Below are 57671 nucleotides of genomic sequence, written 5' to 3'. Positions count from 1 at the left end.
TTACCGAAACCAACCTGCCGCTGCTTGAAAACCTGTCCTATTTCGGCAATCAGGATGAGGCGCATCTGATTTACAATTTCTCGCTGCCGCCGGTGATCATTCATGCATTGCTCAGCGGCCGGTCTGACTATATCCGCAAATGCATCATGGCGATGCCGCCCGCCCCGGCAGGATGTACCTTCTTTAACTTTACGGCCAGCCACGACGGTATTGGTCTGCGTCCGGCCGAGAACCTTATTCCTGATGAAGATATCGACGGGCTTCGCGAACATGCCCTTAGGATGGGCGGGCAGGTAAGCTATCGTGCGCTTAAGGGCGGTGGGCAGAAGCCCTATGAGCTGAACGTCACGCTATATAGCATGCTGGCTGAAAACTTTGCCGGAGAAGCCACCATGGGGCTTGAGCGCTTTGTGATGAGTCAGGCGATTGCCATGTCTCTGGAAGGCATTCCGGCCATCTATGTCCAGACCATCCTTGCCACCGAAAATGATCAGAAGGCCTATGAAGAGACCGGCATTCCGCGCCGTCTGAACCGCAAGGTCTGGCAACTTGTGGATGCCGAACGGGTCTTGTCCGAAGAAGGTCCGGCTAAATCGGCGTTTGATCAGCTACGCGCCCTGATGTCGATCCGCATGGGGCAACCGGCATTCCATCCCAATGCGACGCAATATACCCTTAATCTTGGCCCTGATCTTTTGGGGATATGGCGGCAGTCGCATCTTAATGAACAAAGTATTTTCTGTGTCTTTAACCTGACCGAAGAACCGCAGGCGCTTGATCTTTCGAAGATCAACCTGATCATGACAGAAGGCTGGCAGGATCTGATCACCCAGCAGGTGATCGAGGATTATGACGGCATCATGAAGCTCGCCCCCTATCAGATCGTCTGGATTTCCAATCTTGATGGCCGGAATCGCACCGAAAGCCGGTTGCTGCAACGCTATCGCGACGCGATGCCGGTTTAGGAAGCTACGTGAAACTGCCGGGGGATTTTCAGGTTTCTGCACCGTTTCAGAAGTTTTTACACAAATTTGACAGTGCTTTCGAGTTTGTCATTGCGTCGTGATTTGTGCTTTGCAAAAATTATGAGACATAGAGAAGACCTAGAGGGCATTTTACGCAATGGCGTATGCGCAGGAAGTTCTTATTCCGCAATTGCCCGATGATACAGACAGCCATGTCCGGGCATATTATGAGACATGGCGCGAGGCGGCCAGGAATGGCAGCGTGCCGGATCGCAGAGTGCTGACCAGTGACGTTTTGTCACCGTGGCTTGATGATATCTGTATCTATGAATATCTTCCCCAAAAGCGTGATTTTGTGATCCGCATTGATGCGCCCAATATCATTGCCGCCAGTGGCGAGACATATCTTGGCTGTTCGCCGCGCCAGATTGATCTCGACTTCGGGACGACCCTGCATGCGGTGTTGCTTGAAGTGATCGACAATGGCGCACCTGCCATACACAGGATCGGGTATGAACGCAGAGTATGGGAAGAATGGTTGCGACTTTTGTTGCCTGTGACAACTTCTGACCGTCAGGGTGGAGTAATCCATCAGGTGTTTGTCACCCATTTCCTGTATCGTGGCCATTAGCGAATATTTATTAGCCGTTACTTGTTTTGAAGCAAGGCTTTCCCACGTGAATAGTTGGGGGATATGCCATGACATCATCACGCGTGCTTGAATCATCGGATACCGAGCTGGAAGGTTTGCCAGATCACACGGATGCCAGGGTCATTTCTTTGGTAGATACCTGGTATGATGCGGTGATGCATGCTGGCGGGGAAGGTATCCCGACGCGTTCGATTTTAAGTGCAGAACGCCTGAGCCGGTGGCGTGATGACATCAGTATTTACGAGTATCTGCCAATCAAGAATGATTTTCTGATCAGGATTGATGCGCCGTCTTTCGTAGCCGCAAGTGGCGAAAGTTTTCAGGGCACGACCCCGCGTGAGATCGATCTGAAATATGGAACCTGCCTGATGGCGGCATTGTTGAAAACCCTGAATGAAAAGCGCCCGACATTTCATTATATTCAATTGGTCGGGCAATATGGAAAATGTCGGCAATGGTTGCGGGTTTTGCTACCTGCACGGACAACCGATCAGTGCGGCGACCCGATCTTTCAGGTTCTTGGCGCGCGATTTCCATGCGAGCCCATCCACGATAATTGACGGGTTAAGGATGACGACGCTTTACAGCTCACAGGAAAAAGAAGTGCCGTTGCAAACGCTTGCAGCGGATGCGCCGCGTCAGGCCCATGATCTGTTGTCCTTTTGGCTGCGCTTTGCCAAAGCCGGAAATATTCCCACGCGGGATGACTTTACCCCCGAAAACCTCGCGCCATGGATCAATGATATCAGCATTTATGAATATCACGCAGGCAAGGATGATTTTCAGATATTGCTGGAGGGGGAGAATATTGTTGCCCTGACCGGCGAGGATTGGCGTGGTGCTTTTGCCCGCGAGGTCGATTGCCATTTCTCGACCGCGCTGCATGCGTCGCTATCTTTGGCGCGCCTCACCGGACAGCCGCAAATCCATCAGTTGCAGATTTTTCAGAAGGAATGGCGAAGCGGTATCCGTCTTCTGTTGCCGGTATTGCTCAAAAAGAAAGGCCAGAAAGACATTATGCAGGTCTTTCTGGCCATATTCCCGATGAGCGAAATGCAATCGTAATTCGCACGATCCGTTTGATCGGAGTGCCTATTCCTTGCCGATATCCATATCGTTCAGATCATCTTCCACAGCGCCGGACAGATGTTCGAAAATGTCACCCATCGCACTTTCAACACGCTGCCAGCTTGGAATAAACGGACTTTCAAGCGGGTTTTCAAGATAGTGCTGACCGGCGCTTATGATGACCTCTGACAATACCTCAACGCATTTTTCTTCTTCGTCGCGGTTGATCTTGAGGCCGTTAAACAATGCGTCCGCGCGATATTGTTCAATCAGATCAAGGGCGACGCGGTAATAGGTCGCCTTGATCGTGCGAAATGTCTCGTGCGAGAAAATCGTGCCCTGGGTTGCGAGTTTGCGAAACAGTGATTTGGCGATATCACCAGCCATCCTTGAAAGCCCGTCATCTTTTTGCGCCGGGTCAAATTCACGATGCTTGTGATCATAGATATCGGCAATATCGACCTGGGCGAGGCGATGGACCGTGTGGTTGCGATACATTTCCGAAAGCATCGAAATCTCAAGTCCCCAGTCCGATGCGACCCGCAAGCCATAGGCAACATCGGTACGGATTGCCATTTCCCCCGATAGGGAATAGCGGAAGCAGTCAAGGTAATTCAGGAAGTCGGTCTTGCCGATAACCTGCTTGAGCGCACGGATCAGCGGGGTGACAAACAGGCGACAGACCCGGCCCTTGAGCGTGCCATTGGCAACGCGTGCGTAATAGCCCTTGGCAAAGGCAAAGTTGAATGCCGGATTGGCAATCGGATACATGAGCTTGGCCGGAAGGTCGGGCGTGTAGGTAGCAATATCGCAATCATGAATGCCAATCACCGAGCTTCGCCCCGATGCCAGCGTATAGCCCATGCAATACCAGACATTGCGACCCTTGCCCGGTTCGTATCGGGCCAGCCCAAATTCATCAAGCCGGTCATGGACATTGCGCAAACGCGGACCATCATTCCACAGAATGCGCACATGTTGCGGCAGATCCTTGAAGAATTCACGGGCATGAAGGTATTGCTGAGCGTTGGCGCGGTCGAGACCCACGACGATCTGGTCAATATAGGTCGCCTGTTTAAGACCTTCGACGATGGTCGTCATGGCTGGCGTTTCAAGCTCGGAATACAGGCACGGCAAAATCAGGGTCTGTCGGCGTTGCCGCGCAAAGGCGGTCATTTCATAAGCGAGTTCTTCCGGATTACGGTCAAGAATGCGATGAAGGGTTGTGATCGGGCCACCCTGATGGAAATCAGCCATGAAGTACCTCGCTGTTTTTATTGGTATTTGTTATCTCGTCCAAGATTTCATTAAGTGCGACATTCCACCCAGCCGGTCCGGGGTACGGGGCAAGGCGCAAGTTCGAATGTTCAAGCAAAGGGGCCTTGCGACCGCGATTTTTTGTCGGGATCTGCACAGCAAAATCGGCCTCGGCCAGCATCGGGATATCGTTGGGGGAATCGCCAAGGGCGATGGTCGTGAAGCGTTTGACAGGTTTGCCTGACATGTCGCGATAAAATACGGCCAGCCGTTCGAGCATCCGCTTCATCGCATGCCCCTTGTTTGATGGGCCGCAGATCGTGTGAAAACGCCCCCCCTTGACCAGATTGAGCCCTTTTTGTTCCGCGATAGTGCGCGCGATCCTGACATCCTGTGCCGAGGGTTGCCAGATCAGCGGGTCGGAGCAATGGCGTTGTCCGGCGCGAATGGCATCGTCAAGTGACAGGCCTGTTTCCGCGGCAATGATTTCCGGTTCCACGGTTCTGAAACTGCGAAGCGGGACATGGATCGCCGATCTGATCTGTTCGCGGACCATATCGATTGTTTCGGAAGACGGGCCGTGCTGTTCCATCGCGCTTTTCAGCGACACAATCCCGCCATTCTCGGCGATCAGACCGTCAAACAGTTCCGCGTTCTGATTGATATGTTCAAGTTCGGTCAGCGTTTTGGAAGATACGGCAATCAGCGGGATGGACAGAAGATTCACGCGATCAAGTGCCGGGCGAGCATCCTCCCAGCTATAGGTGTCATGATCAAGCAATGTGCCGTCAAGGTCGGTGAAGATGACGATAGCGCGGCTTTCTGGCATTATCCCGTTCTGTCGCGGTTTTAAGATGGTTTGAGACCGTGAATTGATCTCTTGTGCAACAGTTTAACACAGCGATCCCGGCGGATCGACCTTTCGCAAGATTAATTTTTGCTCACAGGTTTGATCTGGTTAAAAAACGAGCGCCTTAAATACAGCTTTGTGAATAAATTCCGGCTGCAACCCATTTTCTGCATCAACCGTGTCAGCAGGTGATATTGTCTGTATGGTATTGATCCGTTAGTGGTTCTTGTCGTGGTTTTGGGGACGAATAACGGATTTCACATTTCCGGAGATGCCTATGAGGTTGCGTCGGAAAAGTCACGTTTGCCAAGTGCTGGCGGCATTGTGTTTGTTGATCACGCTGAGTAGTGCAAGTGCCGCGACACATGCTGCGACTGCCGCACAGTCGGCCGGTGACCGTGATGCCAAAGCGATAACCCCGCCAATCCGCGATGTCATTGGCGAGCAGGCTTCTGAGCGCGTTGATCTTAAGGAAGGATATGAGTTTCGGGTTGCGGTCGGTGAATGGCCGCCAATGATCAGTGAAACCCTTCCGGACTTTGGCAAGCACGCCAAAAGGTTCCAGACCATTTTCAGCGCCATGGGCTTCAAGGTGCAGTTCGTTTTTGTGCCCTGGCAGCGGGCTTATGAGCAAACCCGGCGGGGTGTCTATATCGCGACATTCCCATGGCTTAGAACCGATATACGTATCGATGAGTTTCACGTTCCGCACTATCCGATTGCCCATGCACACCAAAAAGGCTTCTACAAAACCACGCGCTTTCCCGATGGTATCAACTTGAACCGGCTGGCCGATGTTCCATTGCTTGGATTGCGGCCCGTCGGGATTGCAAGTTACTGGTATGAAGAGGAATTCAGGAGGCTTGGTATCGCGGCTGATATGGTAAGCAATCCTGAATCAGCCTGGCGGTTTCTTGATGCCGATCGCGCCGATATCCTGTTTGAGGAAGAGGAGGTCGGATGGTTTGATCTGACCAGATTACTGGGCGAAAAGGTGGCCGCGACCTATGCCACCACCGATCCGATAACGACAAACAATATGTTCATCCTGTTTTCGCGCAATCATCCGGATGGCGAAGCATTGATGAGGGCATATGAGCGTTATATTGCCTCTGATGAGGGGCAGGAAATCTGTAAGGAATGGTCCATCTGCAAGGAAGATCTTCCCGCAAGGTCCGGTCAGGATCGTGGCAGGAACAGCGAATAGTCGCCCGATCCAAGCAACCCTTGCGGGAATTCCCCGAGGATGGGAGTGATCCAGAACCATATCGGAATTGATCTATAACCAAATATGAATACGTGTTCGATTTGTCCAATCATTATCCCGGTTTGTCCATTCTGTCCAAGCGCCAACCAGCGTATTGTTTCCGCAATGGAATGGTTCTTGTTCCAATTAAAAAAGAACAATCAACAACCGTGATCTTGTGAGGAAATCGTCATGCATGTCCCTGTCGTCATTATCGGTTCCGGCCCGGCTGGCTTGCTTCTTTCCCACCTGTTGCATGTACAGGGAATTGAATCCGTCATTCTTGAACGCAAAAGCCGCGACTATGTCGAAGGCCGCATCCGCGCTGGCGTTCTTGAAATGGGGACAGTTGACCTGATGAAGCGGGTCGGTGTTGATGCGCGCATGAATAAGGAAGGCATCATTCATGGCGGCATCTATATCAGCGTGAATGGCAAACGTACGCACGTGAATATGGAAGAACTCACCGGTGGTTCGACGGTGATGATCTATGGTCAGACCGAAGTCACCAAAGACCTGATCTCAGCCCGTCTTGCCCATGGTGGCGAGATCGTGTTCGAAGCCGAGGATGTCAGTCTGCATGACATTGATGGCGACAAACCGCGTGTTCGATATGTCAAAGACGGCAATGAAACCGAATTGACCTGTGATTATATCGCTGCCTGCGACGGGTTCCATGGTGTCGGCCGCAAGACGCTTCCGGGTGTGCAGGAATTCGAAAAGGTCTATCCGTTTGGCTGGCTGGGTGTTCTGGCCCATGCAAAACCGGTTGCCGACGAACTGATCTATGCCAAGCATGATCGTGGTTTTGCGCTGTGCTCGATGCGCTCGGAAACCGTTGTGCGCCACTATGTTCAGGTGCCCAGCACCGACAAGATCGAAGACTGGTCTGATGACCGCTTCTGGGCCGAACTGCGCACCCGCCTTGGTGAAGAAGACGGTGAACTGGTCAATGAAGGCGAAGTGTTTGAAAAAAGCATCGCGCCGTTGCGCAGCTTTGTCGCCGAACCGATGCAGCATGGCCGTCTGTTCCTGGCAGGGGACGCCGCCCATATCGTGCCGCCGACCGGTGCCAAGGGCCTTAACCTTGCGGCAAGCGACGTTCACTACCTGTCCGAAGCCCTGATTGCGAAATACAAGAATAACCGTCAGGACCTGCTTGAAAGCTATTCGGAGACTGCGCTTGCACGCGTCTGGAAGGCAGAGCGGTTCTCATGGTGGATGACCTCGATGCTCCATACTTTCGGGGATCAGAAAGAATTTGACGGCCGCATCCGCGATGCCGAATTGCAGTATATCCTGTCGTCAAAGGCAGGATTGACCAACCTGTCGGAAAACTACGTCGGTTTGCCTTACTGATTGACGTAACGGGGATACCCACTCCCGTAAGAAGAGCTCCCACTCTTCATTTCCGCCCAGAAATTTCCGACAGGATCTTGGAACGGCCCGCAGCCCACGCGGGCCGTTCCTGTTTTCGCGGTTTAGCCAGGCTGCCCGAAAATGATCACAATTGAATTCGGAACCATTTCCACGACCGACCGTTTCCTGTGTGTTGGATTTCAATACAACAGGAGAAAATCATGGCGACCAAAACCGAGACGACGGCCGATACCGCAAAGCTGCAGGCCGATGTCGATGCACTTCGCAAGGATCTGGCAGAGGTCACCAAGACGCTCCGGACCATGGCGGGCGAGGGGGCGCAAACCCGTACACAGGCCGCAGCCGAACGTATCCGTGAAGTATCCGATCAGGCCCGCGACCAGTTTGATCATGCCCGCGAAGTCGCGGTGGAACGTGTGCGTGAACGCCCGCTATCCTCCGTCGCCGTGACATTCGGTGTTGGCCTTCTGATTGGCCGACTGCTTCAGAAATGATTGACCAGTTGACGCAAACGCTTTCGGGCGCGTTGACAGATCTGGCAAAGGCTGCTGTACGAAAGTGCGCGGTCTTTGCCGTGATCGGTCTTGTGCTTCTGACGGGTGCTGGATTTTTGCTAGCTGCCGTCTATATGGCGCTGGCTGCGAGTTTCGGGGCAATTGTTGCTGCTATAACGCTTGGCGGCACCTTGATCACGCTTGGTCTGATTGCGCTTGCGATCATCATGCAGCGTGATCCCGGCGACGCGATTGACAGGCCGGCGAAGGATGAAACATCGTCAGAACGTGATGCAAGGGAAGATGACGTTCTGTTTGATCTTCTGATCCATTCCGCCATGACCGGCTATGCGACCGGGCAGGGCAACCACCCCAAAATGAAAACGGGGTTTGACCAGATGGTGACGGACCTTGATGCCCTTGGCGTTTTTGGCCGAAAACCCGATGTCAGGGAACCTGATGCCCGTACCACAGACACAACAAAGGCGGGATAGCATTGCTTCCCGCCTTTTTGATTATCCGATGCATATCCGGCTTATTCGCCGTGGAAATGCACGGTGCCGATATAGGGCAGGTTGCGGTTGTTCTGGGCATAATCGATGCCATAGCCAACCACGAATTCGTCGGGAATATCAAAGCCACAGAAATCAATCGGGATTTCGACTTCGCGGCGCGACGGCTTGTTAAGAAGCGTGCAGATTTCCAGACGGTTCGGATCGCGGGTCTTGAGCAGGCGGACAACTTCCGAAAGCGTATAGCCGGTATCAATGATGTCTTCGACCAGAAGCACATCCTTGCCACGGATCTGACCATCAAGATCCTTTACGATACGCACATTGCGCGAGCTTTCAGTAGAGTCGCCGTAAGATGATGCGACCATGAAGTCGACTTCGACCGGAACGGTCAGCTTGCGGGCCAGATCGGCGATGAATACGAAAGAGCCGCGAAGCAGGCCGACAACTATCAGCTTTTGGGTGTCTTTGAAGCTCTCATTGATCTTGGCGGCAAGCGCGTCAATCTGGGTGGCAATTTCGTCCGCCGTGATCAGCGGCTTGACATCATAATCGGCCATAAATTCTGGTCCTGAAGCGTTGGGTTGTGATGTTTGGCTTGCTAGCACACGAAGGTCGTTCTGACCAGCCCGTGAATGGTAACAGAAGTATAATCCCTTAGATCACAAATACATTATCGCGCCATGGGTGAGGCAAGACATGCCTTTGCGCGGCAGAGATGCGAAGTCTTGCGCCTGAATGTCCCGGCGATCACTAGGATGTTGGCGAGCTGATTGTATTTTCAATGGTGGAATGGGGGATTAGTGATTTCAGGTTTCGATTTCTGACCAAGCTCAGAAAGGCCTGTGCCGCTGGGGATAACGTGCGGCCGGACCGCCAGACCAATCCGATTTGCCGTAACAAGACCGGACTTTCCAGCGGTCGGAATATAAGCGGCGAACGTCCAAGAACCGGCAATGTAAGTGATGGCAGCGCCGTGATGCAAAGCCCCTGGGATACGAGCGCGCCTGCCGTTGCAAGATGTGCGACTTCAAACCGGGGACGAAATAGAAAATTGTTTTGCGCGCAGGCGGCATCAATGACGGCCCGGACACTTGTTTCACGCGACATCGCCACCATCGGCTGTGACAGAATTTCTTCCCATTTATAGGTGCGTTCTTCCTGCAAGAAGCTGTTTGGTGCGCCGACTGCGATAAACCTGTCACTTAACAGGCGCTGAAATGAAAGATTGTCGCTATTTTCAACCACATCTGCCGTAAAGCCGATATCGGCACGGCCCATTTCAACTTCGCGAAGCACGCCATCAGATAGCATGTCATTGAGTTGAAGGTCGACATCGGGATGGGTGTCCATGAATTCGGCAATCAGCGGCGGCAACAGCCCGGCAGTGACAGAAGGCAGACCCGCAATCGTCAGCTTGCCGCGTCTGGTGTTCAGATATGTGTCAAATTCTGCCAGTGCAGAATCAGTGGTGTTCAGGATGCGTTCGGCGAGTCTCAGGAACATTTTGCCCTGATCGGTCAGCGCAACATTACGTGTGTCACGATCAAACAGTCGCGCCCCGGTGCGTTCCTCAATGCGGCTGATCTGGCGGCTCAATGTTGATCCGGAAATACCAAGCCGTTGAGCCGCCTTACGAAAACTGCCGCTTTCTGCCAGAAGACAGAAGGCACGTACTTCATCGGTATCAAGATTGATGCGTTTCATGCATCAATTATCTCACTATTTGATCTTCCTGCAATAAAAAATCTGAACCACACTTTCCGTCCGCCGAGAATAATCAAAGCCCAAGACTTGCCGGCGGAACATCAAACATGCCTGATAAGGCATAGGGAGGAAATATTATGAAAATCACGAAACTCGCCTTGGCGGGCGTGCTCGCCTTTGGTCTGTCTGTGCCTGCATTCGCACAGGACAAATTGCTGATTGGTTCTACTTCGGCTTCTTCGTCGCACTATGGCTATTTCGTTTCTGTCGCCAAGCTGATCAATGATGCGAAAAATGATATCGAAGCATCGGTTGTGGAAACCGGTGCCACGATGGACAACCTGCGTCGTATCGAACGCAACCAGATTGACCTTGGTCTGGTAACCACCAACGTTGCCCAGCACGCCCATTCCGGGACCAAGGCCTTTGACGGCAAGGCAATGGAAAATCTGGGGCTTCTCTGGGTGTATACCGGCGCGCCGCAGAATGTGATTGTGCGCGAAGATGCGGGAATCAGTAGTCTTGCGGAACTGGCCGGACAGCGTTTCAATCCCGGCATCAAAGGGTCTGCAACCGAAAGCACAACAGAGGCTGTTTTCCAGACACTTGGCCTGTCATCTGATTATGTCCGTGGTTCGACCACCGATGTCGTCGACATGATCAAGGATAACCGTGTGACTGGATATGTAAAATCCGGTGCGGGGCTTAAACTTGATAGCTCGACCCTTGATATCGCGACTTTTACACCGATCAAGGTTCTGAGCCTTACCGATGCGCAGAAACAGACCCTTCTTGAGAAAATGCCGGATGTGTCAGTGGTAGATATTCCTGAAGGTGCCGCTGATGGCGTTCCGACCTATTCGACCTGGAGCTTTGGCGTCGGTGTTGGTGCTTCTGCCAATCTGTCCGAAGATGCGGCCTACAAGATTGTTGATGCCATCATGACCGACAAGGAAGTCCAGGGGGCCGCAATGGCGAGCGTCAAGGGCGTTAATCTGGCAGAGCTGACGCTGCAATATGCGACCATTCCCCTGCATCCGGGGGCCGCGAAATGGTTCCGTGAAAACGGGTATGAAATCCCGGCGAACCTCGATCCCGCAAAATAAAAACAAGCCTTGATACAAAGGGAAAACCGCCATGTCTGGACGTCTTCGGGACGGGTTTGCGTTGCTCGTCGGCATCTTCGTATTCTACACGGCCGCAACAGGTCCGTTTGAAAGTCTGATCCAAAGGGCGGTTTTTCTTGCGCTGGTTACCTGTCTTGGTCTGAGCCTTTTTCCGCTGGGGCAGGGCACGCCCTGGCGGAAGGCAGGCTTGGTTATAGATCTGGTTTTGGCTGCGGTAACAGTTACAGCCTGTTCCTATATTGTTGTGAACTACGACGAGATCATGACGACCCTGCCATGGGCGACCCGGCTTGATATGGTGTTGACACTTGGCCTTGTCGTCACGGTTCTTGAAGTAGGGCGTCGTGCCGTCGGCCTGATCTTCCCGGTACTGGTGATTGCCGGATTGATGTATGCGCTGCTTGGAAAATACATTCCCGGCAGCATGGGGCATCGTGGCTTTGACCTTGAATTTGTCACAGAAACCATTTTCCTTGGCGATCTGGGGATATGGGGGATGCTGACCGGAGTTGCGGCAACCGTGATTGCTGCCTTTGTCCTGTTCGGTGCCTTGCTGCTCCATACCGGCGGGGGCCAGAGCTTTATGGATCTGGCCATGCGGCTGGGCGGACGGCAAAGAGGTGGTGCAGCAAAAATCGCCATCATTTCCAGTGGCCTGTTTGGCATGATTTCCGGCTCGGCCGTTGCCAATGTTGCAACCACGGGAAATTTCACCATTCCGATGATGCGTCGTCTTGGCTATCCGGCGCCACTTGCCGCCGCCGTTGAAGCCGTGGCTTCAACCGGTGGGCAGATCGCCCCGCCGATCATGGGGGCAGCCGCCTTTGTCATGGCCGAGATCCTTGGCATTGCCTATGTCGATGTCATGGTGGCTGCGATTATTCCGGCTGTCCTGTTTTACCTTTCGGTTTTTGTGACGGTCCATATCGTTGCGACCCGCCGTAATCTTAGCCTCGTACCAGAAGATGAACTTCCGGCATGGTCGGAAATTCTCGCACTGCGCAAGGTCTTGCCGATTGTGGCTGCCCTAGGCTGTCTTGCCATTGGCATTTTTATGGGGCGGTCGGTTGCAACTTCGGCCTTTTACGGCATGGCCGGTCTGCTGGTTGCGTTCATTGCGACCTCTGTCGGGCGGCTTTCCATGCGCGAAATGTGTGTGCGTGTTCTCGACGGGGTCACCGATGCCGGCAAGGGGATGGTGATTATTGGTGTCCTGCTTGCCGGGGCGCAAATCCTTGTTTCCATGATCAATATGACCGGCATTGGTGTAACGCTCAGTTCGATGATTGTCGCGATTGCCGGTGACTCAACCGTTCTGGTGGCGGTGATCGTTGGTCTGGTGTGCCTGATCATGGGGATGGGTTTGCCGACCACAGCGGCCTATGTGCTGGTTGCGGCTGTTCTGGCCCCGGCAATGACGGCGGTCGGAATTGACCCGCTGACCGCGCATCTGTTTGTTTTCTACTTCGCGACGATTTCGGTGATCACGCCACCGGTATGTGTGGCGGTATTTGTCGGCGCAGGTATCGCGCAGACCAACTGGCTGCCAGCCGCATTTGAAGCCGTGCGTCTCGGGGCGCTGACCTATGTCGTGCCGTTCATGTTGCTGCTTTATCCAGGCATGATTGGTAGTGGCGGAACACTGGCCGTCATCAATGCGGTTCTGTCGGGGCTTGTTCTGGTCGTTGCCATACCGGCATTGCTGGGCGGTCAGCCGCTTTGGGGGCGCCTGTGGGTGGATCGGGGCTTGTTGCTGATTGTGATTGCCATTGCGCTGTGGCCTGCAATGCTGACCCCGTTGATTGCTGCCGGATTGCTTGGGGCGTGCCTGTTCTTCGGGCGGAGCGCCCGCCGCGCCATGCAGGAGGTCGGGCAATGAAAACCATCCGCATTGGGACTGGTGCCGGGTTTTCTGGCGACCGGGTGGAACCGGCGGTCGATCTGGCCCAACACGGCGATATTGATTATCTGGTTTTTGAATGTCTGGCTGAACGCACCATCGCCCTTGCCCAGCAGGCAAAGATGCGTGATCCGGATGCCGGGTTTGATCCGTTGCTTGAACGGCGTATGCGTGCCGTGCTTCCTGTGTGCCATGAAAAATCCATTCGGGTCATCTCCAATATGGGGGCAGCCAACCCGGTTGCCGCTGCCAGACATACAGTGGCGATTGCCCGTGAGCTTGGTTTGACCGGGTTAAGGGTGGCGGCGGTTCTGGGTGATGACGTGCTTGATATCCTGTCGCCTGACGAGTTCCACATTACCGAAACAGCCGTTACGTTACGTGATTTCAAAAAGCAGGTTGTATCGGCGAATGCCTATCTTGGTGCAGGCGGGATTGTTGATGCACTTGCGGTGGGGGCGGATGTGATCCTGACCGGCCGGGCTGCCGATCCGGCAATGTTCCTGGCACCACAAATCTTTGAATTTGACTGGAAAATGGATGACTGGACCCTGCTTGGCCGGGGGACGCTGGTTGGTCATCTTCTCGAATGTGGGGGGCAGATCACGGGTGGGTATTTTGCTGATCCCGGTCTTAAGGATGTCCCCGATCTTGCCCGTCTGGGCTTTCCAATTGCCGAAGTCAGTGCCGATGGAAACGCGGTGATTACCAAGCTTGAAGGTTCGGGCGGCTGTGTGACGGCCGCGACCTGCAAGGAACAACTGCTTTACGAAGTGCATGATCCGAAAAAATACATTCAGCCTGACGTGGTTGCCGATTTCTCGGGGGTGCGTATCGAAGAAATCGGGCCGGATCGGGTCGCCATATCCGGTGGTGATGGTTCGCCCAGAACAAGAAGCCTGAAAGTCTCGATCGGTTATATCGATTCCTGCATTGGCGAAGGTCAGATTTCATATGCAGGTCCGGGTGCTGTGGCACGCGGGCAGCTTGCACTCGATATCCTGGATCAACGCCTGGCTTTGGCCGGAATTGACTATGACGAAAAGCGGGGCGAACTGATCGGGGTTAATTCGATTGTGACGAATGCCGACATGGCAGGGGTACCGCCAAACGAGGTTCGCCTGCGCTTTGTTGTGCGGACAGATGACCTTGCGAGTGCAGCCCGTATCGGCGAGGAAGTCGAAAGCCTGTATCTGAATGGTCCCGCTGGTGGTGGGGGGGTTACCAAAACCGCACGCGAAATCGTCGCAATCGTGTCGGGGCTGCTGCCCGAACATCATGTGCAGACACGTTTCGAAATGATGGAGGCCTGATGATGTTGTTACGTGACATTGCGCATTCCCGAACTGGCGACAAAGGCAATATTTCCAACGTGTCCATTATCGCCTTCGACCCAAAGGACTGGGATGTTCTGGTCCGGCAGGTAACGGCAGAACGGGTGCGTGCCCATTTTGGTGCCATGATCACCGGCCCGGTTGAACGTTATGAACTGCCGCAGATATCGGCCCTCAATTTCGTCATGCATGATGCGCTGGCCGGTGGTGTTACCCGTTCGCTGGCCCTTGATCCGCACGGAAAGTGCCTGAGTTCGCTGATCTTGACACTCGATATCGATATGTCAGCGGCCTAGGGCAGGTGGTAGGAAAACCGGAAAGTTATCCCGTCACGCCGCCTTGAAAATGATCGGGGTGTCGCCTTCGTGCCACTGGTCATACTTGATCATGGCGCGCTCAAAGAAAGATGATTTCAGGAAGTCATTCAGCCAGCGTTGCAGATGGACAAACGGCATGGCGTCAAATGCTTCAAGGTCGGTATTGGCAAACTGGCGGATAAAGGGTGCAATGGCAAAATCAGCCAGTGCCGGGCGCGACCCGAACAGGTATTTGCCAACCGCCAAACGGCCATCAAGCCGGTTAAGGATCTTTTCCGCATCCCGGCGATGTTCGGCCGGATCAGCATCCTCGTAGCGGTTGAAATATTTATAGCGATCAAGATGATATTTGAACGGGCCGTCATTTTGCGAAATCAGGGCCAGCATATCATCAAGTGTGCCGCTTTCGGGACTAAGCCAGTCATGCGGGTCATTCTCGGCCAGTGCCCAGACCATGATTTCAAGGCTTTCATCAATCACCGTGCCATCGGGCAGGATCAGGACCGGAACGGTGGCCTTTGGCGATGCATCAATCATGCTTTGCGGTTTGTCGCGCAAGACAACTTCGCGCAGTTCCACATCAATATCGGCTGCCAGAAGCGCAATACGTGCGCGCATGGCATAGGGACAGCGACGGAAGCTGTATAAAATCGGGCGAGCGGACCCGTCTGTTACACTGTCAGCAGAAGATTTGATTTCGGTGGTTTGGTCATGATTGGGCATATATCCGGATTAAACGGTGCATGCGGCGAATGCAACTGCTTATGCGTGCAAAGTCGGGCAGATGAATATGATCTGGTGAAAATTGATCAAAACGGCGTTTTTTGATCAATTTTGGTCGTTGCGGGCTTGATTTTCAGGGGCAGTTTGTGAAAGGACAGTGCACCAGTTTTACGTCCGGGCCGAGGAAAGAGGGCAGACGCCAAAGCGTCGATGCGATATCCTGTGGTCTGACAGTTAAAAGCCGATTGGAAAGAACAAGGGGCAAGTCCTATGACACCGACCGAAATCGCGCGCGTTACCGATTATCTGCGCCGTACCTTTGACAATAACCAGATCGCGATTGATGCACCGAAGAAAAAAGGTCATCCGATCGAGATGCGCGTTGGTGACGAGTTCGTTGGCGTTCTGCATCGTGACGAGGATGAAGGCGAAGTCAGCTATTCGCTGAATATTGTCATCCTTGAAGAAGACCTGCCGCCGGCACCGTGATCGGCAAAGCCGTTCAGACATGAAAACGCCCCGCGCCAGTTTGGTCGGGGCGTTTTTTTATATCACGACAGCATCTGGCGGATTTCATCTGGGGTCGGGACCTTGCCTTCGACCAGAATGTCATCATCAATCATCAGGGCCGGGGTGCGCATGATCCCGGCATCAATGATCCGGTTCACGTCGGTGACTTTTTCGATCTCGTATTCAAGTTCAAGGGCCTGTGCAGCGGCTTCGGCATTTTTGGCCAAGGCCTGACATTTTGCGCATCCGCTGCCGTAAATACTGATTTTCATCCGAGCACTCCTGTTGAGCGAGACTATTGGAAATTGCCATAAATAAAGCCTGAAACGGTGGCCATGACGACGACAAGCGCGCAGTAAACCAGTGTCTTCTGCGTGCCGATTACGGTTCTGATCACCAGCATATTGGGCAGGGACAGGGCAGGCCCCGCCAGCAAAAGCGCCAATGCCGGGCCTTTGCCCATGCCAGCCCCCATCAGGGCCTCGACAATCGGAACTTCCGTCAGGGTCGAGAAATACATGAAGGCCCCCAGAACCGATGCAAGTGCGGTCGAGGTCAGGGAATTATCCCCCACGGCGGCCTGCACCCATTGTTCGGGGACAAGTCCTTCGTGGCCCGGTCGGCCAAGCAGCAATCCTGCGATAAAGACACCGATCACCAGAAGCGGCAAAATCTGTTTGGTGAAATCCCAGCTTTGCGTCACCCATTCACGATCCTGATCACGCGAAAGCGCCACCATCATCAGGCCGATAATGCCGACGCCAAAGGTCAGTTGCGGATAGTGCGGAAACAAAAGCGCAATCGCGACAAGAAGGGCTGCAAGGACAAGAACCTGTTTGGGCGGCCAGTTCCATTGCCAGATCAAAAGCCCGGCAAAACCGGCCGCAAGCAAGGCCGTGATGACCCATTTAACCTGATAGATCGCCATCCAGCCCGGACTGTCAGGAACCGACGCCCAGTTGGCAAACACCAGAATACCTATCATCAGGCCGAAAAACGCGATGGTGATCGAAAGCGGCTTGCCCTCGTCATCTGCGCCAAAACCGCGTCTGGATTTCAGGGCGCGTTCGCCTTCCTCGCGGCGATAGATCAGGTGCATGATCAGGCCAATGACAATCGCAAAGGCGATGGCACCAATCCCGCGTGCAATGCCGATTTCTGCCCCCAGAACCTTGGATGTCACGACGATTGCAATCACATTGATCGCCGGACCGGAATATAAAAACGCGATGGCCGGGCCAAGTCCGGCACCACGTTTGTAAATCCCCCCGAAAAGCGGCAGGACCGTACAGGAACAAACCGCAAGCAGCGTTCCCGAAACGGACGCAACGCCAAGCGCGACCGGGCGTGATGCATCCGGCCCGAGATAGCGCATCACCGATCCCTGACTGATATAGATTGCCATGGCACCGGCAATGACAAAGGCCGGAAGCAGGCATAAAATGACATGCTCGCGTGCGTACCAGTTGGTCAGATAGACGGCCTCAAGCACGGCATTGTCAAACCGTCCTGTTCCTGCCGGAATGAAATAAATTGCCAGAAAGCCCAGTGCGATGACGGCAAACAGGCGGCCTTCACGGGGATTCTCGCGATAAAGCGTCATCAGGGTATTGAGCATTCACGGGCTCCCATTGGCGCCGTTCGGGCAGGTTGATCAATATCTGTTTTAAAATCTATCAAATGTCGGGGCATAAAACCTTGAGCTATCGCAACCTGTGATCACCGGACGGTTTTTAGATGTGCCAATAAAAAACGCCCCGAACCAATGCGGATCGGGGCGTTTTACGATTGATATCCAGGGTGTGTGATCGGGGGTTAAGCCGCGTTGCTGGCGTCTTCGGATTTGATGACCTTGTGGGTATCTTCATTCATGCCAAGCTTCCAATAGCTTGAAATATAAAGATCATCCTTGCCAAGTCCGCGTTCCTCGCGGAAATAGCGCCGCAATTCCTTCATCGCACTGAACTCGCACGCGGCCCAGACGGATGCCCGGCCTTCAAGCCAGCCAATCTTGCGTACCACATCAACAAGGGCGGTGGTGTTTTCACCCGGACGCGGATTGATCACCCATTCAATCGTCATATTGGCGGGCTTTCGGATCGACTGAATATCGGCCTCGGACCGGACCTCGATCACGGCATAGCCGCGTGCATCTGCATGCAGGGTTTCAAGATTGACCGAAACAGCGGGCAGGGCCGTCATATCGCCAACAATCAGGAACCAGTCAGCGGTCGGATCAACCAGCTTTTTCGGGCCGGGGCCACCGATTGTAATCACATCACCGGGCTTGCAATTAACCGCCCAGTTCGATGCCGGGCCGCCATGATCATGGTCGTCATCGGCATCGCCATGCATGACGAAATCAAGATCAATCTCGCGGCCCTGATCGGTCATGCGGTCGTGACGCACCGTATAGGTCCGGCGCAACACACGGTCCTTGTCATCGCCATCAATCGGGAAGATCAGTTTGACATAGGCACTTTCCTGATCCTCGGGAAAGCCTGCCATGCCCTCACCGCCAAGGGTGACGCGCAGCATATTGGGGGTGACTTGCGTTTTTGCGACCACGACAAGATCGCGCGGGGCAGGTCTGTTCATTGAAGTCTCCTAGGAACCACAGGGGTCGAGGTTATCAGCCATCAGGTTGGCGATTTCGACAAAATCCCTGATTTGTTGGGGCGTAAGGCCGCGTGTCATGCGGGATCTGACATCTTGCTCGACCGCACGGAAGGCTTCCATGCGGGTCTCGCCTGCGGTCGTCAAATGCAGCGTCTGACTGCGTCGATCAATGGGGTGCGGGCGGCGTTCAATCAGCCCGTCATTTACAAGTTCCTGCAAAAGCCGTGTGATGCGGCCTTTGTCCTGACCTGATTTTTCGGCCATCTGCTGGGCGGTGATGCCCGGGATGCGAACGATCCATTTCATTACGCGCTTGTGCGAAATCGGCATCGGCATATCGGCATCAACCATCGCATTCATCAGACTGCGTTTATAGGCATGGACAAGCCGATGCAGGGTTTCACCCGGGACGTGTGCCTGATCCTGTTCGATCATGATCTCTCTCGCTTTCTTGTATTCACAGGCCCGCCGGGCTTGTGATCCTGCCGGTGCGAAGGGCATGGCGACGACCTTCGCAAATAAGGGCCGATGTCAGGGCGGCACCACTTGCCACCATCATGATGGTATCAAAGTCAAACGAAGCACCCGTGCCGATCAGGATCGCGGCAAGGGCCGCACCGACCGACTGCCCGGTCAGACGTGCGGTTGACAGCATCCCGCTGGCTCCGCCTGCGCGTTCGCGCGGCGCACTGGTCAGCATCAGGCGGTTATTGGGGGCCTGAAACAGTCCGAACCCGATCCCGCAGATCGCAAGAGCGGCAATAATCCCGCCATAGCTTCCACCTGCCGGAACAAAGGTGACGGCAGAAAGCCCGACGGCAAAGACCATCATGCCAAGCCCGGTCAGACGGATCGGCGAATATTTATCGGCCAAGCGTCCGGCAACGGGGGCGGCAACTGCGGTGGCAAGCGGCCAGGGCGTCATCAAAAGTCCGGTCATGGTCGGGCTATAACCCAGCACGTCATGGAAATAGAAAGGCAGGGTGACAAACGCAATCATCTGGGCACAAAAGCCAAAGATCGATGACCCGATGGAACAGGCAAAAATCGGCAGCTTCAAAAGATCAAGCGGCAACATCGGCCGATCCTTGGACAACTGGCGACGCACCAGAAACGCACCGGCAATGATCGCAATGGCAAATTGCGCAGTAATCAAAGCCGGGCTGCTTTCCGTGCCGACATTACCAAGGGCCGAAATCAATCCGCCAAAGGTCAGCACATTCAAAAACGCACTGATGAAATCAAACCGGGTGCGGCTTGGCGGGTTAAAGGGCAGGGTGAAATAGCCGACTATGATCGCCAGAACCGAAATCGGCACATTGATCAAAAACAGCCAGTGCCAGCTTGCGACCGCCAGAATGGCCGAGGCAATGGTCGGGCCACCCGCCGCCGACACCGAAACCGTCATGGCGATCCAGCCAATCGCACGGCCAAGCTTGGCCTGCGGGAAGATATGGCGCATGACCGCACCATTGATGCTCATCAGTGCGGCGGCACCAAGGCCCTGCAACACGCGGGCTGCGGTCAGAATTTCGATATTCGGGGCCATGGCGCACAGGAATGATGCGATCCCGAAGATCGCAATGCCGCTCAGATATACCTTGCGAAACCCGATGGCCTCGCCAAGGGCGGCAAGCGGTAACAGGGCGACGACGATGGCCAGCTGATAGGCGGTGACGACCCAGATGGCGTGGGCTGGCGAAACGCCCTGATCCTGTGCAATGATCGGAAGGGCAACATTCATGATCGTGCCATCCAGCACAGCCATCATGATGGTCAGCAACACCGCAATGGCGGCAAATCCGGCCCGCGGGCTTGGCAATCCGTCCGGGTAAATGGTGGTCGAAATCTTCATGGGGCGATTTCACTTTCAGACTAACAATGGCGCAAAGCGGCACATTCCAGCGGACGGCAAAGCATTGCGCAATTCGGTGACGAGCGAGGGGTACGGGGCGGATACAGAAGCCGGGGAATGGGGGCGAAAGGCTTCTGCATCCGCAACCTTAATTGGTTGACTATATCAACTATATGAAAATGGTTGATTGTGTCAACTATATTTTCAAGCCTGCTCTTGCGGGTAGTATCAAGCTGCGCTTTCGGGGCGTAACATCAAGGAAAGGAACAGGGAGGACAGAATATGAAAACCGCAATGATGCTTGCCATCACAGCACTGATTGCGCTCGGTGCACAACCCGCACCAGTACAAGCCGGGTCAGAAACGGCAATCGTCGATCAACAGATCGAACATGGCGGCGGCTGCCGCAAAAGCTCACCACCCGGTCAGTGCTGTCATATGGATCGCAAAGCTGGGACGGTGCATTGTCATTAGGAATAGGTACTCTCCTAAACTTCAACTGCATGATGGAGGTCGCTTTGGACGATAAGGAACTTCGCCATGATCGAAAATATGTGTGGTACGGAGCGTTTGGGTTTGCTGGCGCAGAAGATGACTTGCCGTTTTCAGGGCTGGTGAGTTACTCCCCAGCCGAAGGTATTCACGTCAAAATATTGACTGAAGATACAAGCCTGCTGGACGAGGGCGGGACATTAGTTAGAGGGAAGATGCATGCTCTGGTGAGTGATGAGCATGGGTTTCGGCACCTAACTTTGCTGAATGTTTTTCTTGGGTCATCTAGGACGAATTTTCGAGCTACTGAGGTTGAAGGTACAGCTGAGCTATTGCTTGATACCTGGATTTATAAATCTACTTCCGTCCGCAAGATACAAGCTGAGTATTGTAGGGCCTTTGAAGATTTCATGTTTTGGCGCTCATCACGGGATAGTTGTATTTTGGCTTTTTCCGGAAGAGAAGGTTTCTCAACTCAGAACGGGTGGAGGGTGTCCTTTTCTGACAATTCGATAGCAACTGTAGTTAGCAAGGCAAATGATCTAGGCACTGTATTCTGGACGCGAACGCCGGAAGCTTTAACTGAGCTAAAAAAAGCTACTGTTAAAGTTTTTGAGGAATACTCCGGTCAAATTCTTCGGCGCAAGAATCTGCGATTTTACATTTCTTTCGAACATGACGATAAGAGCTTTGCAAAATATTTGTCAAAACTGGGGCAGTGGGAGAGCTTTGTTGGTTTCTTGATCGATGACATTTTGAACCCTCAATCAATTTATATTCTGGTTGAAGATGAGAAAAACTTCGGAGAACGTTCGCAAAAAAAAGCAAATGTTATTCTGGGTTATCGAAAAAATGAGAAGCGAAAGAGAGTAGAACCATATCATCATCATCGATTGCCAATAAATTTCACTGTTTTCGATGAGGGAGAAAAAGACGGTCTGTTGGAGTTGTATAAAGCTTTTGAAAGGTGGATTAGTATCTGCGAGCTCTCAGACTGGAAGCCAATTTACCGATCCGTAAAGCGTTCGTTCCAATTTGCAGAGTATTTTGGAGACACTCCACAGTTCGCCTCTAATTTCTCAGATATTAGTGCCTTCTTGAGCTTGACCGACGGAAGTGGCAAAGGACTTCCAGAGGAAATGATCGCAAAGTATGCTCCAGAGGATTGGAAGAAATCAGTTCGCAAGTTATTTCCGTACGCCAAAAACGACAAAGATATAGATAAATTTCTGGGCGAAGAGCTGAAGTCAATTCGTAACTCGATCGAGCACCCTGCGGACGATGAAAGAAGAGGTCGATCATTTCACAGAGCATTAAGAGATGATGAGTTTAAACTTCATCTTCTCAACGCGTACGTAACCGGACTTTTGATGTATGGTGTCCTTTCTTATCTGGGAATTGATAGCGACATAGCGAAAAAGAAATTCGTCAACAATTTCATTGAAGCTCATGGTGATTTTAGGCCGATAGAATTTGACGAATAATCAGTAGCGTCAACAAAGACACCCACTCAACAAGTACCCACCTGTAGGCGCCTCCCAATCGACCATTTCGCCGAGGCAATAGGTGCCCGGGCGTTTGATGAGTTGGAAATGCTCGTCTAGCTCTTCCCATGCTACGCCGCCTGCGGTGCTGATGGCCTCGTCGATTGGGCGGGGCTTTTTGATTTTGAGGGTGAGGTTTTTGATCGCAGTTGCCAGTTTGGTCGGATCGTTCTGGATGTCGCGCGGGGTGACTTCGAAAATCAGTGCGGTTTTGGTGGCATCAAGGCCAAGTGTCTTGCGCAGGTGATTGCCCAGCGAGTTCTTGCCGCGTGGTTTGGCAAGGCGGTTTGTGACGTCATCAAGCGTGCGGTCGGGGCAGAGGTCGAGCGTCAGGGTTCCGACCCCGGTTTCAAGCCATTGATCGCGGAGTGTTGCCGAGATCGCGTAAACCCCACTGCCTTCGATCCCGGTTTTGGAAATCACGAACTCGCCACGCACGGTCTGGTCGCCACAGGTCAGGGTGACGGCCTTGACCGGTGATCCCGCGCATTTGTCGATCAGATGACCCGTCCAGTCGATGTCAAAGCCGCAATTGGCCGGTTTGAACGGATTGCATTTGATACCCGCCCTGGTCAGGATTTCCATCCATTTGCCGTCCGAACCCAATCGTTTCCAGCTTCCGCCGCCAAGGGCAAGGATGGTGATATCGGCCTGTGCCGTCACGTCGCCATCAGTTGTTTTGAAAACCGCCTGACCGGCATCGTTCCAGCCGGTCCAGTAATGGCGGTAATGGATCACGCAGCCAAGACCATCAAGGCGTCGCAACCAGGCACGCAAAAGCGGGCTTGCCTTCATCACGGTCGGAAATACCCGGCCCGATGACCCGACAAAGGTTTCAACGCCAAGCCCCGCACACCATTGCCGGATTTGATCGGGACCGAATTTGCGCAGATGCGGTTCAAGACGGGCCTGCGAGGTGCCATAGCGGGTCAGGAAAGTTTCCAGATCCTCGCCATGGGTGATGTTAAGCCCCGATTTCCCCGCCATCAGGAATTTGCGCCCGGCACTAGGCATGCCTTCATAGATCGTCACGCCGTAGCCATCACCCGCCAGCCGTTCGGCCGCCATCAGGCCAGCCGGACCCGCGCCAATCACCATGGCGGTTTTGCCATTGGGGGCCGGTCTTGCGGAGGGCGTGGAAGATGCGGACATGATCTGCCTTGTGATGTGGTGAGGGTTGGTCTGGCAGTTGTAGTGGCTTTGGCGCGGATTGGCAATTTCGGGCTGATCATCGGGCGGGTGCCGGTGGCGCGAGACCCCCGCCTTTGCGGGGGTGACGAAGGGGGCGGAAGTGATGAAGGGGATTTGGAATAATGAAGATGTGCAGTAGTGACAAAGAGGCGCGGGGTAATGGCGAGAGGCATAACCCAACCCGTCGTGCCCGCATAGGCGGGCACCCATAGGGGCGGACGCAATGCGGGACGATGCGCGGTAATTGGCACTTTACCAGCATTCTCAACCATATATGGAATGTGGTGCCGGGGATTTGCCGCGTGATTTAGTTTATTGTGAAATATCATTTCACGAACGGGTTGATATGGGGTGAATTCAACCCTTTTTGTCACTGTTTGCGCCAAACATTGGCAATTTATCGGTAATTCGGCTAACAAAAAATCAGAAGAGGCAAACAAACCAAAAGACGACCAACAGGAGGAAACATGCGTTCTTACGATCTGGTGAAGGGGATCGGTATGATCACCCGTCGTTCCATGCTGGCAACCGCCCTTGGCGCGATTGCATTTGGCGCGGTGTCATTCGGACAGGGGGCCGCACAGGCCGCTGAAAAAATCAACATCGCTGCCCTGACTTTCGTTTCAAGCTCGCCGCTGTTTATTGCCAAGGAAAAGGGCTATTTCGCGGACGAAGGTCTTGATGCAGAAATTACGTTCTTCCGCGCGGCCCAGCCGGTTGCGGTGGCGATTGCTTCGGGGGATGCGGATTTTGGTGTGACGGCCTTCACCGGCGGGTTCTTTAACCTTGCGGGCAAGGGTGCGCTTAAGGTTATCGGCGCACAGCTTCATGAAGATCCGGGCTATGACGGTTCGGCCATTCTGGCCTCGAACGCCGCATATGAAGCGGGGCTGACCTCGGTCGACAAGCTTGGCGGGCACAGCTTTGCCCTGTCGCAGGTGGGATCATCCTTCCATTACATGATCGGCAATGTGGCGGAAAAGGCCGGTGTCGACATCGAAAGCATGGAGCTTAAGCCGCTTCAGTCCGTACCGAACATGATCGGCGCGCTTAAAAGCGGTCAGGTCGACAGCATGATCATCGTCCCGCACATCGCCAAGCCGCTGGCCAATGCCGGTGCTGCGCATATCATCGGCTGGGTAAAGGATTACGTTCCCTATCAGGTAGGTGGTCTTTTCACGTCGTCGAAAAACGTTGAAGAACGTCGTGACGTGGTCGAGAAATTCGTGCGCGCCTATCAGAAAGGTGTGGCCGATTACCGTGCGGGCCTTTTGGCGACTGATGCGGATGGCAAGCTGATTGAAAGCGATACAACCAACGAAATCCTCGAGATCGTGCACAAATATGTCTATGCCGAAGACTCGGCAGAGAAGGCCTATCCGAAAATCCGTAATGGCGCGATGTTCATTACCGAGGAAGGCAAACTCAATGTCGAGGACGTCAAGGCACAGGTCAAATGGTATCAGGATCGCGGCTTTGTGTCGGATGCTGCCAATCCCGATACCTTCATCGATACCAGCTTCATTGCCCCGCTTGGCCAGTAAGCTGATGTGATTTCAAACCGGGCCGAAACAGATGCGTTCGGCCCGGTTATCTTTTGGAAAAGCTGTTTTCCGAAATTGCCACCATCCCTGTTTCATTACCCAAAGAGTTGGCCATGCGGCTTACCATCAAAAATGTCAGCCATCGTTACGATCAGGTCGAAGCATTGCGCGACATCAACCTTGCGATTGAACCGGGCGAGGTCGTTGCCCTGATCGGACCTTCGGGCTGTGGCAAATCAACGCTTTTATCGATCATTGGCGGGATGCTTGCGCCCAGTTCCGGCGACGTCCTGATTGATGATCAGGCCAAACCCGAAGGGTGTCTTAACCCGCTGACCTATGTCTTTCAGGATTTTGCATTGCTGCCCTGGCGAACGGTCGCAGGCAATATCAGCCTTGTGCTTGAAGACCATCCGCTGTCCAAATCCGAACGCGATGCACGGATCGAGGAGGTTCTGGCGCAAACCAATTTGTCTGATTTCAGGGATGCCTATCCAAAGCAGCTTTCAGGCGGCATGAAACAGCGTGTCGGCATTGCGCGCGCCCTTGCGGTGCGTCCGGCGGTGTTGCTGATGGACGAACCCCTTTCGGCCCTTGATGCCCAGACCCGTATTTTGTTGCTTGATGAATTTTCCGATCTGTTTGCACGCACCGGCATGACGGCGGTTTATGTCACCCATAACCTGAACGAGGCGGTGCGTCTGGCCCATCGGGTGGTGGCCTTGCGTCGTCGTCCGGGCACGATCAAGGAAATCCATAGCATCGATATTCCGATCCAGGATCGCCGCGAAGGCATGCCCGAACTGGTTTCCCATGAACAGGCCCTTTGGAACCTGATCCGCGACGAAGCGATTGCGGCGGACAAGGAGCTTGAAAATGTCGCGTGATATCGAAATGCAAACCGCTGAAAATACCGACAACAAGGTCCGTTTCCGTGCCACGGGCTTTAACCCCAAGGCCAACCCGGTTGCCGCATGGGCAAGCTTTTTTGTGGTGATTGCCCTTTGGCAGTTGGGATCAAGCACCGGATTTATCTCCGAACTTGCAATGCCAAGCCCGGTGGCGGTGGCCCAGGCGCTTTGGCAACTGATTGTTTCAGGTGATTTGTGGCGTCATTTGGCGGCGTCGTTGCAGCGCCTTGTTGGCGGCTGGATCATGGGGACCGTGGCGGGTTTGATCGTCGGATTTATGGTTGGCATGTTTACATGGGCACGCTCGCCCGGTGTGGCACTTGTCTCGGCCCTGTTTCCGATCCCGAAAATCGCGCTTTTGCCGCTGTTTATCATCTGGTTTGGCATTGGCGAGCCGTCCAAATTCGCCACCATTGCCTTTGGTGTGTTTTTCCCGACCGTGATCAATACATTTGGCGGGGTTGATAACGTTCAACGTAATCTTATCCGCATGGGGCAAAGCTTTGACATGCCGATGTGGTCGGTGATCCGCAAGATCATCCTGCCCGGTGCATTGCCGACCATCCTGTCGGGCTTTCGCATTTCATCCTCGATCGCGATTATCCTTCTGATCGCAGCCGAGATGATTGGCGCGCAATACGGGATCGGGGCGCTGGTTCTTTCAGCCGGGCAACTTTACCAGACCGATCAGCTGATTGCCGGTGTATTGGTGCTTTCTGTTCTTGGATTGTGCGTATCGTGGTTGCTTGGCCGACTGGATCGCTGGTTACTGGCATGGCGATAGGGGAGTTGAAAATGACGGGAAGCTGGGAAGTCCCCACCAGGGATGAATTTCCACGCATCGTTGAGATGATGGAAGACGAAGCCTTCTATGATCAAATCGCGCGCGTCCCGGATGCGGATTTGAAAGCCGCATTAAACGGATCAAAGGAGGCCGCCCTTTGGGTTTATCGGGTCGACGGGCGGGCTGTGGCCTATGCCTATTTGTTGGACCTGGCGACAGCATTGCCGAAACTCGACGAGTTTGGGGTGTTTGAACGCGGGCGCGGCTTTGGCAAGGCAGCGCTTGCCGCACTTGCAGAAAAATGTGCGCAAACGCCAAGCTATGAGAAGCTTTGGCTAAATGTCGTGGATGGCAATGAAACGGCAATGGGGCTTTATCGCAGCCTTGGTTTTGGCGAGGAACTGTTTATCGCCAAGGGCTGGAAAACCCGATCTGGAAAGGTGGTTGATCAGGTCCGTATGTGGCTGACGCTTGATCGCTTGCGCGGGCAATCAGCATAAGGTTCGTCTATCGGTGATCTGATCGGAATTGGGCGGGCGGAATGCCCGCCTTTTTTGCAAAAAAACGCGAAAAATACCCTGCATCGCGAAAGCCAAGTTCATCGGCGATCTGTTGAACGGCGATGTCGGTATAGATCAGGGTGCGTTTGGCCTCCAGCATCAGGCGGTTTTGCAGAACCTCGCTTGCGGTCATGCCGTAGATATCCTTGGCGATCCGGTTCAGCTGGGTGGTGGTGATACCGATCTCGCGGGCATAGAATTCAAGCGATTTGTGATGCTTGTAAAACCGTTCGACCAGCATCTGGAATTTGCGGAATTTGGCGGTTTTCTGTTCCTGCCGGGACAGATGGGCGGGGTCGCCTTGCGGGGCAGAGCGCCCGACGTCAAGCAACAGCAATCCAAGAAGATGACGAAGCGCAAAAAGCCGCCCGGTATTGTGGCTGTAATATTCCCGCACCAGCTGGGATATCAGGAAATCCACCGGTCCCGATGGCCGGGGCTGATCGGGGGACAAATTGCTGTCCACACAGATCGTCTGATCAAGCCGGGCAAGCAGTTTCGGGGCCGGGGCCAGAATTTCCTGAAGATGATGATCGGTCAGTGAAATCACCCAGCCATCAATATCATCGCTGAACTTAAAGCCATGCACCGTGCCAGGTGGAACCGTGATCAGCTGACCGGCCTGCATTGTCAGGTTCTGGTCGTCAAAGCTGATTTTTGCCGTGCCGTTGGTGATGTAAAGCAACTGGAAAAGGTTGGTATGGCGGTGCGGTTTGATATGAAGATCATGCAGGCGGGATCGTTCGGGGATGCTTTCAAGATGAAAGAATTCCGGTTCGGTGATCGGTTGCTGTTCGCTGACTTCCGGCCCATCAGGCCCGTCGGACAGATCCCGGTCAAACCCGTCCAGTTCCGTTTGCGGACGGTTGGCATCGCGTTCGCCATACAGTTTGTAAATCGGAATGCTGTTGCGCATGGGGTTCCTGAAGCAGCTCAATCGGAATGTCCTGAAGTCTAGCCGGTTTTATGCGCGATCAAAAGCAGGCAAAAGAAAAGCCCGCCACAGTTCAATGGCGGGCTTTGATGATCTGTTATCCGGTGTTTAACCGCCAAGTATCGACGGTACAAACAGTGTCAGGATCGGCACAAAGATCAGAAGCAGAATACGAATGATCTCGGCACCAAAGAACGGCATCACACCGCGGAAGGTCTGGCTCATCGGGACACCCTTGGCGAGTGCATTGATGATGAACACGTTCAGTCCGACCGGCGGGGTTATCAGCCCCAGCTCCACGACAATCAGTGCGAGAATACCGAACCAGATTTTAAGGTCCTCGGTCCCCATGCCATAGGCTGCGGTAGCTGCGGTTGCCCAGTCGCCACCATTGATATCAACAAGGGCAGGCCAGAAGAACGGGATCACAACCACGATCATGGAAAGACTTTCCATGAAGCAGCCCAGCAGAATCAGCGCCATCAGCATCAGAACCATGATCAGCCATGGATCAAGGCCACTGGTCGCAGCAGCTTCTGCCATATAGGCCGGAAGGTTTGCACGGCTGAAAAAGCCCTTGAGGACTTCTGCACCCAGCAGGATGAAGAAGATCATCGAAGACGTAATCGCCGTATCCTTAAGCGACTGGCGCAGACCGGCCCATGACAGACCGCCTCTGCCGCGAAACCGCATATAGGCACCGTATACCAGGATCGCGAACACACCCACACCGGCCGCCGGGGTCGGGGTGAACAGGCCAGCCCCAAGGCCCAGAATGATTGATCCGAAAATCACCATGACCGGGATCAGACGCAGAAGGGCTTCCTTGCGTTCTGCGGCGGGCATCGGTTCGGGTTTCGGGGCCAGTGACGGATTGATGCGCACCTGAATGGCAATAACAGCCATAAAGAATACAACGGCAATCAGACCCGGAATGATCGCAGCCTGGAACATCTGAATGATCGATGCTTCCACCGTGACGGCGTAAATCACAAGTGCGACCGATGGCGGGATCAGAATGCCAAGCGTACCGCCTGCGGCCAGTGTGCCAGTTGCCAGACGCGGCGAATATTTCAACCGGTCCAGTTCAGGCAGAGCAACCTTGCCCATGGTCGAAGCTGTTGCCAGCGACGATCCGCAGACCGCACCAAAACCGGCACAGGCACCGATTGCGGCCATGGCAACACCACCCCGGAAACGACCGAGAATGGCGTTCACACCCTGGAACAGATCGCGTGACAGGTTGGCCTGACTTGCCAGATACCCCATCAGGACGAACAGCGGTACCACAGACAGTTCATAGTTCGACACAATCCCGTAGAGCAGGGATTTGAACTGCTGCAGGTAGGGATCAAACCGCAGGAACGGGAAAAACAGGCTCAGCACATAGTTGCCGCCGATACCAACACCAACCATGGCGAGGCCGACCGGAACACGCAAAGCCAGAACGAAAAAGAGAACAGCAAGGCCACCAAGGCCAATCAATTCGCGCTCAGACATCGGCCTCTCTTTCGAAAATCTGACTTCCGGCAATCGCGGCCCACAGGAACATCGAGATGATGCCTGGCACATAGAACGGCCAGATCGGCCAGCCCAGAATTGCGGAAAGGGTGTTGTCGCCACGAACCTCGATCAGGCCATTGACCATCATATAGCCAAGGAACAGCGCCAAGCCGGTCATGAGGATGCCCGAAAGCACGCTAACTGCGCGGGCAAACCAGTCCGGGAACATTTTGATGAACACGTCGACGGCAACGTGACCGTGATGTGCCTGGCAGTAGGGGAAGAACATCAGGGCAGCCGAGCTGACAATCATGCTGACGAAATCTTCATAGCCGATAATGGCGGGGAAGTTTGCGTCAAACAGCCGGGCGATCTTGTCCAGACCAAAGGCGGTAACGTTGACAATCGTTACAACGGCAATCAGCAGGGCAAGCAGGCCACCGGCAACGGCAAACCATGATGCAGCCTTGTAGAGCACGTTTTTCATATGTCTAACTTTTAGCGGGAAAAAGAGGGTCACGCGTCAATATGATACGTGACCCCACAAGATTTTCCAGTAACTTGGAGAAGTTACTTGGTATGGGTCAGAACAGCTGCTTTGGCGTCTTCGACGAGTTTTGCGCCATCAATGCCGTTGGACTTGGATTCTTCGATCCAGCGATCAACAACAGATGCAGCCGCATCATCGAAGGTTGCTTTCTCGGCAGCGGTCAGCTGAACAACCTGGCCTTTGCCCTCGTTGATCATCTTCTTGCCGACTTCCTCAACATTGTTGAAGACATCGCCAATCTCGGCTGCAAAATCACGGCCAGAGTTACGGTCGATGATTTCCTTGAGATCGTCCGGAAGGCTTTCGTAACGATCCTTGTTCATAGCAAACAGGAAGGTCGAGGTGCCGAAGCGCGAATTTGCGCCTTCGCCTTCAACAGAGAAGGAAATCAGTTCAGCCAGTTTCAGCGGCGGCACAACTTCGAACGGAACCAGACCACCGTCAACAACGCCAAGCGACAATGCCTGCGGCAGGGCCGGGACCGGCATGCCGACCGGCTCTGCGCCCCAGGATTCAATTACCCAGGAACCGGTGCGGGTCGGAGTACGCAGTTTCAGACCTTTGACATCGTCAACGGTGCGGACTTCTTTTTCCGTCAGGTGGATAGCCTGACCAGCATGGACGTGAACGGCCAGCGGGTGGATATCTTTAAGGTCTTCGGCAAATTGGTCCTTCAGGTCCCACATCGCAAGGTTGGTTGCGCGTGCGTCACCAAGGTGAACACCCGGAAGTTCAAAAACTTCGATGCGCGGGAAAACGCCCGGGGTATAACCTGGAAGCGTCCAGACGATGTCAGCAACGCCGTCACGGACCTGGCGATACAGTTCCGGCGGGTTGCCGCCAAGCGACATGGACGGGAAGATTTCAAACTTGATACGGCCGTTTGACTCTTCTTCGATTTTCTTTGCCCAGGGTTCGATCATCTTCGACTGAGCCGGTGCTTTCGGACCCAGGAAATGGTGAACGGTCAGGGTGACTTCCTGCGCGTGAGCGCCGAACGACACCATGGTCGCAACAGCTGCACCCGCCAGCAATTTGGTGATGTGTTTCATTCTTCCTCCTTTGAACGTCTTGTCGTGGTAATGATACCGACAAGCGTCTCAGCCACGATGCGCATCTAGCGTGCGAAGTTTTCCAAGAAACTTAATTATTGTTTTTATTGTTATTTTTTGAGGATGGCCTGCGTTTGACGCATTCCTGCCATACCGGATTGGAACCAATCTAATAGGCAGCAGCTGGTTATGTATAATGATATGTCCGCAAATTTACATAACCAAACGATTATGTTTCAGAGCTCGAATGGGTTGTGTGATGTTGTGTCGCTTCTTCGCGGACAGCGTTGATCAGCATCTCGACCGGCGGCGAAATCGGCGAGTCAATCCGGGTCGTCAGTCCGACCGGCCCGAAGGTGTCACTTGTATCAATCGGTAATTCAACAAGGTGGCCCTCGGCGATGTCTGATGCAACGGCCCCGTTTGAAATGATCCAGATGGCATCGGTTTCACGCGTGAAGGCGCGCCCGAACGAAGTTGAAACTGTTTCAATCCGGTCGGGAAGGGCACCAATCCCGTGTGCAATCAGCATCTTGTCAACGGTCGGGTGAATGATCGCCTGTTTTGGCGGTACCAGAACCGTAAATTCGCGGATGCGTGTGATGTCGGGATTTTCATCGGTTAGCAGCGGGTGGCCGGGTCGCGCCACCAGCGAAATATGTTCCGAATATAAATGTATGAATGAAAGACCCGACATTTGATCGGGTTCGGCCAGACGTCCGACCACAAGGTCAAGCTCTCCAACACGCAACTGCCCCATCAGCATCATGTTCGGACCGGTAACCACCTTGACCGTGGTGTCGGGGCTCAGTGACTTGAACCGTCGGATGGCATTGGGCATAACGCTTGCTGCAACTGTTGGCAGGACACCAAGGTTGATTGAAAGTCCGCCTTGCATGCGGACCTGGCTGATACTGTCGACACCCTGACGAAGGGCGGTGACACTGGCCCCGGCATAGCGCAGGAACACCTTGCCAAAATCGGTCAGGGTTACGCCGCGCTTTGAGCGGTCAAACAAACGGGCATCAAGATGTTCCTCGAGCTCGCGGATGGTCTTGGAAACAGCAGGCTGGGTAATGGCCAGCGTATCGGCAGCCTTGACGACGCTTCGCTGACGGGCCACTTCGAGAAAACAGGTCAAATGTCTGAATTTGATGCGTTGGTCGAGCATATGTGCCTACGTCACGTCATTGTAGAATAATGTTATCCGATGCCTATGCATAATTATATAGTTATGCAAAATACGCAATTCCTCATTTTACATAACCAAATCCGTCTGCGAAATTGTGCGCAAATAAGCAGGGTGGAAATGACATGAGTCTTCAAGTTGCCCCGATCAACGGGACACATATCCATTACAGTCAGTCAGGGCCGAAAAACGCACCTGTACTGGTGTTTTCGAACTCGCTTGGAACCGATTTGCGCATCTGGGATGACGTGGTCAGTGTTCTTTCGGAACGGTTCAACATCGTTACCTATGACAAACGCGGTCACGGTCTTTCGGGCATTGGTGACGCGGAATATGATATTTCGCTGCATGCCAATGACCTGATCGGATTGCTTGATTACCTTGGTCTGGGTGAAGTGATCATTTGTGGTCTGTCTGTTGGCGGTCTGATCGCCCAGAAAGTGACCCAATTGCAGCCTGAACGTATTCGCGGCCTGATCCTGTGTGATACAGCCCCCAAACTTGGCGATTATAATGGCTGGAACACCCGGATCGAAGCCATCAAGGCCGACGGGATCGAAGTTCTGGGCGATGCAATCATCGAACGCTGGCTGTCGCCGACCTTCCGCAAGGAACGCCCGCTGGAAACCGCGATGTATCGCGACATGCTGGTGCGCACAACCGAGGCTGGCTACATCGGTACCTGTGTCGCATTGCGCGACGGGGACCTGCGCGAGGCCGCAGGCAAAATTGCCGTTCCGACATTATGTATTTGTGGATCGGCCGATCTCGCGACGCCGCCCGATGTGGTGCGCGAAATGGCAACCATGATCCCCGATGCCGAATTTGAACTGATAGACGGGGTCGGGCATTTGCCATGCATTGAAACCCCGGAATTGCTGACCCGGTTGATCGACCGATTTACCAAGGAGAAGAACCTTGTCTGAGAGCCGGTATGACATTGGCATGAAAACCCGCCGATCCGTTTTGGGCGATGCACACGTGGATCGTGCATCGAAAAACATCACCGAAATCGACGAGGGCTTTCAGCGCTACATCACCGAGAATGTCTGGAACGGTGTCTGGACAAGTGACCAATTCACCAAGCGCGAACGTTCGATTGTAACCATTGCCCTGCTTGCAGGTCTTGGTCATGAGGAAGAACTCGCCATGCATATCCGTGCGACCCTCAATACCGGGGCGACGCGCGAAGACATCCGTGAAGTACTGATGCATGTTGCGGTTTATGCCGGCGTTCCCGCCGCCAATACGGCATTCCGCATTGCCAAACAAACCTATGCCGAGATCGACGCGGCATCCAAGGGAGAGTAAGCCACATGTCCACCTTTAAACCGCGTGATTGGGGATCCCACGCCCCGTTAATCGCACCGGAATATAAATCGACCATCCTGCGTGGTCCGTCCCGTTCTCCGCTCGCCATCAAGTCGGGCCTGACCGAAGGCACCGGTCCGCGCTTCGCCCCGGCGGCCGTGCGCGAGCTTGACTTCGATCTGACCAGAAATGGCGTCGTCAATGGCGAACCGCAGGGCGAACGCATTGTTGTGCATGGTCGTGTCATGGACACCGATGGCCGTCCTCAATCCAACATTCTTGTCGAAATCTGGCAGGCCAATGCTGCTGGTCGTTATGTCCACAAGGTTGACCAGCACGACGCGCCGCTTGATCCGAACTTCCGTGGTTCGGGCCGCTGCTTTACCGATGAAGACGGTAACTACAAATTCTATACCATCAAGCCGGGTGCCTATCCGTGGGGGAACCATTTCAACGCATGGCGCCCGAACCATATTCACCTGTCGCTGTTCGGGCCGGGCTTTGCCACGCGTCTTGTCACCCAGATGTATTTCCCGGGTGACCCGTTGCTTGAACTCGATCCGATCTTCCTTGGCACCGAAGATGCGCGCGCCCGCGAACGCCTGATTGCCAAATTCTCGATCGACAGGACCGAGGAGGGCTTTGCCCTTGGTTATCAGTTCGACATTGTCCTGCGTGGACGCAACGGCACCCCGATGGAGAATTAAGTCATGTCATATGGTGAAACCCCCTCACAGACGGTTGGTCCGTATTTCGCCTATGGTCTGACAGCAGGCCAGTATGGTTACGACTTTACCGATATTGCCGATCCGGTTGTTGCCGGCCAGGACGCCAAGGGCGAGCATATCCGCATCACCGGCACGGTGTTTGATGCCAATGGCGCACCGGTCAATGACGCGATGATCGAAATCTGGCAGGCCGATGCCGATGGCAATTACAGTGAAAAGCCGATTGATGTTGCGGATACAGGTTTCCGTGGTCTTGGCCGTTGCGGCACGGGAACGGATGCCAAAAACCGTTTCTGGTTTGACACGGTAAAGCCCGGTGTCGTTGCCGATGCCGAAGCACCGTTCGTCAATGTGATCGTTTTCATGCGTGGCATGCTGGTTCATGCCTTTACCCGGTTCTATTTCGACGATGAAGCTGAGCTGAATGCAAAAGACCCTGTCTTGCAGTCGGTTCCCGCAGATCGTCGCGACACCCTGATTGCCAAGCGTGTCGAAACCTCGACCGGGATTGAATACCAGATCGATATCCACATGCAGGGGGACGCGGAAACCGTGTTCTTCGACGTGTAAGTCGATCTGGCGCGATGGCTGCGTCCGCTGCTTTGGGGAAAGCCGGCGGTCGCAGCCATCGACCCAATTTTCCAACGCAAAGGGGCAATGCCCTGCGTTTGTTCTGTTTTGGTTAGATACCACAGGAGTTAGCCGTGGTTGCACGTTTCATGTCGCTTAAAGAGGCAGTCGCGTCCTGCGTTAAGGATGGCGATACCATCTCGATGGAAGGCTTCACCCATCTTATTCCGCACGCTGCCGGACACGAGATCATCCGTCAGGGCATCAAGGACCTGACCCTGATCCGTATGACGCCCGATATGATCTATGATCAGCTGATTGGTGCGGGCTGTGCCAAGAAGCTTGTCTTCTCCTGGGGGGGGAACCCCGGTGTCGGTTCGCTGCATCGTCTGCGCGAAGCCGTTCAGGAACACTGGCCGCACAAGCTTGAGATCGAAGAACACTCCCACGCGGCCATGGCCAATGCCTATGACGCCGGTGCGGCTGGTCTGCCCTGTGCAGTGTTCAAGGGCTATCGCGGGGCAGAACTGCCGCGCGTCAACCCGAATATCAAATTCATCAAATGCCCGTTCACCGGCGAAAGCCTTGCTGCGGTGCCGTCGATCCGTCCGGATGTGACTGTGGTCCACGCCCAGAAAGCCAACAAAAAGGGCGATGTCCTGTTTGAAGGTATTGTCGGTGTTCAGAAAGAAGCCGTTCTGGCAGCCAAGAAATCCATCGTGACGGTCGAAGAGATCGTTGATGATTTCGGTGATATTTCGTCGAATGCTGTGATGCTGCCGAACTGGGCGGTGACCGCAATTGTTGAAATCCCGGGTGGGGCGCATCCGTCCTACGCCCAAGGCTACTACAAGCGCGACAATGCGTTTTACAAGGCATGGGATCCGATTGCGCGTGATCGCGAAGCGTTCCTCGCATGGATCGAAGAACATGTCATGAATGGCGGTCCCGAAGATTTCGCGGCCAAGCGTGAAGCAAACAAAGGCTAAGCGGAGAAAAGATCATGGTTGAATATACCCCGACTGAAATGATGACGGTATCCGCTGCACGCGCGCTGAAAAACGACGATGTGTGCTTTGTTGGTATCGGAATGCCGTCTGCGGCCTGCAATCTGGCCCGTCTGACCCACGCGCCTGACATCACCCTGATTTATGAAAGTGGCACGATTGGCACCAAGCCCGATGTCCTGCCGCTGTCGATTGGTGATGGCGAACTTTGCGAAACGGCTTTGAACACGGTTCCGGTGCCCGAAATGTTCCGTTACTGGCTGCAGGGCGGCAAGATTTCGGTTGGTTTCCTTGGTGCCGCCCAGCTTGACAAGTTTGGTAACATCAACACCACCGTGATTGGTGATTACGACAACCCCAAAGTCCGTCTTCCGGGCGGTGGCGGTGCGCCGGAAATCGCAACCAGCTGTGGCGAAGTCTTCCTTGTGATGAAACAAAGCAAGCGTGGTTTTGTTGAAAAGATCGATTTCGTGACCTCGCTTGGTCATGGCAAGGGTGGCGATGACCGCGCATCCTATGGCGTGGATACCAAGGGTCCGTCGCGTTTGATCACGGATCTTTGCATCATGGAACCGCACCCGGTTGGTAAGCAGTTCGTTGTGACCTCGATCCATCCGGGCGTAACCCGCGAAGAAATCATCGAAAATACCGGCTGGACAGTTGAGTTTGCCGACGAAGTCGCGGAAACTGCGATCCCGACCGAAAAAGAATTGCAGGTTCTGCGTGAACTGCATGCTCGTACCGCCAAGGCCCATGCGGGTCAGCAGTAAGAGCATTAACAAGGATCTTAGAAATGGCTGACGCATATATTTGCGATTACATCCGTACCCCGATTGGCCGCTTTGGTGGCAGCCTGTCACAGGTACGTGCCGACGATCTTGGTGCCGTGCCGCTCAAGGCGCTGGTTGACCGTAATCCGGGGCTGGATTTTGCCGCTGTTGACGATGTCATTTTTGGCTGTGCCAACCAGGCCGGTGAGGACAACCGTAACGTTGCGCGTATGTCTTCGCTTCTGGCAGGTCTTCCGGAAACCGTGACCGGCACCACGGTCAACCGTCTGTGCGGTTCGGGCATGGATGCAATCATCATTGCCGCACGCGCGATCAAGGCAGGTGAAGCAGATCTGATGATTGCCGGTGGTGTTGAAAGCATGTCACGTGCGCCGTTCGTGATGCCCAAGGCAACCTCGGCATTCTCGCGCAATGCGGAAATCTATGACACCACCATTGGCTGGCGCTTCGTTAACCCGGTGATGAAGAAACAGTATGGCGTGGATTCCATGCCTGAAACCGGCGAAAACGTTGCCGAGGATTTCAGCGTTTCGCGTGCTGATCAGGATGCGTTTGCTGTGCGTTCGCAGGAAAAAGCCGTTGCTGCCCAGCAGAACGGAACCCTGGCACAGGAAATCACCCCGGTCACCATTCCCCAGCGCAAAGGCGATCCGGTTGTCGTTGATAAAGACGAACATCCGCGCGCAGGCACCACGATTGAAACCCTTGCCAAACTGCCGACCCCGTTCCGCGAAGGCGGTTCGGTCACGGCCGGTAACGCATCGGGTGTCAATGACGGGGCGGCTGCTCTGATCATCGCGTCTGAAGCAGCAGTCAAAAAATATGGTCTGAAACCGATTGCCAAGGTTGTTGGCGGTGCGACCGCAGGCGTTGCCCCGCGTATCATGGGCTTTGGCCCGGCACCGGCTTCGAAAAAGCTTCTGGCACGTCTGGGCTGGACCACTGAACAGCTTGATGTGATCGAACTGAACGAAGCATTTGCATCGCAGGGTCTTGCTACCCTTCGCGATCTTGGCATTGCCGATGATGATGCACGCGTGAACCCGAATGGTGGTGCGATTGCCCTTGGTCATCCGCTGGGTATGTCGGGTGCACGTATTGCCGGTACCGCAGCCCTTCAGCTGAAGCGTACCGGTGGCAAATACGCACTGGCAACCATGTGCATCGGTGTCGGTCAGGGTATTGCGATCGCACTTGAAGCTGTCTGAGGCTGCGGGCGTTTTGCCGATCTTTTGAAAGATGCCCCTGTGCCGCTTGTCGGGCAGGGGCTTCTTTTTTGCGTTATTGACCAAACAGGTTGGCAGCGCGACACTATCGATCTGATTTTACACCTGTTTAACCCGGTGGATTACCCCTGATGACCATTTCGCCTTTTGATTCCGCCCTGCTTGGGGATCTGTTTTCCGACCCGGAAATTGCGGCCCTGTTTGATGACAAGGCACAGATTGCCTCGATGCTTCTGGTTGAATCTGCGCTTGCCGCCGCCGAGGCGCGCGCAGGCGTCATTCCCGAACAAAGTGCGGTCCGCATTGCCGAAGTGTGTCGGGACTTCAATCCCGATCCGGCATCGCTTGCGGCAGGGACAGCAAGTGCAGGTGTGCCGGTGCCGGCATTGGTCAAGGCATTGAAAGCCGAAATTGGTGGCGAAGATGCGCGGTTCGCACATTTCGGGGCAACCAGTCAGGATGTGGTGGATACCGCCCTTGTTTTGCGTCTGCGCGAGGCCATTGGCATCATTCGTCGGCGTATCCGCAAACTGGCAAAGTCCCTTGGCGCACATGCGGATGCGCATCGGGCAACAGTGATGATCGGGCGTACCCGATCCCAGCAGGCGGTACCAACGACCTTTGGCCTTAAGGCCGCAGGGTGGCTTGCGCCCCTGGCGCGTATTGATCGCCGGATCGAAAGCCTGTCTTCGGATTTGCTGCGCCTGTCCTTTGGCGGGGCGGCGGGGACGCTTGCCTCTATCGGGGCAAAGGCCATCGATGTTGAAAGCAACCTTGCCGAGGAACTTGATCTTCCGGTTGCCGATATGCCCTGGCATGCGCAGCGAGATGTGCTGGTTGATTTTGCCAGTCAGTTAACAGCGTTAACCGGTGCGCTTGGCAAGATGGGGCAGGACCTTGTTTTGCTGGCTCAGTCGGAAATTGCCGAAGTGCAGCCGGGCAAGGGCGGCGGGTCGTCAACCATGCCCCATAAATCCAACCCGGTACAGGCCGAAATGCTGGTGACTCTGGCACGTTTTAACGCCGGGCAGCTTGGCGTTTTCAGCCAGTCGCAATTGCATGACCATGAACGGTGCGGGTCAAGCTGGCTTCTGGAATGGCTGACCTTGCCGCAGATCATTATTGCGGCGGGGACGGCACTGGCGCAGGCGGTTGATATGGTGCCGGACCTTAAAATCAACACCAACCGCATGACTGAAAACCTTGAACTGTCGCGTGGTGCGATGCTGGCCGAGGCCGCGACATTTGCCCTTGCCGACCATCTTGGTCGGGATGCCGCAGACAAGCTGGTCAAGGAAGCGATTGCCAGATCGGCAACCAACAATTCCAATCTGTTTGATGAATTGCAGCATCTGACCGACGCACCGGTCGATTGGGCGCATGTGCGTAATCCGGCCAATTATGTCGGGCAGTCCGACCTGTTTATTGACCGGGTTCTGGGGGCGGCAAAGCGCGGATTTCGGGAATAAACAGACATGAAAAAGGCTGCCCCGGGGCAGCCTTTTTGATTTTGCGGCTATGTCTAGCGCGGCGCGCGCAGTCGCTTTTCAACGGCATAGTTGTGGATGGGGACGCCATTGACTTCAAAGTCGCGGCGTTCCACCACCGAAAATCCCTGTTTGAGCAGGAAGGATTTGGCAAGCTCGCTGGCTTCTGAATAAAGCTTACCGATATCCTGTTTTCTGGCCTCGGCCTCAAGGGCGGCATACAGCTGTGCCACGACACCGGTTCCGGCAACATCGGGTGCAGCATACAAAAAACCGATATGCCCGTCGCGTTCGATATCGCCAAATGCGACGACCTGATCGCTGTCATTGACCGCAACAAGGCAATAACGCCCGTCATTCATCACTTCGGCAAACCGCGCCGGGGCGGGTTGCAAACTGGCCCAGACGGCGACCTGTTCTGGGCCATATCCTTTGGGGCCAAGCTTTTTGACAGCGCGACGATAAATCTCGGACATCATCGCGGCATCTTCATCGCGAAAAGGACGTATCGTGATCATGCATCTTGATCCCATGCAGCATCAAAGAACTGAACTTCAAGTTCCGTGGCACGTTTGAAACAGGACAGGCAGCTCTGGCGTTCATCATTTGAAAGTGTGGGGCCAACCTGATCAAGCTGATCATTGAGATAGGCAACAACACTTTCGAAATACGCACCGACATGCAGATCAAGCCATTCGGAATACCAGAAATCCGTGGGGCGCGTTTCAAGCCCGCGATTGACCCGGTCCGCCCAGCCCAGATAGGTGCCCTCGGCAACGGCAAGAACCGCAAGCATATCGGCATATCGGTTGCTGTTGGTGGCATCGGCCATCAATTTCTTGAAATCTGCCGTAACAGGCCAGTCCGGCTGGTCTTCACGTGCCGTCTCGCTGACGCCAAGTGCCACAAAGGATCGTTCGAAATAGGTATTTTCCGCCCCGGTCACAAGGGCAAGAAACTGACAGCCCGGAATGCGATCCTTTAATGTCGGGGCTCGCGAAACGGCGGCGGCCAAAAGTGCGACAAACCGGTCGATAAAACGATGGTCCTGAATAAGGTAGTTTTCAAGATTGCGTTTTGGAACTGCCGCCTTTCCCCACGCATCGGTAAAGGGATGATGGGTCACACGGTGCCAGTCTTTGGCAACGGATGCCTTCAGCCAGTCGGAAAAGACCCCATCGGGATGTGACTGTTTCCAGACCGGGAAATCGGGAACTGGTTGGGTGTTGTTCATGGTCACGGCGCGTTTCCTGATATCTTTGATTTTTCTTCTTTTTACACGCGATTGTGGCAAGGGCAAGAACCCAATAATTTGCCCGGACATCTGTGACGTGATTGATGCTTGTCAATGTAAAACAACAAATAAGAATGTAATGGTATAGGCAGTTCTTCTCAATCATCCTTGGAGGATGTCATGGCAAATGTCGGAACCGTCGATCGCCTGTTGCGTGCCTGTGCTGGTGTCATTTTGCTTGCTTTGCCGTTCCTGATGGCCAATCCCGCAGAAGGTGCAATTGCATTTGGTGTTTATGGCTGGGTCATGATCGCGGCTGGTGTCGTCTTGCTGGTGACGGCCGCATTCCGTTTCTGCCCGCTTTATATGATTTTCGGTTTGCGGACCTGCCCGCTTTCGAAATAGGAGCCGTTCAGTAATCCCGCGCAGCAATTTCTGTTCGAGCTGTTGGCAACAGCGCGTTATAGTGACATCCGTAACAGTTACGGTGTGTGACGTTTACCCTGTTTGACAGGGCATAATGTGATAACGCCACCGGCAATGAATAACGGAACAGAAAAATGAAACGCCTGAGCGACGATCTGACGGTATCCCCGCAATTGCCCCTTGAAGCAATCGACGAGATTGCCAAGGCCGGATACAAAACCATTATCTGTAACCGCCCGGATGATGAAGATCCGGGGCAGCCATCCTTTGCCGAAATTTCTGCCAAGGCCGAAGCCGCAGGTATAAAGGCGATTTTCCAGCCAGTCGTGAGCGGCAATGTCACGGATGCCGATGCCGATGCCTTTGCTGCCAATCTTGCCGATGCGGCCAAGCCGATCTTTGCCTATTGCCGTACGGGGACACGTTGCACGATCCTGTGGTCGCTGGCCAAAGCAGGGGCACTTCCGGTTCAGGACATTATCAAGTCGGCGTCTGATGCCGGTTATGACATGTCGCCGCTTTTGCCGCGTATTGCTGCGCGCGCCTAGAATTTGTGATGAATTGATGCGGTGGGGTTGATCATGCCCCATCGCATAATCGCGCGGCACGCCTGCCAAAATTGCACTATCGATTTTTTGCAAATCGTGGCGATATGACATGACGGTATGTAATCCGTATGTCTGATTTTCAGGTGTGGATGTGAATTTGAAGACGCGCGAAGACGCCACGATAGAGTTTCGGTTGGCGGTGCCCGGCGATATTGATGCGCTGTGCGATATTGAAAACCAGTCCTTTGATATAGACCTCCTGAACCGTCGTGCGTTCAAACGCTTTGTCGGAAGCGAAACCGCGCGCCTGATGGTTGCCTGCAAGAACGGCGGTGTTGTCGGATATGTACTGGTTATTTTCCGGCGCAATGTGGCTTTGGCGCGTCTTTATTCAATGGCGGTCTTGCCCGATATGCGAGGGCAGGGTATCGGCAGGCAACTTGTCACCCGGGCCGAAGACCTCAGTCTTGATTTCGGTGCGCCAATCCTGCGCCTTGAAGTCAGTCAGAAAAATGCGAGGGCGATTTCGCTGTTCCGGGCCGCCGGATATCGCGAATTTGCCCTTTATCCGGATTATTACCCGGACCATAGCGATGCTTTGCGTATGGAAAAGGTCCTTGTGCCCAATGCGCTTTCCCTGCCATCGCCCATTCATTTCTATCACCAGACCCTGCCATTTACCTGTGGTCCGGCGGCTTTGATGATGGCGATGAATGCGCTTGATCCGTCGCTTGAACTTGATCGCAATCTTGAAATTGCCCTGTGGCGCGAAGCCACCACTATTTTCATGACCTCGGGCCATGGTGGATGCGGACCGCTTGGTCTTGCTCTTGCGGCCAACCGGCGCGGCTTTGATGTCGAGGTTCTAAGCAGCCGCGATGGTCCGCTTTTTGTCGACACCGTACGCAAACCCAAGAACCGCGAAGTGGTCGAACTGGTGCATTATGATTTTGCCCGTCAGGCCCAGGATATGGGGATCCCCGTGACGACAGGACCCTTTGGTGTTGCCGAGATCGAGGAACGTGCCAAAAAAGGAAAAATGGCACTGGTCCTGATCAGTCAGTACCGGATTTACGGCGACAAGATACCGCATTGGGTGGTGGTGTCGGGTTTTGATGACCGCTTTGTCTATGTCAGCGATCCGGATATCGGCGAAGATCACGAACCGTTCACGGGCAGTGACTGCCTGTCTGTCCCGATCCTGCGTCACGAGTTTGACCTGATGGCGCGATATGGGCGCGACAAGCTGCAGGCCGCAGTGTTCATTGACAAAAAGGCCGGGTAAAACCCGGCCTTTCTCGTTGGTGTGTTGACCGGATTACGGTCGTGCGATCTTGCCCAGAAGATGGGCGATGATGCGGCGGTAAAGGTCCATGCCCAGCACCACATCCTCGACCCCGGCATCGATATTGGGGTTGTCATTGACCTCGATGACCATCGGACCATGCGGGGTTTCCTTGACATCGACACCATAAAGCCCGTCACCCATCAGGCGCGCTGCGGCAAGGGCGGTTGAAACGATATCTGCTGGCGCGTCTTCAACAGCGACTGTTTCAAATCCGCCTTCCTCAAAGCTTTTGCCATCGTCTTCATGCTTGACGATCTGCCAGTGGCCCGGTGCCATGAAATAGCGGCTGGCAAAGATCGGCTCGCCGCCCAGAACACCAATGCGCCAGTCAAAGGTCGTTTCGACATATTCCTGAATGACCAGAAGTTCCGAATTCTTGAACATCTCGGTCGCAACTTCATTCAGGTGCTCGGGTGATTTTACCTTGCGCACCCCGCGCGAGAAGCATCCGTCCGGCACCTTAAGAACCGACGGGAAGCTGAATTGCTGAGCGATTTCGGTAATACGGCGTTTGTCAAAGATCGCACTTTTCGGGGCCGGAATACGGTGTGTGCGCAGCAATTCGGCCAGATAGACCTTGTTGGTACAGCGCAGCATCGAGTCCGGATCGTCGATCACCGGAATGCCTTCCTTTACCGCACGTTTGGCAAAGCGATAGGTATGGTGATCAAGGGCGGTGGTTTCACGGATCAGAAGGGCATCAAATTCCGACAAATGATGGAAATCCTTGGCCGTGATCAGTTCGGCCTTGGCACCAAGATCAGATGCAGCCTGAACAAAGTTTGCCAAGGCTTCCTTGTCAGACGGCGGCAAAACCTCGTCCGGGTCATGCAGGATCGCAACCAGTGCTGTTGGCGGGGTGACGTTGCCCTGTTTGCGCACGCGCCCGCGCAGATAGGCCCGAAGCGCTGCTTCAAACTCGGCAAGGTTGCTGTCATCAAGTTGGCCAAGTGACGGGGCTTCGATTTCGCGCAAAATCTTGCGATCCTGCCGGTTCAGATGCAGGCGCAGGATCGGGCAACGGAACTGATCAAAGGCCCGTTCGGCGATCTGGCGGAACCGTTTGTCGGCGGTGCGTCCGAAATAGACATCAATATGGTCCGGGGCTTGCTCCGGGCCGTGCCCCGATTTGGCAAGGGCGTCAATGATCTGCGGGCTCAGTTCGGAACGGGCGGTTTTCTGAAGACGTTTCCAGTTAAGGTCAAGAAGAACATCTGCCTCGGGGATCACGCGTTCGGCGCGGGCCGCGGCCAGAAGGCTGCAATAATAGCCGCGCGACAGATATTCATAAGACTGGCACAGGTTGATCACACGGCGGTTACGCACCCCGTGATCAAGGGCCAGATAATCACGCACCCGCATCACACGTGCACCCGAAACAGCAAAACGCTGATCGGACAGTCGATCTACCAGAATCAGCGGTGCACCGGTGGCAACCGCCGGGGTGACATCGGTCTGCCCGTTATAAAGTGCATGTTCAAGGCGAATGCCATCGCCGCCATCTTCGTAATAGCCCGGAAGATCTGCAATTTTCTGATAGCCGTGCCGTTCATAAAGATTGCGTGCTGTATCGTTCTTTACGCGGACTTCCAGTCGCATGCGCAGGCAACCGGCATCCATCGCCAGATTCTCAAGACCGGCCAGAAGTTGCGTGCCCAGACCCTTGCCGCGCCATTGCTGTGCAATTGCCAATGAATAGATACGTGCCGTGACCGTGTTGGCGCGCAACAGCAACATTCCGTAACCGACGATGGCCGGTTTGTCGGCATCCCCGGCATCCGCGACCAAAAGGCGTGCGGTTGCCTGACGCAGGAAACGGGAAAAGGACGGGCGCGAAATCAGGTCAGTTTTAAAATTTGCCTGCTCAAGGGCGCAAAGCCCGTCAAGGTCGGCGCGTACAGCATTGCGAATAATGACGGTATTGGTCTGGGTTGAAGCCACGAGATGGACCTCCTGCAATGTGGGGTGTGACGCATATGGTGCGCTCAACTCCCGGTACGCTCAAACCAAAAAGCTCACAAGTGCGTTTATTGTTCACAGCCATGCCATTTTTTCATGGGAATTGGCATAGGTGACACTCGACCTGTAAGATGAATAAAAATATGGTATTTCGTGATAGCAGTTTTGAAAATAACAATAATTCCGCTTGCACGAAGCCCCGCCATGAGCGTCGGATATAAAATGGATCGGGCTGGTGGAACCTGCATCAGTCGACCGGGCATGAAGCACAAAGGACAAGATATTCTTGAACAGGCACAATCCCCGCAATCTGGCATCACTTGGACGGTATCGGGCAATTGTTCCGCTTTTGCTGGCGGGAACGATTTTGGGTGCATGTTCATCTGATGAAGGATCAGGGGGGCTGGGGTTCGGTTTTGGAAATGAGGATGCGGTGGAGCAGGGCGATCTGCGATCAACCATCCCCTATGAGGTCGAACTGGTCGGGATTGACGCGCAGGAAAGCGACCTGCTTTCCGCCCTTGAAGCCGTAAGCACGGCACGTCGCCTGCAATCGCGCCCGACAGCGTCACGGGCAGGTCTGCAACGCCGGGCCGAGGACGATATTGAACGTTTTCAGGCGGTTCTGCGCTCAAACGGTTTTTATGACGGCCAGATCACCTTCGATATTCAGGAAAAGCCCGTTGTCCCGCAATCTGGCAACGAAAACACCGAGCTATCGGAAAATGCAGCTGCGGGAGATGCAACAAGTGATACCGCGAACGGTGCCGCATCCGAAGATGCCGTTTCACCGGCAGACACGCCGACGCCGCTTGTTCTGACCTATAATATCGATACAGGTGCGCCATATCTGATTTCATCGGTTGATCTGGTGATTGTGCGTCCCGATGAAACCATCGAACGTCCGGCCACCGACGAGGAACTGGTCAGAACCCGCCTGCAGATCGGACAACGTGCAACGGCACAGCCGATTATCCTTGCCGAGCAATATGGTGTCGATGTTCTGAAGGATCAGGGATATCCGCTGGTGAAATCGACCAAGCGGACCGTGATGGCCGATACCGCCCGGAAAACCATTTCGATCAAATATGCCTTTGAAACCGGTCCCGCGGCCAATTTCGGTGCGGTCACGGTCAATGGTGCCGAACAGGTTGATCAGGACTTTATCGCCGGATATCGCAGTTGGGATCCGGGCGAGCAATACAGCCCCGAGGAGGTCAGAACCACACGACGCGATCTGGCGCAGACCAACCTGTTTGACAGTGTGATTGTAAAGGTTGCCGGTCCGGTTGGTGAAAATGGTGAAATCCCTGTCGAGATCAATGTGGTTGAACGCAAAATGCGCTCGATCGGTGGCGGGCTTGATTTCTCGACTGCCGAAGGTCCCGGTGGCAATGCTTTCTGGGAACATCGCAACCTGTTTGGTGCGGGTGAAAGGTTGCGGTTGGGGATGGATGTCTCAAGTCTTGAGCAGGGTGTCAGTGCGGAATTCAAAAAGCCGCAATTCCTGGAACGGAAGCAATCCTTTGTTGCAGATGCCCATGCCAAGAACAACGACACGGATGCCTATAAGGGCTCAACGATTGACAGTTTTGTCGGTATCGAACGGCCACTTGGCGAAAACTGGTCAGCGAGCCTTGGTGTGACAGCGGAATATTCCGATTTGACCGGATCTGACTCCCCGAATGAGGAATTCTATCTGGCGGGTCTGCGAGGTATTTTGCGTCACGACAACACCGATAATCCGCTTGATCCGACCAAAGGCACGCGCTTTGAAATCAACGTGTCGCCTTATATGGGACTGACGGATCAGGATACGGGATTTACCTCGGTCTCGCTTGCCGGTTCGCAATATCTGTCAGTTGATAAAGACGGCGATTATGTGTTTGCCGCACGCGCGCGCACCGGGACGATCATTGGTGAAGAACGCGGCAGCCTGCCGTCCAACAAACGCTATTATTCTGGTGGTGGGGGATCGATCCGTGGCTATGAATATCAAAAGGTCGGACCGCTTGATGATGATCACGATCCGCTTGGCGGGCGGTCTGTTCTGGAAGTCGGATTTGAATTTCGTGCACGGGTAACGGAATCATTTGGCATCGTCCCGTTTGTTGAAGGCGGCAATGTCTATGCCCGGAGCGAACCCGAAGACATCTCGTTACTGTGGGCGGCAGGGCTTGGTTTCCGCTATTACACGGCGGTCGGGCCGCTGCGTTTTGATGTAGCCGTGCCGCTTGATAAACGTGACAATGTCGATGACGATTTCCAGCTTTATATCAGTTTGGGGCAGGCATTTTGACCGGGGCTGAACAACCGTCCAGCAAGGCATCAAAGAAAACAAGACGTTCCCGTTCTGCATCACGATGGGGGCGTTATGCTGCCTATGGTCTGGGCGGTGCCGTGCTTGGCGTTACCGGTATTGTGGCGATTGCCGGAACCGGCCCGGTTCTGCGTGCGCTTACCCCGATGATCAATGAAACGGTATCGACCGCAACGGACAGCACCTTTGAGATTGGCCGCATAGAAGGAAGTCTTTGGACTGGTTTGACGCTGGATCGTCTTTTGATGGACCGGGCGGGCGATGGTTTTCATCTTGAACTGGGATCGGCTGATTTTGACTGGTCGCCATTGGCCTTGTTGGGCGGGACATTAAAGGTCAATCATCTTGGACTTCAAAGTGCAAAGGTTGTTCTGCCAAATACGACAGGCCCGGAAGAGATCGAGGAAGAGACATCTGATTCAGAAAGCGGTCTTTCTCTTCCGCTTGCCGTTGCAATCGACGCCGTCGCGCTTCGCGAGATAGCGTTGATTGATCCGCTGTCAGGCAAAGAGTTTCTGTATGGGCTTAATGCCAAGGCAGCGGTTGGAACCAATCTTTCGGCAACGGCGAAGATTGATTTGCACCCGCTGGATGACGGGTCTGACCGGTTCGATGTTGATCTGGATTTCGATGGACCGGATCAGCGACTGGCTGCGAAAATTGATGGTGCGCTTGGGCGTGAAGGTCTTGTCATGACCCTTGCCGGGGTGGCACCCGATGTGGCCACCGACATCGATATCAAACTTGCCGGGAATGGTCCGGCGAATGACTGGCGGGGCACACTTGATGTCGGGGCAGATGGCTATGGCGCACTGTCCGCTGACATCGGTGTTCAGCTTTCATCTGATATTCTGGCTTTCGCACTTGATGGTGGTCTTCAGACATTTGATCGTATCTCTGATCAGTTGCCAGAGCAGTTGCGCAAGAAAATCGATCTTGGCATTGGCGGGGCGTTTGATGCTGATCATCAGCGCCTGTCATTTGATCGTGTTTCGGTTGCGATGGCGGATGCGGTGGCGATTTCGGCCACGGCTGATCTTGATCTGGCAGAAAGCACTGTGGCGGCAAAGCTTGATGGCAAGATCGATCCGGCATTGTCCGCACTTGTTGATGACGCGGTGACATGGGAGCAGCTTGATCTTGGTGTTTCTGCCAAGGGTGATCTTGCCATGCCTGGGGTTGAGGTCACGATTGACGGGCGCGATGTCACAACACCGGTCTCGACCATTGCGAATGTGACAGTGCGCGCCGATATGCCCGAACCCGAAAATGATGATGCGATTACGGCAAGTCTTATGGCATCGACATCGGGAAGTGACTGGCAGGATACGGGGCTTGCGGCGTTTCTTGGCGCGGGTCAGGAGTTGTCCCTTAATGCTTTGATATCGCCAGATTTTTCCAGTGTGGCACTGCGGGATGTGCTGATTTCAGCACCCCAAATGAAGCTGCATGGTGATGCCGAACTTGATGGTGCCTTTGCCATCACGACGGCCAAGCTGACCGGTGATGTTGCCGATCTTTCGATCTTTGCCCCGATTTCCGGACTTGATCTGAGCGGGCAGGGGCAGGTCATGCTTGGCAACATGTCGTGGTCGACGGAAGCCGGATTAAAAAGCGATCTGGCAATATCAACAACCGAAACCGGATTTGGCATTGCCGATCTTGACCGGATTGTCGGACCATCCCCAACGATCACCGGTCAGGTCGCGCTGATGCCCAATCTTGATCTTACAGTTGATCTGGCATCGGTCGAGACCGCGATGATCAAGGGACCGGTCAAGGTCGAGATCACCGAAGAATTCGCGCAACTTGCCGTCACCAGTGATCTTGATGTTGCCCCCGGAACTGTCCCGCCAGAAATAGGTGTTTCAATCGCACCGGCAAAGCTTTCCGTACGGCTGGATGGGAATATTTCAGCACCACCGGGGCAGATTGATCTTACGGTGCCAAGTGTCGAGGCCGGTGGGCAACGCTTTGACAAGGTTGCACTCTCAACCCGGATGGAATGGTCGGATCAGGCGGTATTGTCGCTGCTTAATCGCGGTGCGTTTACTCTTGGCAAACATGGTTATGAACTTGCGGCAAATGTGCGACTGCCTGACGACGGTCTGAGGGTTGAAGGGATTTCATTGCGTGGCGATTATCTGGTGCTGCGCGGTGATCTGGTGCTGCCCGATTATGCCACGCCGATCCAGGGCAACATTGCGCTTGAAAGTCTTGATGCCGAATTGCTTGGTGATTTCGGTGTGCCCTTTGCCAATGGCACTGTGACAGCCGATCTTGGATTTACCCCCGATGGCGAACGTCAGACAGTCACAGTTTCCGCACTTGCCATGGGGCTTCGCGTGATTGTGGAAAGTGATGGCAACCCGTCGATGATCGAGGATGTCGAACTTGATGTCACGGTTCGCGATGCCTTCGCCGCCCCGGATATCACAGCCAAGCTTGAAGGACGCGATATCGTCTTTTCGCCAGTCGCAATTGATGACATATCGCTGGACGTAAAAGGCGGGCTGGAAGCGCTTGATATCGTTTTAAATACCAGCGGTCTTTATCAGGGAAATGTCCCGATATCAGCCGACCTTGTAGCAGATATCGCTCTTGGCCCGGACATCAGTGTGACAGCACGGAAATTTGATTTCGATGTCAGTGATCAGGCAGTCACCCTGCGTCGTCCGTTGCAATTCGTTATGGCCGCAAACGGGCAACAGAAACTTGACGTCGATCTTGCGGTCGGGTCCGGGCAGCTTGTCGCACGCATGACACAGGAAGCCGGTCAGAAATCGATCAAGGGTGATGTGTCTCTTGACGGTGTCGATCTTGCCCCATGGGGGCGCATTGCCGGGTATGACGGACTAAGTGGGACAGCCAACCTGTCGGCAAACTTGCGTGAAAGCAGGGGAACCTTGCCAGCCGCACAGGTCAAAGGGCGGATCACAGGTATTACTGCCAAGGCGGTCAAGGATCTCGAACCGTTTGAGATGGCACTCGATATTGATCTGGCCAAGGGCATTCTGAACGGTACGGCAAATCTTGCCAATTCCGATATCGAGGCGCTGTCAGCAAAGGGTACGGTGCCGCTTGCGATTTCGGTCCTGGAACAGAATTTCAGTCCCGATCTTTCGGCACCTGTATCGGCCAGCGTTCGCATGAATGGCCAGATCGCCGAATTCTGGCCCTATGTCCCGGCACCGGACCATCAGGTTTCGGGCAAAATCAGGCTTGAGCTTGATGTTGCCGGAACGCTTGATGATATCGGCTGGAATGGCAATCTGGATCTTTCGGATGGCCATTATGAAAATCTGGTCTATGGCACGATCCTTGATCAACTGGCCCTTAAGGGGGAATTTGATCAGAACGGGCTTTCGATCCCGTCGATCACGGCAACGGATGGCGGGAATGGCAGTCTTGATGCGTCGGTTGATCTGAAAATGAAGGATGGCGGTGAGGCCGCCTATGAGGTGACCACCAAACTGCGTAATTTTGCCTTGTCGCGGGTCGATGAATTGCGGTTCTGGGCGGATGTCGATACCAAGGTCAATGGCAATCAGAACGGTGCCGATATCAAAAGTACCGTTGCCGTTCAGCGTGGCGAGGTTGATCTGTCACTGGCATTGCCAGAATCCGTTCCGACGATCGAGATTTCGAACCTTCCTGACGAAGCGGAAAAGGAAAAAGCCCGCAAGGCCGCCGACAAGGATACCGGTTTTGTCGGTAATCTGGATGTTACGGTCGATATCCCCGGACGATTGTTTGTACGCGGCAAGGGGCTTGATTCCGAGTGGGGCGGGTCACTTGAAATTTCAGGGACGACCGACGATCCCCGGATTGTCGGGCAGTTGTCTGCGCTTCGCGGGCAGCTTGATATCATTGGCAAAACCTTTGTGATCAAGGATTCCAAAATCACCTTTGCCGGGGGCTCGCCGCCTGATCCGATGCTTGATATCAAGGGTATCTACACGACAACCGATCTTGAAGTTTCCGCGGGCTTCCAGGGACCGGCAAGCGATCCTGAACTGGTCCTGTCATCCAATCCGTCCTTGCCCGAGGATGAAATTCTGTCGCAGGTCCTGTTTGGCAAATCACAAGGTAGTCTGAGTGCTGTCGAAGCCGTGCAGCTGGCAAGTGCGCTTAATGAATTGTCCGGCGGCGGCAGTGGTCTTGATGTGGTTGGCAGTGTGCGCCGTTTTATCGGGGCTGACGTGCTTCAGGTTGGTGGTGGCGAAGACGGGCCCGAGGTCAAGGTTGGCAAATATCTGAGCGAGGGCGTCTATGTCGGCACCAAGGCCGGGGCAACACCGGGATCAAGCGGCGTCGAAGTCGAAATCGAGGTCACGCCGAATATCAGCGTGACCAGTGAAAGCACCGAGATCGACAGCAAGGCCGGTGTGCAGTATCGGCTGGATTACTAACCGAGTTCCAGATCACTGATATCAACCAGTGCTCCGTGACGGCAAATCACCCGGCCGGCTACTTTCTGGGCAATGCCGATGGCCCCTTCGACACTTTGGCCATGCGAACGTGCGGCCAGAAACGACCCGTTAAAGGAATCACCGGCCGATGTTGTATCGACGATTTCGGTGATGACGGGCGGGGTAACGAAACTGGACTGGCCGTCCTTGTTGCACCAATAGGTCGGATCGCCCCCCGATTTGACGATGACTTCGCGCACCCCGGCTTCAAGCCAGCGCTGCCCGGTTTCCTGCGCGGATTTGTCGCCAAACAGGGCCGCATCATCATCAAAGGTCGGAAGAACCGTGTCACAGAACGGGGCAATGGCGCGATAAATGTCCATCGCGGTCTGATCGCCGGACCAAAGACGCGGACGATGATTGGTGTCGAAATAGACCTTGCCACCCTTGTTGGCGTAATCGGCGACAAGGGTGATCATTTTCTGGCGATCATCGGGCGACAGGATCGCAAGACTGATCCCCGAAAGGTAAAAGCCGTCAAAACGCCCGAAAGAATCCCTGATTTGTGCGTCATGACCGCCACCAAGAACCTGCTTTGCTGCGGCCTGATCACGCCAGTAGGAAAAACTGCGCTCGCCGTCTGCGTCGGTCTGGATGGTATAAAGGCCGGGAAGAGCGCAATCGATCCGGCGAACAAGATCTGTGGCAATGCCGTCGGACTGCCAGGCTTCGATCATCGCGTTGCTATAGGCGTCGGTGCCAAGTGCGGTGATATAGGAAGCGCATTTAATGCTGGCCGGGTCAAGAAGACGGCTGGTACGTGCCATATAGGTTGCGGCATTCAGGGTATCCCCGGCAAAGCCAAGCTTTGCTGCACCAAAAACCGTGCCGGGCTGCGCACCGGAAAGCTCAAGCATACATTCACCGATAAACGCGATGTGGGGCATTGGGTAACCTTTGAACTTGGGTAAGATAATTCCGTGACAATGCGCCTAGTCGCCGATCGGCTGACGCCCGGTAGGCGGGTTGAGTGTCAAAAGCGACGACCGGATGCGACGCAGCTTCTCTTTTGCCTGATCAGGCATGCGTCGCGCAACTGCTGTTGCAATCACGTCAATGGTTGCCAGAAAAGCATGGCGCGTTGCGGTCGGTTTGTAGATGTCCGGGTTTTCGGGCATTTCGATCCCGATCACCAGATCGCTCTCAGCCGCAAGGGGGCTGTCAGGGTGGGTCAGGGAAATGACCTTGGCGCCATATTGCCGGGCAATGGCCGCAGAATGGATAAGCTCGGTCGGGCGACCGCTGGTTGAGATGGCAAACACCACATCTTCCGGGCCAAGGGTCGAAGACAGCATGCGCTGCAAATAGCCGTCACTTTGTGACTGTGCGGGAATGCCAAGCCTGAAAAAGCGGTTGGCCGCATCGAAGGCCACCATGGTCGACCCGCCCCCGACACCAAAAAAGGCAATCTGGCGTGCCTTGACCAGAATGTCGGCGGCCTTGTCGATCTGTTCGGATGAAATCTGATCGCGGAGCAGGCGCAGGTTATCAATGATCACACCCAGAACGTGACTTGAAAGTACGTCTGCGGCAGTTGTGTCATCCGAAATATCCTCGGATGTCAGATACTGCATGCTGACCGCAAGATTTTGCGCCAGACGCATTTTGAAATCACGAAAACCGTCACAGCCCAGTGTCCGGCAAAAACGGATAACCGTTGGCTCGCTGACCCCGACATTACTGGCAAGATCGGAAAGGGCAATCGTGGTGACAGCTTCCAGATTTTCACTGACATAATCGGCGACCAGCTGTTCCCGGTTGGGAAAGCTTCCCGACTGGCTGCGCAGCAGGCTGATGATGTCGGCGGTCGGTTGCATCACACTGGTCCGGTTCTGTTTTCAGGGACGGGTAGGGGCGCCACAGACAATTGCCGTTCATGGCACCCCTTTGGCAAGTATCACTTTTCCGGCTTGTAAGCGATAGCTTCAATTTCAATTTTGGCGTCAACCATCATCTGGGACTGTACCGTAGAACGTGCAGGACGCTCATTGGGGAAGAATTCCGCATAGACGCGGTTAAAGGTCCAGAAATCGCGGGTATCAGCCAGCCAGACATTGATCTTGAAAACATCGTCAAGGGTGCAATCGGCAAGTGCGAGGGCGGCTTTGACATTTTCCATGGTCAGGCGTGTCTGGTCCTCGATACCGCCATAGGCGATTTCACCATTTTCCTTCATGGCAACCTGACCGGAAATATAAACGTAGTCCCCCGCACGAACGGCCGGAGAAAAAGGTAGTTTCTGTCCGCCGGCACCGCTGCGCTCATTGCCATAATGTTTGATCGCCATGGAAATCTCCCTGCTTTGGCTTGCGGGTGCAGATCAGAACGCACCCTGTTTAAAATGTAGTTTAACTACCTAAAACAGTTTCAATATTCGGTCAATAGCGGAAAAATTGCGCCGATGACGTTAAAAATGTGTAGACAAGCTACAAAAATGATCTCAGGATGTAGAAAAATTACACAAAAGATTCATCAGCGGAGAGATTGGCGAAGATGGCATTACGCCGTGTTGAAACCATTGCAGCGACCCTAAGCCGTTCCCTGAACTGGGTTGTCGAACGCGTTATTGCGCTTTTGATGCTTGTTCTGGTTCTGGATGTCTGGCTTGGCGTTATTGATCGATACATTTTCCATTGGCAACTACCCTGGCCCGAGGAACTCGCCCGTTATCTGATGATCTGGGCGGCACTTCTGGCGATTTCGGCCGGGATTGCGCGCCGCGAGCATATCGGGATCGGGATGTTTGTTCTGAGCCTGCCAATGCCGATCCAGCGCAGCATCCTGTTTCTGGTCGATCTGATTGCACTCGCCGCATTCCTCTATCTTGCGATCTATGGATTGGGCTTTGCCGAAGGCGGCATGCGCCGTCAGGCCATGATTTTCGGGATGTCGCTCGCACTTCCCTATGCCGCAGTACCGGTCTCAAGCCTGTTGGCGGCAATCCAGCTTCTTCTTGTAGCCTTGCGTGATCAGGGCCGCTTCATCCCGGTTGATCTTGCGGAGGGCGCGGAATGATCGTCGCCATTATCTTTGTCGTTCTGATGGTTTTGGGCATGCCGATCGGTTTTGCCCTGGGTGTGGCAGGTGTCGTTGGCCTGTTTGACATGGGCGGGGGGATGTTTCTGTCCCAGGGCCCAAGCAAGGTATTTAACGGACTGAACGTTTTTCCGTTCCTTGCCATGCCTTTCTTTATTCTTGCTGGCGAAATCATGAACCATATCGGCATCACAAGCCGTCTGGTGAAATTTGCCCAGGCCCTTGTCGGGCATATGCGTGGTGGTCTGGCCCATACCAATATGCTGGCATCCGTTTTCTTTGCTGGGCTTACGGGTGCCGCAACGGCGGATGCGGCGGCCTTTGGCAAGACGCTTGTTCCTGCCATGGTCGAACGCGGATATCGCCGTGACTATGCCTGTGCGGTGACTGCCGCCGGGTCGATCATCGGCCCGACCATTCCCCCATCGGGACTGATGGTGGTATATGGCTCACTGATGGGGGTTTCGATTGGTGGTCTGTTTGCCGCAGGTATTTTGCCGGGTCTTATGATCTGTCTGATCTGCATGACCGTGATTGCGGTGACGGCACGCGCCAAGAACCTGCCGAAAAATGAACGTCGGGCCACGCTTCTTGAAATCTGGCAGATTTTCAAATCATCGATTACCGCACTGATCATGCCTCTGATCATTCTGGGCGGCATTCTTGGCGGGATTGTCACGCCGACCGAGGCTGCATCGGTTGCGGTTGCCTATGCTCTGTTTATCGGTGTGTTCATCTATCGTGCGCTGAGCTTTGCCGATTTCTTCGGGATGCTGGTGCGCACAGCCCGCGTCACGGGCGTGATTTTCGTGATCATTGCCTTTGCGTCGATCCTCGGCTGGTGGCTGAGCTTCAATCGCATTCCGCAAGAAGTCGCAAGCCTTGTTCTGGGCGTGTCCGGGAACCCCTATATCGTGATCTTCATGATTGTCGGTCTGCTTCTTCTGATCGGTATGGTGATGGATATCAACGCCATCCTGATCATTCTGGCACCGGTTCTGGTTCCGCTGACAGTCCAGATCGGAATGGACCCGATCCATGCCGGGATCATCTTTATCCTTGCGCTCAATATCTCGCTGATGACGCCGCCTGTCGGGGCATGTCTGTTCGTGTTGTCATCGGTGACGGGTGAAAAGCTTGAAAAAATTGCAGCACAGCTTTGGCCATTCCTTTTGGCTGAACTGGGTGTGCTGTTCCTGTTTGCCTTCTGGTCGGATCTGGCGCTCGCGATACCGCGACTGCTGGGCTTCCGCTAGGCCTGCGGGGTGAAGACAGCCCCGGTCAGTCCGGGCCGGGGCACGCACCAAAACAAAATGCCGGACACCATAAAGTCGTTACATCAAGGAGAGGTAAGAATGAAAACCGTAAAGCGTTTGGGCGCAGCCGCCCTGGCAACTGCGATGCTGATGGGCAGCACCTCGATGGCGTTTGCCGAGGCCAAAGTCCTGAAATTCGCCCACGACAATAAAACCGACCCGTTCGAAAACCCGGCACATGCCTGTACTGCTGTTTTTGCCAATATTGTCGAAGCTGACACCAATGGCGAAATCAAGGTCGAAGTCTATCCGTCCAACCAGCTTGGTTCGGCTGCCGAACATGTTCAGATGGTTCGTGATGGTCTGATTCAGGGTACCCTGACCTCGACCGGGGCGCTGGCATCCTATTATCCGCGCATTGATGTTCTGAACCTTGCATTCGCATTTGACAGCAACGCGTCCACCTATGACGTATTTGATGGTCCTTTCGGCTCGGCGCTTGCGTCTGACATCGAAGGTACCCTTGGTGATGTCAAGGTTCTGGGATTCCCTGATACCGGCGGGTTCTTTGCTGTGACCAACTCCCAGCATGCGATTGCCACCCTCGAGGATTTCAAGGGCATTCGTATCCGCACCATGTCACTGCCGTCGCACCAGAAAATCATGCAGGCACTGGGTGCAGAAGCATATCCGATGGCCTGGGGCGAAGTTTATGCCGGCCTTCAGACCGGTGTGATCGACGGTCAGATGAACCCGGTTCCGACCGTGACCTTTGCCAAGTTCAACGAAGTTCAGGGATACCTGACCCTGACCAATCATCTGTTCTCGCCTTATACCATGATGCTGTCCAAAGCATTCTGGGATGACCTGACCGCTGATCAGCAGAAAATCATCCGCTACGCTGCCCAGTCTTGCGTTGTTGCAAGCCGCGGTGTGTCACGCGTGATCGAGGCGTCTGATCGTGGTCTTGCCGGTCTTAAGGACAAAATGGAAATCACCGCTCTGTCGGCTGAAGACCGTGAAAAGTTCAAAGAGGCAACCCAGCCGGTCGTGATCCAGCACGTACAGGAAAGCCTTGGCGATGAAGGTGTGAAACTTCTGAACCTGTTCAAGGAAGAAGTCGAGAAAGCCAACGCCAGCCGCTACATGGAATAAGCCATTCCACTTGCCGAAGGGGCGGCT

Annotated in this window: 57 protein-coding genes (1 of these 57 running past the window's edge); 35 read left to right on the top strand and 22 right to left on the bottom strand. The window is 54.3% G+C overall.

Going from position 1 to position 57671, the window contains the following annotated elements:
- The 4 genes from WA318_RS12375 to WA318_RS12360 form a co-directional block, all read left to right on the top strand.
- Positions 1-965, top strand: the 3' portion of a protein-coding gene (locus tag WA318_RS12375; RefSeq protein ID WP_336081426.1) for an alpha-amylase family glycosyl hydrolase. Its footprint begins 850 nt before the window's first position; 965 of the gene's 1815 nt are visible here — the last part of the coding sequence; its start codon lies off the left edge, out of view; its stop codon occupies positions 963-965.
- Positions 966-1122: 157 nt separating this feature from the next.
- Complete coding sequence (locus WA318_RS12370; RefSeq protein WP_336081423.1) at positions 1123-1596, top strand: hypothetical protein; 474 nt, start codon at positions 1123-1125, stop codon at positions 1594-1596.
- Positions 1597-1664: 68 nt separating this feature from the next.
- Entirely contained in the window at positions 1665-2177 is a 513-nt protein-coding gene (locus WA318_RS12365) for a hypothetical protein (protein WP_114097240.1), read from the top strand.
- A gap of 10 nt (positions 2178-2187) precedes the next feature.
- Positions 2188-2682: a hypothetical protein gene (locus WA318_RS12360; protein WP_336081420.1), complete on the top strand. Its 495-nt coding sequence runs from the start codon at positions 2188-2190 to the stop codon at positions 2680-2682.
- A 27-nt stretch (positions 2683-2709) separates the two neighbouring features.
- Here the strand turns inward: WA318_RS12360 and WA318_RS12355 are convergent, their stop codons facing one another.
- Together WA318_RS12355 and WA318_RS12350 are read right to left on the bottom strand one after the other, a co-directional pair.
- A complete protein-coding gene (locus tag WA318_RS12355; RefSeq protein ID WP_336081418.1) occupies positions 2710-3942 on the bottom strand; it encodes a glycosyl transferase in 1233 nt (410 codons plus the stop codon).
- Positions 3935-4771 (bottom strand): HAD-IIB family hydrolase, encoded by an 837-nt coding sequence (locus tag WA318_RS12350; protein ID WP_336081416.1) that lies wholly within the window; start codon positions 4769-4771, stop codon positions 3935-3937. Before WA318_RS12350 ends, WA318_RS12355 begins: the two co-directional genes overlap by 8 nt.
- A 352-nt stretch (positions 4772-5123) precedes the next feature.
- Here WA318_RS12350 and WA318_RS12345 point away from each other — a divergent pair, with 352 nt between their 5' ends.
- From WA318_RS12345 to WA318_RS12330, 4 genes are all read left to right on the top strand, one after another.
- The gene (locus tag WA318_RS12345) at positions 5124-5999 is read left to right on the top strand and encodes a hypothetical protein (RefSeq protein WP_336081415.1); all 876 of its coding nucleotides are present in this window, start codon (positions 5124-5126) and stop codon (positions 5997-5999) included.
- A gap of 231 nt (positions 6000-6230) precedes the next feature.
- Positions 6231-7397, top strand: coding sequence for a 4-hydroxybenzoate 3-monooxygenase (gene pobA / locus WA318_RS12340; protein ID WP_114097245.1), 1167 nt, complete (start codon positions 6231-6233; stop codon positions 7395-7397).
- A 221-nt stretch (positions 7398-7618) separates the two neighbouring features.
- On the top strand, positions 7619-7912 hold the full coding sequence (locus WA318_RS12335; RefSeq protein WP_336081412.1) for a DUF883 family protein: 294 nt from the start codon (positions 7619-7621) through the stop codon (positions 7910-7912).
- The gene (locus tag WA318_RS12330) at positions 7909-8406 is read left to right on the top strand and encodes a phage holin family protein (protein ID WP_336081411.1); all 498 of its coding nucleotides are present in this window, start codon (positions 7909-7911) and stop codon (positions 8404-8406) included. The genes WA318_RS12335 and WA318_RS12330 overlap by 4 nt, the downstream gene beginning before the upstream one ends.
- 41 nt (positions 8407-8447) lie before the next feature.
- On the opposite strand, the gene hpt is transcribed toward WA318_RS12330, so the two are convergent.
- Positions 8448-8984 (bottom strand): hypoxanthine phosphoribosyltransferase, encoded by a 537-nt coding sequence (gene hpt / locus WA318_RS12325; RefSeq protein WP_114097248.1) that lies wholly within the window; start codon positions 8982-8984, stop codon positions 8448-8450.
- Between the two features lie 193 nt (positions 8985-9177).
- Entirely contained in the window at positions 9178-10131 is a 954-nt protein-coding gene (locus tag WA318_RS12320; protein ID WP_336081410.1) for a LysR family transcriptional regulator, read from the bottom strand.
- Between the two features lie 137 nt (positions 10132-10268).
- On the opposite strand from WA318_RS12320, the gene WA318_RS12315 reads away from it, so the two are divergent.
- From WA318_RS12315 to WA318_RS12300, 4 genes are read left to right on the top strand one after another with little or no spacing between them, the layout of a single operon-like run.
- On the top strand, positions 10269-11237 hold the full coding sequence (locus WA318_RS12315; RefSeq protein WP_336081409.1) for a TAXI family TRAP transporter solute-binding subunit: 969 nt from the start codon (positions 10269-10271) through the stop codon (positions 11235-11237).
- Positions 11238-11268: 31 nt separating this feature from the next.
- Positions 11269-13137, top strand: coding sequence for a TRAP transporter permease (locus WA318_RS12310; protein ID WP_114097251.1), 1869 nt, complete (start codon positions 11269-11271; stop codon positions 13135-13137).
- On the top strand, positions 13134-14471 hold the full coding sequence (locus WA318_RS12305) for an acyclic terpene utilization AtuA family protein (protein ID WP_336081408.1): 1338 nt from the start codon (positions 13134-13136) through the stop codon (positions 14469-14471). The genes WA318_RS12310 and WA318_RS12305 overlap by 4 nt, the downstream gene beginning before the upstream one ends.
- On the top strand, positions 14471-14788 hold the full coding sequence (locus tag WA318_RS12300) for an AtuA-related protein (RefSeq protein ID WP_336081407.1): 318 nt from the start codon (positions 14471-14473) through the stop codon (positions 14786-14788). The genes WA318_RS12305 and WA318_RS12300 overlap by 1 nt, the downstream gene beginning before the upstream one ends.
- A gap of 33 nt (positions 14789-14821) precedes the next feature.
- On the opposite strand, the gene WA318_RS12295 is transcribed toward WA318_RS12300, so the two are convergent.
- Positions 14822-15532 (bottom strand): glutathione S-transferase, encoded by a 711-nt coding sequence (locus tag WA318_RS12295; RefSeq protein WP_336081406.1) that lies wholly within the window; start codon positions 15530-15532, stop codon positions 14822-14824.
- Positions 15533-15802: 270 nt separating this feature from the next.
- On the opposite strand from WA318_RS12295, the gene WA318_RS12290 reads away from it, so the two are divergent.
- The gene (locus WA318_RS12290) at positions 15803-16021 is read left to right on the top strand and encodes a DUF3126 family protein (RefSeq protein WP_114097254.1); all 219 of its coding nucleotides are present in this window, start codon (positions 15803-15805) and stop codon (positions 16019-16021) included.
- Positions 16022-16083: 62 nt separating this feature from the next.
- Here the strand turns inward: WA318_RS12290 and WA318_RS12285 are convergent, their stop codons facing one another.
- The 5 genes from WA318_RS12285 to WA318_RS12265 all read right to left on the bottom strand — a co-directional run bounded on the left by WA318_RS12285 (position 16084) and on the right by WA318_RS12265 (position 20516).
- A complete protein-coding gene (locus tag WA318_RS12285) occupies positions 16084-16314 on the bottom strand; it encodes a thioredoxin family protein (protein WP_114097255.1) in 231 nt (76 codons plus the stop codon).
- A 23-nt stretch (positions 16315-16337) separates the two neighbouring features.
- On the bottom strand, positions 16338-17660 hold the full coding sequence (locus WA318_RS12280) for a permease (protein WP_336081405.1): 1323 nt from the start codon (positions 17658-17660) through the stop codon (positions 16338-16340).
- A 197-nt stretch (positions 17661-17857) separates the two neighbouring features.
- A complete protein-coding gene (locus tag WA318_RS12275) occupies positions 17858-18640 on the bottom strand; it encodes a siderophore-interacting protein (RefSeq protein WP_336081404.1) in 783 nt (260 codons plus the stop codon).
- Between the two features lie 9 nt (positions 18641-18649).
- Positions 18650-19096, bottom strand: coding sequence for a MarR family winged helix-turn-helix transcriptional regulator (locus WA318_RS12270; protein ID WP_114097258.1), 447 nt, complete (start codon positions 19094-19096; stop codon positions 18650-18652).
- A gap of 22 nt (positions 19097-19118) precedes the next feature.
- Positions 19119-20516: an MFS transporter gene (locus WA318_RS12265; RefSeq protein WP_336081403.1), complete on the bottom strand. Its 1398-nt coding sequence runs from the start codon at positions 20514-20516 to the stop codon at positions 19119-19121.
- Between the two features lie 282 nt (positions 20517-20798).
- On the opposite strand from WA318_RS12265, the gene WA318_RS12260 reads away from it, so the two are divergent.
- Positions 20799-20990 carry a hypothetical protein gene (locus tag WA318_RS12260; RefSeq protein WP_336081402.1) on the top strand — a complete coding sequence of 64 codons (192 nt, stop codon included), beginning with the start codon at positions 20799-20801 and terminating at the stop codon, positions 20988-20990.
- A 44-nt stretch (positions 20991-21034) separates the two neighbouring features.
- Complete coding sequence (locus WA318_RS12255; RefSeq protein ID WP_336081401.1) at positions 21035-22492, top strand: hypothetical protein; 1458 nt, start codon at positions 21035-21037, stop codon at positions 22490-22492.
- A 9-nt stretch (positions 22493-22501) separates the two neighbouring features.
- Here the strand turns inward: WA318_RS12255 and WA318_RS12250 are convergent, their stop codons facing one another.
- On the bottom strand, positions 22502-23704 hold the full coding sequence (locus WA318_RS12250) for a TIGR03862 family flavoprotein (RefSeq protein ID WP_336081400.1): 1203 nt from the start codon (positions 23702-23704) through the stop codon (positions 22502-22504).
- Between the two features lie 506 nt (positions 23705-24210).
- Between WA318_RS12250 and WA318_RS12245 the strand changes: the two genes are divergently transcribed.
- From WA318_RS12245 to WA318_RS12230, 4 genes are all read left to right on the top strand, one after another.
- Positions 24211-25287: an ABC transporter substrate-binding protein gene (locus WA318_RS12245; RefSeq protein ID WP_336081399.1), complete on the top strand. Its 1077-nt coding sequence runs from the start codon at positions 24211-24213 to the stop codon at positions 25285-25287.
- 113 nt (positions 25288-25400) lie between these two features.
- Positions 25401-26174: an ABC transporter ATP-binding protein gene (locus tag WA318_RS12240; protein WP_336081398.1), complete on the top strand. Its 774-nt coding sequence runs from the start codon at positions 25401-25403 to the stop codon at positions 26172-26174.
- Entirely contained in the window at positions 26164-26982 is an 819-nt protein-coding gene (locus WA318_RS12235; RefSeq protein WP_336081397.1) for an ABC transporter permease, read from the top strand. The genes WA318_RS12240 and WA318_RS12235 overlap by 11 nt, the downstream gene beginning before the upstream one ends.
- Before the next feature lie 11 nt (positions 26983-26993).
- On the top strand, positions 26994-27482 hold the full coding sequence (locus WA318_RS12230; RefSeq protein ID WP_336081396.1) for a GNAT family N-acetyltransferase: 489 nt from the start codon (positions 26994-26996) through the stop codon (positions 27480-27482).
- 7 nt (positions 27483-27489) lie between these two features.
- Here WA318_RS12230 and WA318_RS12225 read toward each other — a convergent pair whose 3' ends face one another.
- The 5 genes from WA318_RS12225 to pcaQ form a co-directional block, all read right to left on the bottom strand.
- On the bottom strand, positions 27490-28458 hold the full coding sequence (locus tag WA318_RS12225) for a helix-turn-helix domain-containing protein (protein WP_336081395.1): 969 nt from the start codon (positions 28456-28458) through the stop codon (positions 27490-27492).
- A 126-nt stretch (positions 28459-28584) separates the two neighbouring features.
- Complete coding sequence (locus tag WA318_RS12220; RefSeq protein WP_114097265.1) at positions 28585-29976, bottom strand: TRAP transporter large permease; 1392 nt, start codon at positions 29974-29976, stop codon at positions 28585-28587.
- Complete coding sequence (locus tag WA318_RS12215) at positions 29969-30466, bottom strand: TRAP transporter small permease (RefSeq protein WP_114097266.1); 498 nt, start codon at positions 30464-30466, stop codon at positions 29969-29971. Before WA318_RS12215 ends, WA318_RS12220 begins: the two co-directional genes overlap by 8 nt.
- 83 nt (positions 30467-30549) lie before the next feature.
- Positions 30550-31581: a TRAP transporter substrate-binding protein gene (locus tag WA318_RS12210; RefSeq protein ID WP_336081392.1), complete on the bottom strand. Its 1032-nt coding sequence runs from the start codon at positions 31579-31581 to the stop codon at positions 30550-30552.
- A 229-nt stretch (positions 31582-31810) separates the two neighbouring features.
- A complete protein-coding gene (pcaQ, locus tag WA318_RS12205; protein WP_114097268.1) occupies positions 31811-32752 on the bottom strand; it encodes a pca operon transcription factor PcaQ in 942 nt (313 codons plus the stop codon).
- A 143-nt stretch (positions 32753-32895) separates the two neighbouring features.
- Here pcaQ and pcaD point away from each other — a divergent pair, with 143 nt between their 5' ends.
- From pcaD to pcaB, 8 genes are all read left to right on the top strand, one after another.
- Positions 32896-33696, top strand: coding sequence for a 3-oxoadipate enol-lactonase (pcaD, locus tag WA318_RS12200; protein WP_336081390.1), 801 nt, complete (start codon positions 32896-32898; stop codon positions 33694-33696).
- A complete protein-coding gene (gene pcaC, locus WA318_RS12195; RefSeq protein WP_114097270.1) occupies positions 33689-34081 on the top strand; it encodes a 4-carboxymuconolactone decarboxylase in 393 nt (130 codons plus the stop codon). Before pcaD ends, pcaC begins: the two co-directional genes overlap by 8 nt.
- 5 nt (positions 34082-34086) lie before the next feature.
- Complete coding sequence (gene pcaH, locus WA318_RS12190; protein ID WP_114097271.1) at positions 34087-34788, top strand: protocatechuate 3,4-dioxygenase subunit beta; 702 nt, start codon at positions 34087-34089, stop codon at positions 34786-34788.
- A 3-nt stretch (positions 34789-34791) separates the two neighbouring features.
- The gene (pcaG, locus tag WA318_RS12185; protein WP_114097272.1) at positions 34792-35379 is read left to right on the top strand and encodes a protocatechuate 3,4-dioxygenase subunit alpha; all 588 of its coding nucleotides are present in this window, start codon (positions 34792-34794) and stop codon (positions 35377-35379) included.
- A 134-nt stretch (positions 35380-35513) separates the two neighbouring features.
- Positions 35514-36368, top strand: a complete 855-nt coding sequence (locus tag WA318_RS12180) for a CoA transferase subunit A (RefSeq protein ID WP_114097273.1) — start codon at positions 35514-35516, stop codon at positions 36366-36368.
- A 14-nt stretch (positions 36369-36382) separates the two neighbouring features.
- Positions 36383-37156 (top strand): CoA-transferase subunit beta, encoded by a 774-nt coding sequence (locus tag WA318_RS12175; RefSeq protein WP_336081386.1) that lies wholly within the window; start codon positions 36383-36385, stop codon positions 37154-37156.
- A gap of 23 nt (positions 37157-37179) precedes the next feature.
- Positions 37180-38385 carry a 3-oxoadipyl-CoA thiolase gene (pcaF, locus tag WA318_RS12170; protein ID WP_114097275.1) on the top strand — a complete coding sequence of 402 codons (1206 nt, stop codon included), beginning with the start codon at positions 37180-37182 and terminating at the stop codon, positions 38383-38385.
- A gap of 149 nt (positions 38386-38534) precedes the next feature.
- Positions 38535-39872 carry a 3-carboxy-cis,cis-muconate cycloisomerase gene (gene pcaB / locus WA318_RS12165; RefSeq protein ID WP_336081383.1) on the top strand — a complete coding sequence of 446 codons (1338 nt, stop codon included), beginning with the start codon at positions 38535-38537 and terminating at the stop codon, positions 39870-39872.
- 53 nt (positions 39873-39925) lie between these two features.
- Here pcaB and WA318_RS12160 read toward each other — a convergent pair whose 3' ends face one another.
- Both WA318_RS12160 and WA318_RS12155 read right to left on the bottom strand, forming a co-directional pair.
- Positions 39926-40408, bottom strand: a complete 483-nt coding sequence (locus WA318_RS12160) for a GNAT family N-acetyltransferase (protein ID WP_336081381.1) — start codon at positions 40406-40408, stop codon at positions 39926-39928.
- Positions 40405-41124, bottom strand: a complete 720-nt coding sequence (locus WA318_RS12155; RefSeq protein WP_336081489.1) for a TenA family protein — start codon at positions 41122-41124, stop codon at positions 40405-40407. Before WA318_RS12155 ends, WA318_RS12160 begins: the two co-directional genes overlap by 4 nt.
- Before the next feature lie 180 nt (positions 41125-41304).
- Here WA318_RS12155 and WA318_RS12150 point away from each other — a divergent pair, with 180 nt between their 5' ends.
- From WA318_RS12150 to WA318_RS12140, 3 genes are all read left to right on the top strand, one after another.
- Positions 41305-41529 carry a YgaP family membrane protein gene (locus WA318_RS12150; RefSeq protein ID WP_114097279.1) on the top strand — a complete coding sequence of 75 codons (225 nt, stop codon included), beginning with the start codon at positions 41305-41307 and terminating at the stop codon, positions 41527-41529.
- Between the two features lie 155 nt (positions 41530-41684).
- The gene (locus WA318_RS12145; protein ID WP_336081377.1) at positions 41685-42098 is read left to right on the top strand and encodes a TIGR01244 family sulfur transferase; all 414 of its coding nucleotides are present in this window, start codon (positions 41685-41687) and stop codon (positions 42096-42098) included.
- Positions 42099-42249: 151 nt separating this feature from the next.
- Positions 42250-43383 (top strand): peptidase C39 family protein, encoded by a 1134-nt coding sequence (locus WA318_RS12140; protein WP_336081375.1) that lies wholly within the window; start codon positions 42250-42252, stop codon positions 43381-43383.
- Between the two features lie 33 nt (positions 43384-43416).
- Here WA318_RS12140 and WA318_RS12135 read toward each other — a convergent pair whose 3' ends face one another.
- Complete coding sequence (locus WA318_RS12135) at positions 43417-45387, bottom strand: GNAT family N-acetyltransferase (RefSeq protein ID WP_336081373.1); 1971 nt, start codon at positions 45385-45387, stop codon at positions 43417-43419.
- Between the two features lie 304 nt (positions 45388-45691).
- On the opposite strand from WA318_RS12135, the gene WA318_RS12130 reads away from it, so the two are divergent.
- Positions 45692-47704 carry an autotransporter assembly complex protein TamA gene (locus tag WA318_RS12130; RefSeq protein WP_336081371.1) on the top strand — a complete coding sequence of 671 codons (2013 nt, stop codon included), beginning with the start codon at positions 45692-45694 and terminating at the stop codon, positions 47702-47704.
- Positions 47701-52137 carry a translocation/assembly module TamB domain-containing protein gene (locus tag WA318_RS12125; RefSeq protein ID WP_336081369.1) on the top strand — a complete coding sequence of 1479 codons (4437 nt, stop codon included), beginning with the start codon at positions 47701-47703 and terminating at the stop codon, positions 52135-52137. The genes WA318_RS12130 and WA318_RS12125 overlap by 4 nt, the downstream gene beginning before the upstream one ends.
- On the opposite strand, the gene WA318_RS12120 is transcribed toward WA318_RS12125, so the two are convergent.
- The 3 genes from WA318_RS12120 to WA318_RS12110 all read right to left on the bottom strand — a co-directional run bounded on the left by WA318_RS12120 (position 52134) and on the right by WA318_RS12110 (position 54484).
- Entirely contained in the window at positions 52134-53084 is a 951-nt protein-coding gene (locus WA318_RS12120) for a sugar kinase (RefSeq protein ID WP_336081365.1), read from the bottom strand. The two genes, WA318_RS12125 and WA318_RS12120, sit on opposite strands and share 4 nt — an antisense overlap.
- A gap of 45 nt (positions 53085-53129) precedes the next feature.
- The gene (locus WA318_RS12115; protein WP_114097284.1) at positions 53130-54014 is read right to left on the bottom strand and encodes a MurR/RpiR family transcriptional regulator; all 885 of its coding nucleotides are present in this window, start codon (positions 54012-54014) and stop codon (positions 53130-53132) included.
- A gap of 80 nt (positions 54015-54094) precedes the next feature.
- Entirely contained in the window at positions 54095-54484 is a 390-nt protein-coding gene (locus WA318_RS12110) for a RidA family protein (protein ID WP_114097285.1), read from the bottom strand.
- A gap of 206 nt (positions 54485-54690) precedes the next feature.
- Here WA318_RS12110 and WA318_RS12105 point away from each other — a divergent pair, with 206 nt between their 5' ends.
- The 3 genes from WA318_RS12105 (at position 54691) to WA318_RS12095 (ending at position 57644) form a co-directional block, all read left to right on the top strand.
- Positions 54691-55212, top strand: coding sequence for a TRAP transporter small permease (locus tag WA318_RS12105; RefSeq protein ID WP_114097286.1), 522 nt, complete (start codon positions 54691-54693; stop codon positions 55210-55212).
- Positions 55209-56489 carry a TRAP transporter large permease gene (locus WA318_RS12100; protein ID WP_114097287.1) on the top strand — a complete coding sequence of 427 codons (1281 nt, stop codon included), beginning with the start codon at positions 55209-55211 and terminating at the stop codon, positions 56487-56489. Before WA318_RS12105 ends, WA318_RS12100 begins: the two co-directional genes overlap by 4 nt.
- Positions 56490-56588: 99 nt before the next feature.
- A complete protein-coding gene (locus WA318_RS12095) occupies positions 56589-57644 on the top strand; it encodes a TRAP transporter substrate-binding protein (RefSeq protein ID WP_114097288.1) in 1056 nt (351 codons plus the stop codon).
- Positions 57645-57671: the final 27 nt, after the last annotated feature.

It is taken from the genome of Thalassospira sp. CH_XMU1448-2 (assembly GCF_037027285.1).
Classification (GTDB): Bacteria; Pseudomonadota; Alphaproteobacteria; order Rhodospirillales; family Thalassospiraceae; genus Thalassospira; species Thalassospira profundimaris_C.
The sequence above is the reverse complement of the archived record's forward strand: the minus strand, read 5'-3'. Positions and strand labels throughout refer to the sequence as shown.

Excerpts from the sequence above, each read along its gene's own strand:
- WA318_RS12370 (WP_336081423.1), top strand. The coding sequence starts at position 1,123 with ATGGCGTATGCGCAGGAAGTTCTTATTCCGCAATTGCCCGATGATACA.
- WA318_RS12365 (WP_114097240.1), top strand. The coding sequence starts at position 1,665 with ATGACATCATCACGCGTGCTTGAATCATCGGATACCGAGCTGGAAGGT.
- WA318_RS12360 (WP_336081420.1), top strand. The coding sequence starts at position 2,188 with ATGACGACGCTTTACAGCTCACAGGAAAAAGAAGTGCCGTTGCAAACG.
- WA318_RS12355 (WP_336081418.1), bottom strand. The coding sequence starts at position 3,942 with ATGGCTGATTTCCATCAGGGTGGCCCGATCACAACCCTTCATCGCATT.
- WA318_RS12350 (WP_336081416.1), bottom strand. The coding sequence starts at position 4,771 with ATGCCAGAAAGCCGCGCTATCGTCATCTTCACCGACCTTGACGGCACA.
- pobA (WP_114097245.1), top strand. The coding sequence starts at position 6,231 with ATGCATGTCCCTGTCGTCATTATCGGTTCCGGCCCGGCTGGCTTGCTT.
- WA318_RS12335 (WP_336081412.1), top strand. The coding sequence starts at position 7,619 with ATGGCGACCAAAACCGAGACGACGGCCGATACCGCAAAGCTGCAGGCC.
- WA318_RS12330 (WP_336081411.1), top strand. The coding sequence starts at position 7,909 with ATGATTGACCAGTTGACGCAAACGCTTTCGGGCGCGTTGACAGATCTG.
- hpt (WP_114097248.1), bottom strand. The coding sequence starts at position 8,984 with ATGGCCGATTATGATGTCAAGCCGCTGATCACGGCGGACGAAATTGCC.
- WA318_RS12320 (WP_336081410.1), bottom strand. The coding sequence starts at position 10,131 with ATGAAACGCATCAATCTTGATACCGATGAAGTACGTGCCTTCTGTCTT.
- WA318_RS12315 (WP_336081409.1), top strand. The coding sequence starts at position 10,269 with ATGAAAATCACGAAACTCGCCTTGGCGGGCGTGCTCGCCTTTGGTCTG.
- WA318_RS12310 (WP_114097251.1), top strand. The coding sequence starts at position 11,269 with ATGTCTGGACGTCTTCGGGACGGGTTTGCGTTGCTCGTCGGCATCTTC.
- WA318_RS12305 (WP_336081408.1), top strand. The coding sequence starts at position 13,134 with ATGAAAACCATCCGCATTGGGACTGGTGCCGGGTTTTCTGGCGACCGG.
- WA318_RS12300 (WP_336081407.1), top strand. The coding sequence starts at position 14,471 with ATGATGTTGTTACGTGACATTGCGCATTCCCGAACTGGCGACAAAGGC.
- WA318_RS12295 (WP_336081406.1), bottom strand. The coding sequence starts at position 15,532 with ATGCCCAATCATGACCAAACCACCGAAATCAAATCTTCTGCTGACAGT.
- WA318_RS12290 (WP_114097254.1), top strand. The coding sequence starts at position 15,803 with ATGACACCGACCGAAATCGCGCGCGTTACCGATTATCTGCGCCGTACC.
- WA318_RS12285 (WP_114097255.1), bottom strand. The coding sequence starts at position 16,314 with ATGAAAATCAGTATTTACGGCAGCGGATGCGCAAAATGTCAGGCCTTG.
- WA318_RS12280 (WP_336081405.1), bottom strand. The coding sequence starts at position 17,660 with ATGCTCAATACCCTGATGACGCTTTATCGCGAGAATCCCCGTGAAGGC.
- WA318_RS12275 (WP_336081404.1), bottom strand. The coding sequence starts at position 18,640 with ATGAACAGACCTGCCCCGCGCGATCTTGTCGTGGTCGCAAAAACGCAA.
- WA318_RS12270 (WP_114097258.1), bottom strand. The coding sequence starts at position 19,096 with ATGATCGAACAGGATCAGGCACACGTCCCGGGTGAAACCCTGCATCGG.
- WA318_RS12265 (WP_336081403.1), bottom strand. The coding sequence starts at position 20,516 with ATGAAGATTTCGACCACCATTTACCCGGACGGATTGCCAAGCCCGCGG.
- WA318_RS12260 (WP_336081402.1), top strand. The coding sequence starts at position 20,799 with ATGAAAACCGCAATGATGCTTGCCATCACAGCACTGATTGCGCTCGGT.
- WA318_RS12250 (WP_336081400.1), bottom strand. The coding sequence starts at position 23,704 with ATGTCCGCATCTTCCACGCCCTCCGCAAGACCGGCCCCCAATGGCAAA.
- WA318_RS12245 (WP_336081399.1), top strand. The coding sequence starts at position 24,211 with ATGCGTTCTTACGATCTGGTGAAGGGGATCGGTATGATCACCCGTCGT.
- WA318_RS12240 (WP_336081398.1), top strand. The coding sequence starts at position 25,401 with ATGCGGCTTACCATCAAAAATGTCAGCCATCGTTACGATCAGGTCGAA.
- WA318_RS12235 (WP_336081397.1), top strand. The coding sequence starts at position 26,164 with ATGTCGCGTGATATCGAAATGCAAACCGCTGAAAATACCGACAACAAG.
- WA318_RS12230 (WP_336081396.1), top strand. The coding sequence starts at position 26,994 with ATGACGGGAAGCTGGGAAGTCCCCACCAGGGATGAATTTCCACGCATC.
- WA318_RS12225 (WP_336081395.1), bottom strand. The coding sequence starts at position 28,458 with ATGCGCAACAGCATTCCGATTTACAAACTGTATGGCGAACGCGATGCC.
- WA318_RS12220 (WP_114097265.1), bottom strand. The coding sequence starts at position 29,976 with ATGTCTGAGCGCGAATTGATTGGCCTTGGTGGCCTTGCTGTTCTCTTT.
- WA318_RS12215 (WP_114097266.1), bottom strand. The coding sequence starts at position 30,466 with ATGAAAAACGTGCTCTACAAGGCTGCATCATGGTTTGCCGTTGCCGGT.
- WA318_RS12210 (WP_336081392.1), bottom strand. The coding sequence starts at position 31,581 with ATGAAACACATCACCAAATTGCTGGCGGGTGCAGCTGTTGCGACCATG.
- pcaQ (WP_114097268.1), bottom strand. The coding sequence starts at position 32,752 with ATGCTCGACCAACGCATCAAATTCAGACATTTGACCTGTTTTCTCGAA.
- pcaD (WP_336081390.1), top strand. The coding sequence starts at position 32,896 with ATGAGTCTTCAAGTTGCCCCGATCAACGGGACACATATCCATTACAGT.
- pcaH (WP_114097271.1), top strand. The coding sequence starts at position 34,087 with ATGTCCACCTTTAAACCGCGTGATTGGGGATCCCACGCCCCGTTAATC.
- pcaG (WP_114097272.1), top strand. The coding sequence starts at position 34,792 with ATGTCATATGGTGAAACCCCCTCACAGACGGTTGGTCCGTATTTCGCC.
- WA318_RS12175 (WP_336081386.1), top strand. The coding sequence starts at position 36,383 with ATGGTTGAATATACCCCGACTGAAATGATGACGGTATCCGCTGCACGC.
- pcaF (WP_114097275.1), top strand. The coding sequence starts at position 37,180 with ATGGCTGACGCATATATTTGCGATTACATCCGTACCCCGATTGGCCGC.
- pcaB (WP_336081383.1), top strand. The coding sequence starts at position 38,535 with ATGACCATTTCGCCTTTTGATTCCGCCCTGCTTGGGGATCTGTTTTCC.
- WA318_RS12160 (WP_336081381.1), bottom strand. The coding sequence starts at position 40,408 with ATGATCACGATACGTCCTTTTCGCGATGAAGATGCCGCGATGATGTCC.
- WA318_RS12155 (WP_336081489.1), bottom strand. The coding sequence starts at position 41,124 with ATGAACAACACCCAACCAGTTCCCGATTTCCCGGTCTGGAAACAGTCA.
- WA318_RS12150 (WP_114097279.1), top strand. The coding sequence starts at position 41,305 with ATGGCAAATGTCGGAACCGTCGATCGCCTGTTGCGTGCCTGTGCTGGT.
- WA318_RS12145 (WP_336081377.1), top strand. The coding sequence starts at position 41,685 with ATGAAACGCCTGAGCGACGATCTGACGGTATCCCCGCAATTGCCCCTT.
- WA318_RS12120 (WP_336081365.1), bottom strand. The coding sequence starts at position 53,084 with ATGCCCCACATCGCGTTTATCGGTGAATGTATGCTTGAGCTTTCCGGT.
- WA318_RS12115 (WP_114097284.1), bottom strand. The coding sequence starts at position 54,014 with ATGCAACCGACCGCCGACATCATCAGCCTGCTGCGCAGCCAGTCGGGA.
- WA318_RS12110 (WP_114097285.1), bottom strand. The coding sequence starts at position 54,484 with ATGGCGATCAAACATTATGGCAATGAGCGCAGCGGTGCCGGCGGACAG.
- WA318_RS12105 (WP_114097286.1), top strand. The coding sequence starts at position 54,691 with ATGGCATTACGCCGTGTTGAAACCATTGCAGCGACCCTAAGCCGTTCC.
- WA318_RS12100 (WP_114097287.1), top strand. The coding sequence starts at position 55,209 with ATGATCGTCGCCATTATCTTTGTCGTTCTGATGGTTTTGGGCATGCCG.
- WA318_RS12095 (WP_114097288.1), top strand. The coding sequence starts at position 56,589 with ATGAAAACCGTAAAGCGTTTGGGCGCAGCCGCCCTGGCAACTGCGATG.